The organism is Pseudoalteromonas gelatinilytica (genome assembly GCF_001641615.1).
GTDB classification, from domain to species: Bacteria; Pseudomonadota; Gammaproteobacteria; order Enterobacterales; family Alteromonadaceae; genus Pseudoalteromonas; species Pseudoalteromonas gelatinilytica.
In genome coordinates, this window is record NZ_LRRU01000010.1 from 57672 (window position 1) to 102256 (window position 44585).

General features: G+C 41.8%; 37 protein-coding genes and 1 pseudogene (1 of these 38 only partly in view). 33 read left to right on the forward strand and 5 right to left on the reverse strand.

Annotated elements, in window-relative coordinates; all coding sequences use genetic code 11:
• The 3 genes from NH153_RS04825 to NH153_RS04835 form a co-directional block, all read left to right on the forward strand.
• Positions 1 to 3047: the 3' portion of a PKD domain-containing protein gene (locus NH153_RS04825; protein ID WP_063701567.1), read on the forward strand. The gene continues 958 nt to the left of window position 1, outside the view; the window shows 3047 of its 4005 coding nt (coding positions 959-4005); the start codon falls outside the window, past its left edge; its stop codon occupies positions 3045 to 3047.
• 199 nt (positions 3048 to 3246) lie between these two features.
• Entirely contained in the window at positions 3247 to 3879 is a 633-nt protein-coding gene (locus NH153_RS04830) for a 2OG-Fe dioxygenase family protein (protein ID WP_063701569.1), read from the forward strand.
• A gap of 9 nt (positions 3880 to 3888) precedes the next feature.
• Positions 3889 to 5127: a cysteine desulfurase-like protein gene (locus NH153_RS04835; RefSeq protein WP_063701571.1), complete on the forward strand. Its 1239-nt coding sequence runs from the start codon at positions 3889 to 3891 to the stop codon at positions 5125 to 5127.
• A gap of 189 nt (positions 5128 to 5316) precedes the next feature.
• On the opposite strand, the gene NH153_RS04840 is transcribed toward NH153_RS04835, so the two are convergent.
• The gene (locus tag NH153_RS04840; RefSeq protein ID WP_063701573.1) at positions 5317 to 6021 is read right to left on the reverse strand and encodes a 2OG-Fe(II) oxygenase; all 705 of its coding nucleotides are present in this window, start codon (positions 6019 to 6021) and stop codon (positions 5317 to 5319) included.
• A 36-nt stretch (positions 6022 to 6057) separates the two neighbouring features.
• Here NH153_RS04840 and NH153_RS04845 point away from each other — a divergent pair, with 36 nt between their 5' ends.
• From NH153_RS04845 to NH153_RS22075, 11 genes are all read left to right on the forward strand, one after another.
• Positions 6058 to 6456, forward strand: a complete 399-nt coding sequence (locus NH153_RS04845) for an acyl-CoA thioesterase (protein WP_063701575.1) — start codon at positions 6058 to 6060, stop codon at positions 6454 to 6456.
• Between the two features lie 82 nt (positions 6457 to 6538).
• The gene (locus NH153_RS04850; protein ID WP_063701578.1) at positions 6539 to 7117 is read left to right on the forward strand and encodes an anthranilate synthase component II; all 579 of its coding nucleotides are present in this window, start codon (positions 6539 to 6541) and stop codon (positions 7115 to 7117) included.
• Positions 7118 to 7165: 48 nt separating this feature from the next.
• The gene (locus tag NH153_RS04855; protein WP_063701648.1) at positions 7166 to 8326 is read left to right on the forward strand and encodes an HDOD domain-containing protein; all 1161 of its coding nucleotides are present in this window, start codon (positions 7166 to 7168) and stop codon (positions 8324 to 8326) included.
• 369 nt (positions 8327 to 8695) lie between these two features.
• Positions 8696 to 9901: an aspartate aminotransferase family protein gene (locus NH153_RS04860; protein WP_063701580.1), complete on the forward strand. Its 1206-nt coding sequence runs from the start codon at positions 8696 to 8698 to the stop codon at positions 9899 to 9901.
• Positions 9902 to 9981: 80 nt separating this feature from the next.
• The gene (astA, locus tag NH153_RS04865) at positions 9982 to 10998 is read left to right on the forward strand and encodes an arginine N-succinyltransferase (RefSeq protein WP_063701582.1); all 1017 of its coding nucleotides are present in this window, start codon (positions 9982 to 9984) and stop codon (positions 10996 to 10998) included.
• 18 nt (positions 10999 to 11016) lie between these two features.
• Positions 11017 to 12486, forward strand: coding sequence for a succinylglutamate-semialdehyde dehydrogenase (astD, locus tag NH153_RS04870; protein ID WP_063701584.1), 1470 nt, complete (start codon positions 11017 to 11019; stop codon positions 12484 to 12486).
• 128 nt (positions 12487 to 12614) lie between these two features.
• The gene (locus NH153_RS04875; RefSeq protein ID WP_063701586.1) at positions 12615 to 12962 is read left to right on the forward strand and encodes a DUF3802 family protein; all 348 of its coding nucleotides are present in this window, start codon (positions 12615 to 12617) and stop codon (positions 12960 to 12962) included.
• 144 nt (positions 12963 to 13106) lie between these two features.
• On the forward strand, positions 13107 to 13520 hold the full coding sequence (locus tag NH153_RS04880) for an OsmC family protein (RefSeq protein ID WP_063701588.1): 414 nt from the start codon (positions 13107 to 13109) through the stop codon (positions 13518 to 13520).
• Between the two features lie 88 nt (positions 13521 to 13608).
• Entirely contained in the window at positions 13609 to 14421 is an 813-nt protein-coding gene (gene speD, locus NH153_RS04885; RefSeq protein ID WP_063701590.1) for an adenosylmethionine decarboxylase, read from the forward strand.
• Between the two features lie 118 nt (positions 14422 to 14539).
• The gene (locus NH153_RS04890; RefSeq protein ID WP_063701593.1) at positions 14540 to 16033 is read left to right on the forward strand and encodes a bifunctional ADP-dependent NAD(P)H-hydrate dehydratase/NAD(P)H-hydrate epimerase; all 1494 of its coding nucleotides are present in this window, start codon (positions 14540 to 14542) and stop codon (positions 16031 to 16033) included.
• A 545-nt stretch (positions 16034 to 16578) separates the two neighbouring features.
• Positions 16579 to 17454: a thrombospondin type 3 repeat-containing protein gene (locus NH153_RS22075; RefSeq protein WP_063701595.1), complete on the forward strand. Its 876-nt coding sequence runs from the start codon at positions 16579 to 16581 to the stop codon at positions 17452 to 17454.
• 163 nt (positions 17455 to 17617) lie between these two features.
• On the opposite strand, the gene groL is transcribed toward NH153_RS22075, so the two are convergent.
• The 3 genes from groL to NH153_RS04910 form a co-directional block, all read right to left on the reverse strand.
• Entirely contained in the window at positions 17618 to 19264 is a 1647-nt protein-coding gene (gene groL / locus NH153_RS04900) for a chaperonin GroEL (protein ID WP_063701597.1), read from the reverse strand.
• A gap of 51 nt (positions 19265 to 19315) precedes the next feature.
• A complete protein-coding gene (locus NH153_RS04905; protein ID WP_063701599.1) occupies positions 19316 to 19603 on the reverse strand; it encodes a co-chaperone GroES in 288 nt (95 codons plus the stop codon).
• A 143-nt stretch (positions 19604 to 19746) separates the two neighbouring features.
• Positions 19747 to 20223, reverse strand: coding sequence for an FxsA family protein (locus tag NH153_RS04910; RefSeq protein ID WP_063701602.1), 477 nt, complete (start codon positions 20221 to 20223; stop codon positions 19747 to 19749).
• Positions 20224 to 20385: 162 nt separating this feature from the next.
• On the opposite strand from NH153_RS04910, the gene cutA reads away from it, so the two are divergent.
• The 15 genes from cutA to NH153_RS04985 all read left to right on the forward strand — a co-directional run bounded on the left by cutA (position 20386) and on the right by NH153_RS04985 (position 36033).
• Entirely contained in the window at positions 20386 to 20706 is a 321-nt protein-coding gene (gene cutA, locus NH153_RS04915; RefSeq protein ID WP_063701604.1) for a divalent-cation tolerance protein CutA, read from the forward strand.
• A complete protein-coding gene (locus tag NH153_RS04920; RefSeq protein ID WP_063701606.1) occupies positions 20706 to 22532 on the forward strand; it encodes a protein-disulfide reductase DsbD in 1827 nt (608 codons plus the stop codon). The genes cutA and NH153_RS04920 overlap by 1 nt, the downstream gene beginning before the upstream one ends.
• Before the next feature lie 348 nt (positions 22533 to 22880).
• Complete coding sequence (aroQ, locus tag NH153_RS04925) at positions 22881 to 23333, forward strand: type II 3-dehydroquinate dehydratase (protein WP_063701608.1); 453 nt, start codon at positions 22881 to 22883, stop codon at positions 23331 to 23333.
• Positions 23334 to 23363: 30 nt separating this feature from the next.
• Positions 23364 to 23825, forward strand: a complete 462-nt coding sequence (accB, locus tag NH153_RS04930) for an acetyl-CoA carboxylase biotin carboxyl carrier protein (protein ID WP_063701610.1) — start codon at positions 23364 to 23366, stop codon at positions 23823 to 23825.
• 23 nt (positions 23826 to 23848) lie between these two features.
• A complete protein-coding gene (gene accC, locus NH153_RS04935) occupies positions 23849 to 25189 on the forward strand; it encodes an acetyl-CoA carboxylase biotin carboxylase subunit (protein ID WP_063701612.1) in 1341 nt (446 codons plus the stop codon).
• Positions 25190 to 25330: 141 nt separating this feature from the next.
• Positions 25331 to 25804 (forward strand): tRNA (adenosine(37)-N6)-threonylcarbamoyltransferase complex ATPase subunit type 1 TsaE, encoded by a 474-nt coding sequence (tsaE, locus tag NH153_RS04940; RefSeq protein WP_063701614.1) that lies wholly within the window; start codon positions 25331 to 25333, stop codon positions 25802 to 25804.
• 66 nt (positions 25805 to 25870) lie between these two features.
• Complete coding sequence (locus tag NH153_RS04945; RefSeq protein WP_233999260.1) at positions 25871 to 27178, forward strand: N-acetylmuramoyl-L-alanine amidase; 1308 nt, start codon at positions 25871 to 25873, stop codon at positions 27176 to 27178.
• A 23-nt stretch (positions 27179 to 27201) separates the two neighbouring features.
• Positions 27202 to 29046, forward strand: a complete 1845-nt coding sequence (gene mutL, locus NH153_RS04950) for a DNA mismatch repair endonuclease MutL (protein WP_063701618.1) — start codon at positions 27202 to 27204, stop codon at positions 29044 to 29046.
• Between the two features lie 15 nt (positions 29047 to 29061).
• On the forward strand, positions 29062 to 29979 hold the full coding sequence (gene miaA / locus NH153_RS04955; RefSeq protein ID WP_082873991.1) for a tRNA (adenosine(37)-N6)-dimethylallyltransferase MiaA: 918 nt from the start codon (positions 29062 to 29064) through the stop codon (positions 29977 to 29979).
• 80 nt (positions 29980 to 30059) lie between these two features.
• Positions 30060 to 30323 (forward strand): RNA chaperone Hfq, encoded by a 264-nt coding sequence (gene hfq, locus NH153_RS04960; RefSeq protein WP_054552435.1) that lies wholly within the window; start codon positions 30060 to 30062, stop codon positions 30321 to 30323.
• 17 nt (positions 30324 to 30340) lie between these two features.
• A complete protein-coding gene (hflX, locus tag NH153_RS04965) occupies positions 30341 to 31630 on the forward strand; it encodes a ribosome rescue GTPase HflX (RefSeq protein ID WP_063701622.1) in 1290 nt (429 codons plus the stop codon).
• 91 nt (positions 31631 to 31721) lie between these two features.
• A complete protein-coding gene (gene hflK, locus NH153_RS04970; RefSeq protein ID WP_063701624.1) occupies positions 31722 to 32888 on the forward strand; it encodes an FtsH protease activity modulator HflK in 1167 nt (388 codons plus the stop codon).
• 5 nt (positions 32889 to 32893) lie between these two features.
• A complete protein-coding gene (gene hflC, locus NH153_RS04975; RefSeq protein WP_063701626.1) occupies positions 32894 to 33772 on the forward strand; it encodes a protease modulator HflC in 879 nt (292 codons plus the stop codon).
• A gap of 226 nt (positions 33773 to 33998) precedes the next feature.
• Entirely contained in the window at positions 33999 to 35312 is a 1314-nt protein-coding gene (locus NH153_RS04980) for an adenylosuccinate synthase (RefSeq protein ID WP_063701628.1), read from the forward strand.
• A 112-nt stretch (positions 35313 to 35424) separates the two neighbouring features.
• Positions 35425 to 36033 carry a tetratricopeptide repeat protein gene (locus tag NH153_RS04985; protein ID WP_063701630.1) on the forward strand — a complete coding sequence of 203 codons (609 nt, stop codon included), beginning with the start codon at positions 35425 to 35427 and terminating at the stop codon, positions 36031 to 36033.
• A gap of 50 nt (positions 36034 to 36083) precedes the next feature.
• Here NH153_RS04985 and NH153_RS04990 read toward each other — a convergent pair whose 3' ends face one another.
• Positions 36084 to 37943, reverse strand: a complete 1860-nt coding sequence (locus NH153_RS04990; RefSeq protein ID WP_063701632.1) for a cation:proton antiporter — start codon at positions 37941 to 37943, stop codon at positions 36084 to 36086.
• Between the two features lie 921 nt (positions 37944 to 38864).
• Between NH153_RS04990 and proB the strand changes: the two genes are divergently transcribed.
• The 4 genes and pseudogenes from proB (at position 38865) to NH153_RS05010 (ending at position 44441) form a co-directional block, all read left to right on the forward strand.
• On the forward strand, positions 38865 to 39965 hold the full coding sequence (gene proB, locus NH153_RS04995; protein WP_063701634.1) for a glutamate 5-kinase: 1101 nt from the start codon (positions 38865 to 38867) through the stop codon (positions 39963 to 39965).
• Positions 39962 to 41209, forward strand: a complete 1248-nt coding sequence (locus NH153_RS05000) for a glutamate-5-semialdehyde dehydrogenase (RefSeq protein WP_063701636.1) — start codon at positions 39962 to 39964, stop codon at positions 41207 to 41209. Before proB ends, NH153_RS05000 begins: the two co-directional genes overlap by 4 nt.
• Before the next feature lie 227 nt (positions 41210 to 41436).
• Positions 41437 to 43812 (forward strand): annotated as a pseudogene (locus NH153_RS05005) (exonuclease domain-containing protein).
• A gap of 8 nt (positions 43813 to 43820) precedes the next feature.
• Positions 43821 to 44441, forward strand: coding sequence for a hypothetical protein (locus tag NH153_RS05010; protein ID WP_058584966.1), 621 nt, complete (start codon positions 43821 to 43823; stop codon positions 44439 to 44441).
• Positions 44442 to 44585 lie beyond the last annotated feature (144 nt).

Consider the following 44585-nt stretch of genomic DNA (forward strand, 5'->3'; position numbering starts at 1 on the left):
AAGAGACGAAAGAAGAAATTAAAAAAGATGAAAACTTAGTTTCTGATAGCGATGAGCCTATTGTTGGTGATTTTATCGTTAACTCACCTCGTTATTATAACAATGATGCATATCACCTTGTCCTGGCAAGTGACGGTACGGGTGAACTTAATGCAAATACAAGCTCAACACTGACAATGAGTAAAGAATCAGGAGTGTATACTTTAGCATTGGCAAATAGTGTAGTGACTTACACTGATGAATATAACGATGGCAATGAATCTTATATTGCGCAAACAAAATTAACAGATATTAGTTTTCAAGTTTTAGCAGAAAACGAGGTTTTCAGAACGATTGAAGTAACTCAAACCACACAGCGAACATTGGACTACCAAAATGGTAGTGAACCCGTTGTGGAGCCTTCAAGTACTCGAACCTATACAACAAACCTGATTGATAAAACTAAAACAATAGCACTAAACACTGCTGAGTTAACAGAAAACACATGGATTTTAGACCTCAGAGACAATGATTACGATTCTGCGTCATCTGATGATGAACCTGAAACTTTACGCTTTTATGCCGATGGTACAGGAGATGTAACGGGTGAAAGTAGTGAGGTATTTAGTTGGGTACTCAATGATACTAAGTTATCTATTAGTTATGATGAAAATGGTGAAATTGGGCTAATTGAGTTTTGGTTCACGAAAGCCCTCTCTGCGGGCTATCAAGTTGTAGCATTAGACACTAGTTTTGATGAGCCAAGTAATACATTAACAGGCTTAATGATTAAAAAAGCGAATGTAACAACAACCGATGAGGATATTATTGGTCGTTGGCATGGTTTTGTTGGTACTTCTCAATCTTATGATTTGAATATTTACCCTGATGGTAGTGTTGCTATTGGTTTAGGTTATTCAAGTTTCCAAGGTCATATTGAAGATGGCAATTTCTCTAGAAAACGCTTTTATTCAGAAACATATGGTCTTGTTTCAAGCTGTGATGGCTTTGCTGATGACTGTTACCTTGAAAGTGAAATGCAACATGAATTCATTAACATTATTGGTAGCACCTATTACATTATCAGAACGCTAACTTATTACACTATGGCTGGTGAGGCATATGATGAAGTTAAATCGGTATTCATTTATGAATACAGTAAAGACTTGTCATACTCAGCCTTTACTGAAGAGCTATTAGAGGGTTCTATTTTATTTTATAAAGATGATAGCTCTTCAGATGCGATTTACATGCAATATAATGACTTAGGTGAAGTAGAGTATGTTGTCAGTTTTGATGGTGTTGAGCATATAGCAACGTTCAATGATGGCGTATTAAGCTATCAAGTTGATGGTAATACGTGGTTTGTTGAACTGGTTTCTGCGGATGAAAATGCTGTTACTATTTGCCGATACCAACAAGGAAGTAGTTGTTCAGCTGATACGCAAATTAGTTACTTACCTAAGCGCCCTAAAGTAACCTTAACTGTGAATCCATCTCAGAACGGTAACCTCTCACCTACCAGTCAAACTTCGTATTGGTACCAATATGCATCTTTCGTAATTAGCCCTGATGAAGGGTATGTTATTGACGAAATTACAGGATGCGAAGGATATATTGAAGGAGGCTATTATCTTGTCTATACCACAGGTGCTGATTGCGATATTACCGCAACGTTTAAACCTGCATTATTAGCTTCTGGCGAGTATATTTTAAATAACAGTGATTTATATAATGCACCAGCCTTGGGCTTATTACTAAATGCGGATAACACTGGCGCTGTAACTCTCAACGGTAGTTCAAATATCAACTGGTATGAAGTTGATGATCACATTGAGTTATCACCTATCGATAGTATCGTTGTAGAAGAATATATCTCTTTCCCTGATGGTATGACTGAGGTTCAGTATCGAACTGAGATCAGTTACGCTGAGTTAATGCCAATGGCAGAAAAAGGGCTTAATTGGCATTGGCTAACAGTTGAATATAGCTATTACGAGAATGACGTTTTAGTGAATACCAGCTCTGAAAGTTCCAATGTTTATGCTTTTGCTGATGGCGATGAAATTGCTGTTGCTAGTGATGATGTCGTAGGGCAATGGGCAGTAAGCGCAGAACAAGGAGGAGTGCTATTAAATATGCAGATCAATGCTGACGGAACGGGCTCTTACATAGATATTTTGAATGATGAGCAAGATACGTTTAGTTGGCAGATCATTGATAGCAACTTAGTACTTAATCACAACAGTGATAATTCAACAGATACTCTCTACTTCACTAAAAATATCAACGTTGGTTACCAATTCTTAGACCAGGGTAATGATAGCGAAGGGGATTATGTAGATGCAGGCATGTTTGTTAAACGCAATGAAGTAGCCATTAATACAGGTAATTTTTCTGGTCGTCATCGATTTAGAGAGGGCCATGAAATTGATTCGCATTGGAGTGAAATCCAAATTTATGACGATGGTGAAATCTTCTTTACCTTTAGTACAAGTTCATTTCAGGGAAGCTTTGTTAATAACCGCTATATTAGAAGGCTTTATGTAGATACTAGCTCTGGAGGTTGGGAAACAACTGACTTCTGTGATACTAGCTTAGATACATGTTTCCTTTATGGTGAGTTTGTTTACAAGCTAATTGCTATTGATGGAGCCCGATATTTTGTCGAGCGTACTGTGGCGTTCGATGATAATGGCACTGGGGTGCTAGAAAAATTCTCTGCCAATCTATATGTACATGATTATGCTAGTTCAACAGCAGTTGATAAATTCTACGACTACAACTTATATAGCTTCACTTTATATGAGAGCGATGGCACAACATGGTCATTAAGTGAGCAGGATTATAATGAAGATAGTCAGTCTTACGATTACTCACTGACGATTGGAGATCAAAGTATCACGGGTGTTCAATTGGTTGATGGTAAATTGTCATTTATTGAAAATGGCCAAGACACGCTGCTTGAGCTTATCAGTAACAATCGTACCGAACTCGTTTTCTGTAAGTATTTAGCAGGTAATAGTTGTCAGTCACAAGATCAAGTTTCCCTTTCTATGAGCAATTAAACGTGTAGTAAATTGTGCAATCTAAAACAGCCACATTTGTGGCTGTTTTTATTTTTTAGATTAAATATTCTAAAAGCCAAGTGTAACGATCTTAAAATTATGCATTATGCTTTGCTGGTTTACATAAAAACGCAAAAATTCCCCGCTAATTGAATTAAAATCCTCGCCAATATTCTCAACGTAATAAGGCGAGATCGAAATGACTACATTAAACAACCAGAACCTTTTACAACTTCGTTTTGTAAGCCAAGCGCATATTGATGCAGTAAAGCCTTCGTTTGCTAACCTACCTGCTAATCCATACGCAGATGGTGAATTTCGTAAGCGTCGTTATTCAGTCATTAAAGTTGTTGATGGTGAATTAAAACTACAACCAACAAAAGCATTCGTGCAAGATGACTCAATCAATACCTTTCAGGGTAATGTAGAGCGCACGTATGAGAACCTTGAAGATAGCTTATTAGCGACGGATGGCATGAAGCAAATCGTTAATCAGTTCCGCGATATGACAGGTATTAGCGATGATCGCGATATAGAAATTCATCAATTTAGAATGCTTGCGATCGACAGCGACACACCTGCTGCGCCAGAAGGTGTTCACCAAGATGGTTTTGATCACGTATGTGTATGTGGTGTATCACACGAAAACCTAGAAGGTGGTGAGCTACTTGTTTACGAACACCAACAAGCTGAACCATGTTTCAAGATGGAAATTAAAGACGGCATGTTCGCACTGATTAATGACCGTGAAGTATGGCACAACGCAACGCCAATGAATAAAGTAGACGCAAGCAAAGAAGGTTACCTTGATTGCTTCGTACTCACTGCTTAAGGGTAACTCATGAACTTAACGCAATTACGTCGCCAATTCCCTGCACTTATGCAACAAGTTGCAGGACAGTCACCTATTTTCCTTGATGGCCCGGGTGGCTCTCAAGTGCCACAGTCAGTCTTAAGCGCTATGACTGCTTACTTGGGTTACTACAATTCAAACTTAGGTGGTGCATTTTTCTCAAGTGACAAAACAGTCGAGTTAATGGCAAATGCTCGCCAAGCTGCAGCTGATTTATTAAATGCCCCATCTAAAGAGCAAATCGTGTTTGGTGCAAACATGACAAGCTTAACGTTCAGCTTTAGCCGCGCTATCTCGCGTGATTGGACTAATGATGATGAAATCATCGTTACCAATGCAGATCACTTCTCAAACGTATCATCTTGGCAGCAAGCTGCTGAAGATAAAGGCGCGACAGTAAAAACGGCTCTTATCAACGAAGCTGATTGCAGCTTAGATATGGCACACTTTGAAAGCCTTTTATCTAGCAAAACAAAGCTTGTTGCAGTGACGTATGCATCAAACACCACAGGTTCAATTAATGACATTAAACGCATCGTTGAGCTTGCACATGCTGTTGGTGCGCTAGTTTATGTTGATGCCGTACATTACGCACCTCATGAACTTGTAGATGTACAAGCACTTGATTGTGACTTCTTAGCCTGCTCTGCATACAAGTTCTTTGGTCCTCACCTTGGTATTGTTTATGGTAAACGTGAACACCTTGAAGGTTTCACACCATACAAAGTTGAGCCGGCAAAAGATGTTGCGCCAGGTCGCTGGGAAACGGGTACGCAAAGTTTTGAAGCACTGGCTGGCTTAATTGCAGCTGTTGATTACATTGCTGCAATTAGTGAACTTGACGAAAGCCATTCACGCCGAGAAAAACTTGCGGCTGCATTTGCTATTACTAAACAACATGAAATGGCATTAAGTAAGCATTTCTTAACGCGTTTAGCTAATTATCCGCGTATAAAGTTATTCGGTATTGATGATTTAGATCGTTTAACTGAGCGTACACCGACTTTTGCCCTCACATTTGAAGGCATTGAGCCACGTATTGTGTCTGAGTTTTTAGGTAAGCAACATATTTGCGTGTGGGATGGTAATTTCTACGCCCAAGGCTTATGTAAGCAGCTCGGTGTATTAGAAACCGGCGGTGTAGTACGCATTGGTTGTATGCACTACAACACAATTGAAGAGCTTGATAAGGTTTTTGATTTATTTGATCAATTACTGGCAGGTTAAATCTGAGTTGTTAGTTTTAATTAAGCTATAAGTTATAAGTTTTAAGCAGCCTGAGTGGGCTGCTTTTTTATTGCCATAAAAAAGCGCAACATCAAACGTTGCACTCCTTCTACTAATAGCTTTAGCTTAGCTTAGTACCGCTTACCGCTTACCGCTTACCGCTTACCGCTTACCGCTTACCGCTTAGCATTAGGATTGTGGTTGGCCATAAATTTGTTCCGCGCGGTTGAATAAGACCCACGAGGTTAAAATATACTTATCATTTGAAATTGGCTTATTACCACGGTGCGTGTGAGTAAAGTAGCCTGGCGCTACGACCATAGTGCCTTGTTTAGGTGATATTTTTCGTTGTTGATAGTAAAACTCAGTTTCACCACCTTCTTCTACATCATTTAAATAGAACATAAATAACAGCACGCGATGCAGAGCTTCGTTGTGGCCAGCTTGCGGGTATACCTCGCTATGCCAATAAGGGTAGCCACCTTTATTGATATCGTATTTCTGTGCTTGAATTGGACCCATGCGGAAAATTTGCTGCACGAGTAATGGCAATTGTGGTTTGCCGACTTCTTCAAAGTTATCTTGTGTTAGGTCAACAGGTTCGCCTGTTTGCGGATGGTAAACTTTTAAACCAAAGGCACCAATCATCATAAAAATATGCTCTTCAAGGTACTTGAAGATGTAACCTGCAGTCGTTTGTTGAACGTGTTTAAGTTGCTCAGCGTATTCAGGATGATTATTAAGGTATAAATCGCGGCTGTCTTTTTTCGCTAGATCCACTCCGCCTGAGGTAATGCCTTGTTTTAAATGCGGGCTTTGTTCAAATACCGTGATAAAGTTGTCGCAAAATTCTTTGCTGAGGGCGTTTTCGTATACGCGAATAAAGTCCGTCATGAGCTACCTTTAGTTTATATTTTTTATAGGGTTACTATGTTTACTGAAACTATCACACCACGCTTTAGCGAAACAGATGTGCTAGGGCACATCAACAATACCGTACTCCCTGTATGGTTTGAAGCCGCCCGAGCGCCTATTTTCAGGTTTTTTACGCCCGATTTAAACCCTTATGAGTGGAAACTGATCATTGCTAAAGTTGAAGTAAGCTTTGTCGGTGAGTTGTTTTATGGTCACGATGTCACAGTGAAAACCAGTGTTGAGCACATCGGCTCTAGTTCATTTGTACTGCGCCAAGAGGCTTGGCAGCAAGATAACTGCTGTGCCGTTGGTAAAACTGTACTAGTACGTTACGACTTTGCAAATAAATGCTCGCAAAAACTTGATGAGCAAGAAAGGGCTGACCTCACAGCACATTTAATCGCTGAGGAATAACCCATTTTTTGCCGACATTTATGTGTGCTTGGGGTAAAATGCGCCTTCATTATTTTGACTGAGTAATTTTGGGTTACACGCAATGCTGTTAATGATCGACAATTATGATTCGTTTACATACAACCTAGTGCAATATTTTCAGCGCTTGGATCAAGATGTATTAGTTAAACGAAACGATGAGATCAGTATCGCTGAGATAAAACAACTAAACCCAGAGCACATCGTACTTTCACCTGGACCATGTTCGCCAAACGAAGCAGGCATTTCTTTGCAAGTGGTTGAACAATTAAAAGGCCAGTTGCCAATTCTTGGTATTTGCTTAGGTCACCAAACCATTGCACAGGCACTAGGTGCTGATGTGATCCGTGCAAAGCAAGTGATGCATGGTAAAACTTCATTAGTTAAACATACCAATCAAGGTGTGTTTAACGGTTTGGCAAACCCGCTGACCGTGTGTCGTTACCACTCTTTAGTGGTGGATAAACAAAGTTTACCCGATGAATTTACTATTACCGCATGGACAGAACAAAATTCTGATTTTGATGAAATTATGGGTATCATGCATAATGATTTAGCACTGGAAGGAGTGCAATTTCACCCCGAAGCAATTTTGACCCAACAAGGGCTTGAATTACTTGCTAACTTTTTAACTCGCTTCTAATCTTAGGCTAGTGAATTAACAAATATGACCGACAATACGCCTGTGCAAATGACCGAAGAAAACCGACAACAAAGGACTGCGATGGTGCTTAATGAGCGCGCGCACGATCTTTTGCTTGGCCACAGTTTTGCACAGCGTCAAATTGGCTATATTCACACCCTTGAAATTGATTATGGCGAATCAATGGAGCAACGCACTTTATTAGAGGTTGAAGTTGCTGCCGAGAAGAAACGCCAAAAGAGCAGCACTGCTCATCATAAGTATCGCGCCCAAGCGAGTAAGCAATTACACCAAGTAATTGAAGCTGCCATGCATAAGCAGCTTGAAGACATTGATGCCGTGATTCACGAAACAATCGGTATCCAAGATAGCGTCCCTGCTATTTTAGATATTTTAGCTGTGCGTTCAGCCTCAGTGGGTCGACTCGAGCCCTTAGTTAAAGACTTAAGTTGGTTAGGTCGTGAGCTTGTCGCGTTTGTGAATTTGCCTTTTTACCGTCAACAGCGAAATAAGCACACCTCAGTCAAAGTTGATAACCCACTTTTAGCGCTGCGCTACATTGGCTTAGATAACTTAAAGTTTGTGGTGCCAACCTTTGCGGTACGCCATTGGATGCCGCACAGTACAGAACCATTCCCGCTGTTAAAACGTCGACTTCGTGATAATTCAATGGCGTGTGCTATCGCGGCTCAAGAGATTGCGAAGCTTAATGGTGTAAATGAGGTGCACGCCTTTACCTTAGGTATGCTACTCGATGTGGGTAAGATAGCGCTAGTTCGCATATATCTTCGTATTTTCGAGTTAGTTTGGCAGCGCCAAGTAACAAAAGCCCGTGATGAGCAAAAGAAAGACTTGCACACAGCTTTATTAGAACTAAAACCTGACCCTTTGTTTTTAAGCACCTTGCTAAACAAGCAGTCGATGAAGGTAACAGCGACCGTAATTGAGAAAATGGCCTTTAGGTATTTACCATTTAATGCGGTCATGCAGCAGTTAACGACGCCTCTGGCTAAAAATGATGAGTATTTGCCACTTACCAAAGTGATTTTAAAAGCCCGTTGTTATGCCCAGTATTTAAGTTTAAATGAGCATCAACTGGTCGAAAGTGACGAAACTGAGCGTTGGTTTGCGCACTTCGATTTCAGCAAAGAAGAGCTTGATCAGCTAGCAAAATGCAATTTTGATCGCTTTCATATCCAAATTAATTAAAAAAATTGTTAATTTTTTTGCGACTATTCATTCACTGTTTATCAATCCGCAGCAACAAACTTTTTCTCTTTAGCCTCTGCTTGGCTCACTAGCGGCACGCCTTTTTGTTCTATTTTGAGTGAAAAACAACCTTCAAATAGTTATTCACTATCCATGAAAAAATATCTCAAGCCCTTTATTTTCAAGGGCTACATGAAAGTTTTCTAAGAGACATGACGAAAATTTTCTGAAATAATGGATGAATGAAAATTGAACCAAAGAGTAATTTTGGTGATTTTGCGCTAAGCTCAATCGGCTAAGTAAAATGGCTTAGTTTAGCTTTAGAGCGCCACCTTACTCTGTGTGTGCTTACAATTATGAGGATATAAAATGACAGTCAATCGCGAATTATTTGATCAAGTAATGGTTCCTAACTATGCACCATCAAGTGTTATTCCAGTTCGAGGCGAAGGCTCTCGCGTATGGGACCAAGAAGGTCGCGAATTTATCGATTTTGCTGGTGGTATTGCTGTTAACTGTCTTGGCCATTGTCACCCGGCTCTTGTAAGTGCATTAAAAGAGCAAGGCGAAAAAATTTGGCACTTATCAAATGTAATGACGAATGAGCCAGCACTTCGTTTAGCTAAAAAGCTAACTGATGCAACGTTTGCAGAGAAAGTATATTTTGCAAACTCAGGTGCAGAAGCAAACGAAGCGGCACTTAAGCTAGCACGTCGTTTTGCACTGGATAATTACGGTGAGCAAAAGTCACAAATAATCTCATTCAATAAAGGCTTCCACGGCCGTACATTCTTCACTGTAACAGTAGGTGGTCAAGCTGCATACTCTGATGGTTTTGGTCCAAAACCAGGTGATATCGTACACTGTGACTACAACGATTTAGCGGCTTTCGAAGCGCTTATCTCAGACAATACCTGTGCGGTAATGATGGAGCCTCTGCAAGGTGAAGGCGGTATCATTTCTCCAACTGCTGAGTTTGTTGAAGGTGTTCGTGCGCTATGTACTAAACACAATGCACTACTTATCTTTGATGAAGTGCAAACAGGTGTTGGTCGTACTGGTGAACTTTATGCTTACCAAGGTCTTAATGTAACTCCAGATATATTAACAACGGCAAAAGCGTTAGGTGGTGGTTTCCCAATCGGTGCGATGATCACGACAACTGATATTGCTAAGCACTTAAAAGTCGGTACTCATGGTTCTACTTACGGCGGTAACCCACTTGCGTGTGCAGTAGCAGAAGCTGCATTCGACACAGTAAATACACCAGACGTACTTAACGGTGTTAAAGAAAAGTCAGCATTATTCCGTGAGTTACTAACTGCGATTAACGAAAAGTACAATGTATTCACTGAAATCCGTGGTGAAGGTCTTTTAATTGGTGCAGTGGTGACTGAGCAATTCAAAGGTCGTGCAAAAGAATTCCTAGTTGCCGGTACTGAAGAAGGCGTTATGTCTTTAGTTGCTGGTGCTGATGTTGTTCGTTTCACACCGTCACTTGTTATTCCAGAAGCTGATATCCGCGAAGGTATGGCTCGTTTCGAAAAAGCAGTTGCAAAAGTCGTAAACGGCTAAGCGAAACTGTCATTTCAGGGCAAGCTAGGCTTGCCCTCATTTCTTAATTTACCGTTATTTATAAGGGAGCAAGCGGACTTATGATGATCCTTCGCCCAATCCAGCAAAGCGATTACCAAGCCTTAGTAAAGATTGCTGATGAATCAGGACATGGCTTTACGTCTTTGCCTAATAATGAAGAGTTATTACAAAAGAAAATCGATCACTCTGTCAGCTCATTCGCAAAAACAGCGCAGCAGCCAGGTGATGAAGGTTACTTGTTTGTTCTTGAAGATAGCGAAACGGGAGAAGTTGTAGGGACTTCAGGTATTGAAGCTGCCGTAGGTTTAGATGATGCTTTTTATCATTATCATTTAAGCAAAGCGATTCACTCATCTCGTACGCTAAACGTGTATAAAGCCGTTGATATTTTAACGCTGTGTAATGATTACACAGGTGCAACTGAGCTGTGCACTTTATTCTTAAAAGACGGCTACCGTAAAAACAATAACGGTAAATTGCTTTCAAAAGCGCGTTTTATGTTCATTAACCAACATAAAGAGCGTTTTGCTGAAACAGTGATTGCAGAAATGCGTGGTGTTTCAGATGAAAATGGCGAAAGCCCATTCTGGCAATGGCTCGAAGAGCACTTTTTCTCGATGGACTTTCCGACGGCAGACTACTTAACGGGTATTGGTCAGAAAGTATTTATCGCTGAGTTAATGCCAAAATACCCAATTTACGTCAACTTACTAAGCAAAGACGCGCAAGCTGTGATTGGTCAAGTGCATGACAATACACGCCCAGCGATTGAACTATTAAAGAGTGAAGGTTTTACTTTTAATGGTTATGTAGACATTTTTGATGCGGGTCCAACTGTTGAAGCTAAGGTCGATAATATCGCCACAGTGCGTAACGCAAGAACAGTAAAAGTTGAGATTGGTGAAAGCCAAGGCGACACCACGGTATTGTTAGCAAACGACAAGCTTGCTGATTTTAGAGCAACCGTGACTGAAGTGAGCCTTACGTGTGATGTCGATACCATCACAATTTCAAGTGAACTAGCCAAGGCGCTTCACCTAGAAGCTGGCGATTCAGTTTCACTTGCAACACTATAAAATTCAGGAGACATATTAATGACTCATGCAGCGCAATTTATTAATGGTCAATGGCAAGCGGGCCTTGGGCATGATTTTCAATCTGTAAATCCAGCAAATAACGATGTAATCTGGCAAGCAAACACAGCAACCGCTGAGCAAGTAGACAGCGCCGTTGCTGCTGCACGTGAAGCGTTCTACAGCTGGGCTGATAAAACATTTGCAGAGCGTTTAGCGATTGTAAAAACATTCGCAGAAACGCTTAAAGAACACAGCGAAGAATTAGCGATTGCTATCGCACAAGAAACCGGTAAACCACTTTGGGAAACTCGCACTGAAGCAGGTGCGATGGTGGGTAAAATTGCTATCTCTGAAAAAGCATTTTTAGAACGCACAGGTGATGTTGAAAACCCAATGCCACAAGGTCGTGCGATGATCCGTCACAAGCCTCATGGCGTTGTCGCTGTGTTTGGTCCGTATAACTTCCCAGGTCACTTACCAAACGGCCACATTGTACCTGCACTTTTAGCTGGTAATACCGTGGTATTTAAACCGTCTGAGCTAACGCCAGCAGTTGCTGAGTTAACGTTAAAGTTATGGCAAAAGGCTGGTCTACCTGCGGGTGTTATCAACCTTGTGCAAGGTGAAGTTGAAACAGGTAAAGCGCTTGCATCTCACAAAGGTATCGACGGCTTATTCTTTACGGGTTCTTCTCGTACGGGTCATATTTTACATGAACAGTTTGCAGGTCAACCGGGTAAAATTTTAGCGTTGGAAATGGGCGGTAATAACCCGTTAATCGTTACTGATGTTGCTGATACTAAAGCGGCTATCCACGATATTATCCAATCAGCGTTTATTTCTACTGGTCAACGTTGTACGTGTGCGCGTAAGTTGTTTTTACCAAAAGGTGAGCAAGGTGATGCCATCTTAGCGGGTCTTATTAAAGCAACTAAAGCAATTAAAGTGGGCGACTACGACGCAGAAGATCAACCTTTCATGGGGTCGATGATTTCTGCTACAGCGGCTGCAGGTATGGTTGCTGCACAAAAGCAACTTGTTGAGCTAGGTGCAGACGTACTTGTTGAGCTAACTCACAAAGAAAATACCGGCTTTGTAACACCGGGTATTTTAGAGTGTACAAACGTTGCTAACTTCCCAGATGAAGAGCACTTTGGACCACTGCTTAAAGTATTCCGTTTTACTGATTTTGATGCTGCTATTGATAAAGCAAATGACACAAGCTTTGGCTTGTCAGCAGGTTTATTAAGCGACAGCGCCGCTGATTACGATCACTTCTTACGTCGTATTCGCGCAGGTATCGTGAACTGGAACCGTCCTATCACGGGTGCATCAAGTGCTGCACCATTTGGTGGTATTGGCGCATCAGGTAACCACAGAGCAAGTGCCTACTATGCAGCTGACTATTGTGCATACCCAGTCGCTTCAGTTGAGCTTGAAAAAGTAGCGATGCCAGCGACATTGAGTCCAGGCTTAAAAATCGATTAATAATCGTAAATCATTACAAAAAGCAGCTTAGGCTGCTTTTTTTGTATGAGATGTCTAGCAAAGGTAGCAATTAAAAGCGCTTTCTGCTTAAATCTAAAGAGATAGTTTTTTATTAGGTGTGCAGTCGTATGGTTTTAGATAGGCAAGGGTACGATGATCTTGTCATGTATCTCACTCAAAATTTAGCGCTTTTTGAGAAGCCAGGTCAAATTAAACCAGGAGCTCCAACAGTGTTAGAGCTGATTGAAGACGTGATAGCAGAAAACGTCATGTTACTTTGCGAGCAACATACAGAGCTTAATACTGAACAACGTAGTCAAATAGTCCGCGAAGTCGACGGTATTGTTTACGACCTACAAGAAGTTCTTAGTAGTGTCACGAATCACACTGTAACCGTTGAACAGCATGCTTTTATCGATGAGTTTGCCGGATTGGTGAAAAACTTATTCGACAGTGCTGTTGTAGAAAACGCCTAGTTTATAAAGCACCACACAATCTCTCGTCTTAAGCGAGCAGCTTAAAATAAGCGACTCGCTTTCCTCTATAGCTCACCTCTTATCCCTTGCATCTGTGTGTGACTTGCTTACAATCAAGCAAAATAACTTTAAGAGATAAAACACATGCAAGCGAATGTAAAATGGGTAGAAGGTGATACGTTTATTGGCCTTTCAAATTCAGGTCACAATGTAGTTTTTGATGCAGGTAGCGATAGTGCAGCACCAAGCCCAATGGAAATGGTGTTAATGTCAGCAGGCTGTTGTTCATCTGTTGATGTTGTTAGCATTTTGAAAAAAGCGAAGCAGTCGTTTTCTGACGTACAAGTTAAGCTAACTGCTGAACGTGCAGAATCAGCGCCTCGCGTGTTTACTAAGATTAACCTACACTTTGTGGTTACCGGTAACGATGTCTCTGAAAAGCACCTTGCTCGCGCTGTTCAACTGTCAGCTGAAAAGTATTGTTCTGTTGCCTTAATGCTTGATAAAACAGTAGAAATTACGCATAGTCATGAAGTTGTGCAAGAACAGGTAAAATAACGCTTTTTCCGAGCACAAATTTCGTATAAAATCCGCGAACTTTTATTTCTGCTGGTGCAGGTTTCACTCGTTTAAAGGTTGGTTTAGCATGAATAAACCCTTCGATAAAATTAAGCTTCATGGCTTTAATAACTTAACTAAGAGCTTAAGCTTTAGTATTTACGATATTTGTTACGCAAAGACTGAACAACAGCGTAAAGAATATATTGAATATATCGACGAACAGTATAGTGCTGATCGCCTTACCGATATTTTAGGTGAAGTTGTGGATATTATTGGTGCAAACATCTTGAATGTTTCTCGCCAAGATTATGATCCGCAAGGTGCCAGTGTAACAATCTTGATCTCAGAAGAGCCGATTGAGCAACAAACAACGTATGACGTTGATGAAGCGCCAGGTCCTCTTCCTGAAACAGTGGTAGCGCACTTAGATAAGAGCCACATCTGTGTTCACACATACCCAGAAGCACACCCTGATGATGGTATTTGTACATTCCGTGCTGATATCGAAGTATCAACGTGTGGCATTATCTCGCCATTAAAAGCGTTAAACTTCTTAATTCACAGCCTTGAGTCTGATGTTGTAACAATTGACTACCGTGTACGTGGTTTCACCCGTGATGTTGATGGTGTTAAGCACTATATCGACCATGCAATTAACTCAATTCAGAACTACATGACTGAAGATACAAAAGAAGCGTACCAAATGATGGACGTGAACGTGTATCAAGAGAACTTGTTCCACACGAAGATGATGTTAAAAGAAACTGACTTGAATACTTATTTATTCGGTGTTTCTACCGCGGATCTTTCTGAAGACGAAGAAGAAGAAATTCGTTCTAAGCTAACTCGTGAGATGCAAGAGATCTTCTACGGTCGTAACTTACCAGACACAGAGTAAGTTACTATAGCTTCAGAAAAACGGCGCGTAATGTAAGTTACGCGCCGTTTTTTTATGCCTCATTGACTGCGTTCAGCTGTACTTATATGCTGATTAAAAGGCCAATTTAAGGATTGATATGTCAGTACCTCTCTCGCAGTCGGTATTTTTAGCAGAGCAAGTTCGTGACCATGAAGGACCTGCAGCTAAGCGCTCTGGCGTAACCTTGTATGAGCTTATGGAGCGAGCAGGGCTGGCGACTTATCAGCAAGCTATCAGCTATTTTCCTAAAGCAAGTACATTCGTTGTGTTAGCGGGCGTTGGTAACAATGCCGGTGATGGTTATGTTGTTGCTCGCTTAGCTAAACAAGCGGGCAAACAGGTTACGGTTATTGCAGCAATATCTGATAAACCGCTCAAAGGCGATGCGCTCAGTGCTCAGCAAGCTTGGCTTGACGCCGGAGGAGCAATAACCGCTGATACCAGTGCTATTGAGCGTGCAGATATCATTATTGATGGCCTGCTTGGTACGGGTATTCAAAGCGCGGTGCGCGAGCCTTTTTCAACCTTAATTAAAGCTGCCAACGAAAGCCAAGTGCCGATAGTTGCTATCGACCTACCCTCAGGTATTCATGCAGACACAGGTGTCGAACAGGGAGTCGCAATTAAAGCTGCACTCACTGTGACTTTTGTAGGGATTAAACAAGGTTTAGTGACAGGGCAAGGGCGAGCACATGCAGGTAACCTAGAGTTTGCTGATTTAGGTATTGAAGATGCCTTTTCAAAACTGACATCACCCACTGCAGAGTTTATCAACTATCAGACGCAGCCGAGGCTTCCTGAGCGCAATAATAACAGCCACAAAACCAGTCATGGAAAATTATTGTGTGTTGGTGGTAATGCTGGCACCGCAGGTGCAATTCGTTTAACTGCAGAGGCCGCTCTTCGCACTGGTGCGGGCATGGTCAAAGTGTATACCCATAGCAGTTCTATTTTGCCAGTGAGCATTGGACGACCTGAACTTATGGTGACAGATACAAATATAATTAGTGCGCTAGAGTGGGCGAGTTGTATTGCTATTGGTCCAGGGCTTGGTCAGGACGATTGGTCCGAAACAACCTTTGAAACTGTCATGCAGTATTGTTTCACTAATAACAAGCCACTGATTATTGATGCCGACGCACTTAATTTAATAGCTCAGCATGCTTCGTCATTCCCATTAGCGAATACAGTAATCACACCGCACCCCGGTGAGGCTGCAAGATTACTGAATTGCCGCACGGTTGATATTGAAGAAAATCGCTTTCATGCAGTAAAACAGCTTGCGCGCAGCTATACCACTACTTGTGTACTCAAAGGCGCTGGTAGTTTAATTGCTGATAATAACCAAACATGGGTGTGTACAGATGGAAATCCTGCACTTGCGGTTGGCGGCAGTGGCGATATATTAACAGGTATCATAGCGGCACTGATCGCACAGGGGCTTACTCCTCAGCAAGCAGCATGTTTGGGTGTAACATTACATGCAAAAGCCGGGGATATTGCCGCAGAGCGTGAAGGCGAAAGAGGCATGTTGCCGAGTGATTTGTTTGCGATAGTGAGGGAGTTGGTTAATGGCAGCTTTAAGCTGTAAGTTTTAAGCGATAAGACTTTAAGAACCATCTTATAAATTGTAATACTTTCCAACCTAAGCATAATTGAATAGAGCCTAGAGCCTAGAGCCTAGAGCCTAGAGCCTAGAACCTAGAGCCTAGAACCTAGAGCCTTAGATGTTGGGGGCGCTTGTGAACTTAGCTATTAGCTTATTGTTCTGTTAAATGGTACAAATAATCTAGACAAAGTAACTTGGACTCGCATGCTATCTTAAATTCTTACTTCTCGAATCCTGTCGATTATTAAGGTGTTGATTTTCATTGCTTTTATTTCTATCCTGTTTTTTGGTTTTAAATTTAAATCTTCGCGGTAACACCAGTAAATTTTTTGTAAATTACTGCTGGTTGTAAATTGACTTTTTTGGGATTGTCTACAAATATTAAGCCGCAGTTTCAGAAAAGCTCGTTTCGCCATGTCTCGGGAATGTTTTATACACCTTATAAAATTGCCTCATACTGCTTCGCTAAACTTCTGGGTGATGTTTGGAATGCACATTCCAACCCTACCAAATTTAAGGATATAAATATGAATAAGCACTTACTTATTTCAGGAGTGGCCTCGTGTTTTGTGTCTGCAGTGGCATTTGCAGATGTGACAGCTATGACTGGAACTATTCACTTACAACCCACAAATGGCAGTATTAATGGTTCGACAATCTCAGTATCGTCTGAGCAGGTTGTATCTGGTGGAACGTTTGGAACTTACACTACGCAGCAAATGTATGATGATGGTTTTCGGACTGAAGATGGAAAATTTGCAATGCAAATGTTCAACTATGGCTCAGGCATAGGCGCATTTGATATTCAACCAAGACCGAGCAGTTATACAATCCTTAATGATGGTGGAGCATCATATGATGTGTATTGGGGATGGCAATATTGGCTAATTTACACAAATGATGCAATGCACGGTACTATTTTGGCTGTATGGGATCAGATGCCAACTTCATTAACTTATTCATGTGATGATTACTGTCTTGTTTCAACTATCAGTGACCCGATAGGTATCGTTGATGAAGATATGGATCAAGACGGTATACCTGATGCTGTGGACAATTGCCCTGAAGTTGCAAACCCTGATCAGCTAGATTTTGATCAGGATGGTCAAGGCGATGTATGTGATGCCGATGTTGACGGCGATGGTGTGAATAATGATCTTGATTATTGCCCTAATACCCCAGCTTCAGAAGCGGTAACTTATGAAGGATGTTCTGTTGAGCAACATATGGCTGCACAATGTGGAGAATCATCAGAGTTTGCTAACCATGGTAAATACGTCAGTTGTGTTGCAAAAGCGGCAGAAGAGCTTTTAGATCAAGCTTTAATCACCGAAGAGCAAAAAGACATGATTGTCAGTGAGGCTGCTAAATCAGATAAAGGTAAACCAAAGAAAGGTAAGTAGCTAAGAGCAGCTCTAATTAAATAGAGTTTAGCAATTTTAAATCAGACTGTGTTTCTATAATCGTAAAAAAGCCCCTAAAAACATTTGTTTATAGGGGCTTTCTTTTGAAGGGGAGGTACCTTCGGGTAATATCTTTAAATAAAGATTTTTACCAGGGGGATGATTACATCATGCCGCCCATACCACCCATGCCGCCCATGCCGCCCATATCAGGAGCACCCGCGTCATCTTTAGGGATTTCAGCAACCATTGCTTCAGTTGTGATCATAAGACCCGCGATTGAAGCAGCGTACTGTAGTGCAGAACGCGTTACTTTAGTTGGGTCTAAGATACCCATTTCGATCATGTCGTTGTACTCGCCAGATGCTGCGTTGTAACCGTAGTTACCTTCACCACCTTTTACCGAGTTAACAACAACTGATGCTTCGTCACCTGCGTTCGTTACGATTTGACGAAGTGGTGCTTCCATTGCACGAAGTGCAACTTTAATACCGTGGCTTTGGTCTTCGTTGTCGCCAACAAGCTCAGCAAGTTTGCTAGCTACGCGAACTAATGCAACACCACCACCCGGTACAACACCTTCTTCAACCGCTGCGCGAGTTGCGTGTAGCGCATCTTCAACGCGGTCTTTTTTCTCTTTCATTTCGATTTCAGTTGCTGCGCCAACTTTGATTACTGCAACACCGCCAGCTAGTTTAGCCATACGCTCTTGTAGTTTCTCTTTATCGTAGTCAGACGTTGCTTCTTCGATTTGTGCTTTGATTTGTGCAACACGGCCGTTGATACCGTCTTCTTCACCTGCACCGTCGATGATTGTTGTGTCATCTTTAGTGATTACAACGCGCTTCGCTGTACCTAGGTCTTCAACTGTTGCTTTTTCTAGCTCTAAACCGATTTCTTCAGAAATAACGGTACCGCCAGTTAATACGGCGATGTCTTGTAGCATCGCTTTACGACGGTCACCAAAACCTGGCGCTTTAACTGCAGATACTTTAACGATGCCGCGCATGTTGTTTACTACAAGCGTTGCAAGCGCTTCGCCTTCAAGGTCTTCAGCAATGATAAGTAGAGGCTTGCTAGCTTTAGCTACGGCTTCTAATGTAGGTAGTAACTCACGAATGTTAGATACTTTTTTGTCTACAAGTAGAATGAATGGGTTGTCTAGCTCTACTGCGCCTTTTTCAGCGTTGTTGATGAAGTAAGGAGACAGATAACCACGGTCAAACTGCATACCTTCAACTACGTCTAGTTCGTTTTCTAACGACTGACCTTCTTCAACTGTGATTACGCCTGAATCACGGCCTACTTTTTCCATTGCTTCAGCAATGATGTTACCGATTTCGCTATCAGAGTTAGCAGAAATAGTACCTACTTGTGCAATTGCTTTAGCATCGGCACAAGGAACAGAAAGTGCTTTAAGTTCTTGAACAGCAGCGGCAACAGCTTTATCGATACCACGCTTAAGGTCCATTGGGTTCATACCCGCTGCAACTGCTTTTAAGCCTTCGTTTACGATAGCTTGCGCTAATACAGTTGCAGTTGTTGTACCGTCACCTGCAGCGTCATTCGCTTTCGACGCTACTTCTTTAACCATTTGTGCGCCCATGTTTTCGAACTTGTCTTCAAGCTCGATTTCTTTTGCTACAGATACACCGTCTTTAGTGATCACTGGAGCGCCGAATGATTTGTCTAATACAACGTTACGGCCTTTAGGACCTAAAGTTACTTTTACTGCGTTTGCTAAAATGTTTACGCCAGTTAGCATTTTGCCACGTGCGTCACCTGCAAAAAGTACTTCTTTTGCTGCCATGATTTAATTCCTCTTAAATTCTGTAAACGGGTTGCTAAATGAAAAGTAGGATTAGCCTACAATGCCTAGAATGTTATCTTCACGCATGATCAGGTACTCTTGACCTTCGATCTTTTCAACTTTTTCAACATAAGAGCCGAACAGCACAGTGTCACCGGCTTTTACTTCTAATGCTCTTACTTCACCGTTGTCTAAAACGCGGCCATTACCAACAGCGATAACTTCTCCGCGAGTTGATTTTTCAGCTGCAGAGCCAGTTAATACAATACCGCCAGCAGACTTAGTTTCTTCTTCTAGACGCTTAACGATGACGCGATCATGTAAAGGACGAATGTTCATTTATTTAGTTCTCCTAACAGTTTCTGAACAGTACAGAAAAAATCTTATGTTATTGCAGGGGAGTGCTAAGCCACCCGTTGCGTTTCATTGCCTTCATTAATGGGGGTGGCTTAAAAAAATCCAAGTACAAAAATTAAAAAATTTTAATCTTTTCGCTCAAATTCACCATCAATAGTTGTAGGTTGATGGTTTGGCTCTTCATGAGCGGCTGCTTTGCTATGATATTGGAAGTGTGCAGAGCCTTGATTTGCTTGCGTACTCATACGCACTGTCGCTTGGCTGGCAAGGCCTGCAGCTAGTTTGTTGCGGATTGCTGGCGTGAGTAATAAAAAGCCAAAAAAGTCAGTCATAATGCCAGGTGTCATTAATAAAACGCCGGCGATAATCACACATAAACCAGTAAATAATTCTTTTGCAGGCATTTGCCCTTGTGCCATTTGTAATTGCACGTTTTGAATCGCGCCCATGCCTTGCTGCTTCACTAATTTCGCACCGACAATCGCGGTCACAATCACAAGCGCTATGGTGGCAAAGCCGCCGATTACTTCACTCACTTGAATGAGTAACGCAATCTCCACAATCGGCACTAAAATAAATAACAAAAACAAAAATCTAAACATAACGCTCTCTAAAAAATGTCATTCTCTTTCGAGTCAGTGAAATATAAATAGGGGTGAGCAGGTCATTTTTCAAGGTGGAACCTAGGATCACCTTGCTCGCTACACATTATAGTTACTATCGGCTACTATGGTGCGACTCACGTAATCAAACAAAGGTTCCTTATGACTACGCATTTTCGACTTATTTTTACTACTTGTGCGAATGAGGCTGAAGCCCGTCAGTTGGCACAACATCTAGTTAAAGAAAAGCTAGCGGCTTGTGTGAACATTATGCCTACAATCGAATCTATTTACATGTGGGATGGCGAGATAACTCAAGCTACAGAAAGTAAGTTACTGATCAAAACAAAGTCAGAAAAAATGAATGAAGTGATCCAAACTATCAAGAAATTACATAGTTATGAGATACCAGAAATTCAGGTCGTTGATGTAGCAACAGGCAATTTAGCCTATTTTAATTGGATGGATGAGGTACTTAATTAATGCGATCGTTCCTTTTATTACTGTGCGCACTGTGGCTTGTGCCGGCCAGTGCAAGTAATAACAATTTACTTGGAAATCTATTACAACCTGCTGAGCAAACATTTTTGCCAGTTGATCAGGCCTTTGTTTTTGATTTTGACCAGCAAGGCAAAACCTTATTTATCGGCTGGGATATAGCGCCTGATTATTACCTCTATAAAAAGAAAGTCGAAATAATTGCTAAAGGCGCTGATATTGAAATCCCAGATCTTGGCAAAGGGCAAATCATAGAGGATGAGTTTTTTGGCAAAACCGAGGTCTTCTTTAACTCATTGAGTGTGGTAACTAAGCTTAGTAATGTTACGGAAGGGGCGGTTGTTAAAGTGCGTTTTCAAGGCTGTGCTGAAGCTGGACTTTGTTATCCGCCAGAAGTTAGAACCATTCCTTTATCTGTCATTGCTGGCGAGCAAGTTTCACAAACCGCGTCAGCGGGGAATGCGCTAGCGGCATTAACACAAGCAGCTGATACCAATGAGGCATCAACAAATGTTTCTCAAGAAGTAGCAAAACCAGCTGGTGAGCAGTCATATACCGATAAACTGGCATCGCAGGGCTTATTGACCAACCTAGTAATCTTCTTTTTAGTGGGTATTGGTCTGGCTTTTACGCCTTGCGTATTTCCAATGTTTCCGATTTTGTCGAGCCTTATAGCGGGTCAGCAGAACTTATCGACTAAAAAAGCGTTTTCGCTGTCGTTTGTTTATGTGCAAGGGATGGCCGTTACCTATGCTGCACTGGGCTTAGTGGTTGCATCATTAGGTGGTCAAGTACAAGGGTACTTGCAGCACCCAACGGTGTTAATTAGCTTTAGTATTTTGTTTGTATTGCTGGCGATGTCGATGTTCGGCTGGTACGAAATTAAGCTGCCTAGCGGCATGATGAATAAGCTTACTCAGGTAAGTAACCAGCAAAAAGGCGGTAACTATGTTGGCGTATTTATGATGGGTGTGTTGTCTGGTTTGATTGCGTCACCTTGTACAACAGCGCCATTGTCTGCTGCTTTACTCTATGTAGCGCAAAGTGGTGACTACCTGGTCGGTGGTTTAACACTTTATGTACTCAGTTTAGGCATGGGCTTACCGCTATTATTACTGGGGACTTCTGGCGGTAAATTACTACCCAAAGCCGGTGGTTGGATGGAGCAAGTGAAAACGTTATTCGGCTTCATCATGCTGGTCGTTCCGCTAATTCTGCTTGAGCGTATTGTTGATATTGAAATCATTTGGTTAATGGCGGGTTTATTAGCACTTGCGACCGCACTTTATTTACACCATTGGCAAAGTGCGCAATCACAAGGCAAGCTAAAAACAGCACTCTGGTTTGCTGCAACCTTACTGGTTGTGACGGGGGCGAGCCTAACGAAAAATTATTTTTGGCCGAGTAAAGCGGTGGTTGCCGAAGCCGCAGTACAAACACATGGTTTTAAACAAGTTGCTAATTTAAGTGAATTGAAAGACGAAATTGCAGCTGCAAGTAGCGAAGGGCGCTTAGTGATGGTCGACTTGTACGCTGACTGGTGCGTCGCGTGTAAAGAGTTTGAACACTACACGTTTCCTGATACGAATGTTCAAGCACAGTTTGCTCACTTTGAGTTAATCCAAATCGATTTAACCGAAAGTGATGCAAAAACAATTGAGCTAATGGAAGAGTTCACGGTCTTTGGTTTACCAAGCATTCTGTTCTTTGATACTCAAGGTAATGAGCTTTTAGAGCAACGTGTAACAGGCTTTTTAAATGCCAAAGACTTTGCTGAGCATTTAGCAAAAGTACGAAATAGCGCTAAATAAACGCAAACGTGCAAGAAAATAGCGAAACGCCACTCATCTGAGTGGCGTTTTTGTTTCTGTCTCGTAAAAAATAATGATTTTCAATGAAAAGTCGTAATTTTACTTGGAAAAGTTCAATTTATCAGCAAGGAAATGCTCAGAATGACCCTGTTGTGTGCCTTGCTGTGCCTGCCTTTGCCGCGAATAGGTAGTGATTAGACCAGTATTTTGCTGCTATTTACGTCGAAATATCTATAATAGGTGGTTAACGTGAGAAATAGTTGCTATTTTACATCAGCACGCTTAGGTTAAGCGTGGGTTTATGATGAATATGGTTAAACTGCTTACTTATAGGATATATCGCGTATTATGGCTGCAAAATTCAAACTTTTAGTTCTAAATGGGCCAAATTTAAACATGCTTGGCAAGCGTGAACCAGAAAAGTACGGTACTCAATCTCTTGATGAGATTATAGCTGAACTTAGTCAGGTTGCTGCGGGTCACAATGTTGATTTAACGCATTTCCAAAGTAACAGTGAAGCAGCATTAATAGAACGTATTCACGATGCATGGCAAGTGGTTGATGCAATTATTATTAACCCTGCTGCATTTACGCATACTAGCGTAGCCTTACGGGATGCATTGCTTAGTGTAAACATTCCCTTTTACGAGGTGCATTTAACTAATGTGCATGCTCGCGAAGCATTCCGCCATCATTCGTATTTTTCGGATGTGGCACAAGGCGTCATTATTGGATTAGGAGCAATGGGTTATAAGGTGGCACTTGAAGCTGCTGTTAGCCGGTTGCAAAACACACATTAATTTTTAAATAACTAACAGGCGGGTCGATCAATGGATATTCGCAAGATCAAAAAACTTATCGAACTAGTAGAAGAATCTGGTATTGCTGAATTAGAAATCACTGAAGGTGAAGAATCAGTACGCATCAATCGTAGCAACATGGCTGCAGCACCTGCAATGCAGTATGCGCCGCAACATTTTGCAGCACCTGCTCCAGCGGCGGCACCAGCTCCAGTAGCTGAAGCACCAGCAGCAGACGCAGCGCCAGCAGCACCAACAGGTCACCAAGTTAAATCACCTATGGTTGGTTCATTCTACTCAGCAGCTTCTCCTGAAGCAGCGCCTTATGTAGAAGTAGGTTCAAAAGTAAATGTTGGCGACACGTTATGTATCGTTGAAGCAATGAAGATGATGAACCAAATCGAATCTGATAAAGCAGGCACAGTAAAAGCTATCTTAGTTGAAAATGGCGAGCCAGTAGAATTCGATCAACCTTTATTCATCATTGAATAATAGCGCAACAAAAGGCCAACTCTATGTTAGATAAAGTAGTCATTGCAAACCGAGGTGAAATTGCACTTCGCGTACTGCGCGCCTGCAAAGAGCTTGGGATCAAAACTGTTGCTGTGCATTCAACGGCAGACCGTGATCTTAAGCACGTGTTACTGGCAGATGAAACAATTTGTATTGGTAAACCAGCTGCAAGCGAAAGTTACCTAGATATCCCGCGCATTATTGCAGCGGCAGAAGTAACAGACGCGGTTGCTATTCACCCAGGTTATGGTTTCCTTTCGGAAAATGCAGACTTTGCTGATCAAGTTGAGCAAAGTGGCTTTGTATTTATCGGCCCTAAAGGCGACACGATTCGTCTAATGGGTGACAAAGTTTCTGCAATCGAAGCGATGCGTAAAGCGGGTGTACCATGTGTACCAGGTTCTGACGGCCCATTAACCGCAGACAACGAGCGCAATATTCAAATCGCTAAGCGTATTGGTTACCCTGTAATCATTAAAGCAGCAGGCGGCGGCGGTGGTCGTGGTATGCGTGTTGTGCGCAGCGAAAAAGAATTAGTAGATTCAATTGCACTAACGCAACAAGAAGCGAAGCAATTCTTCGGTAACGGTATGGTTTACATGGAAAAATTCCTTGAAAACCCACGTCATATCGAAGTTCAAGTACTTGCTGACGGTCAAGGCAATGCAGTTCACTTAGGTGAGCGTGATTGTTCTATGCAACGTCGTCACCAAAAAGTAGTTGAAGAAGCACCAGCACCAGGTATTACAGCTGAAATGCGTAAGTTTATCGGTGACCGTTGTACACGTGCGTGTATCGAAATCGGTTATCGCGGTGCAGGTACGTTCGAATTCTTATACGAAAACGGCGAGTTCTATTTCATCGAAATGAATACCCGTATTCAGGTTGAGCACCCAGTAACAGAAATGGTCACTGGCGTTGACTTAATCAAAGAACAGCTAAAAATTGCTGCTGGCCAGCCATTATCATTCACACAAGAAGATGTGGTTATTCGTGGTCATGCAATTGAGTGCCGTATTAATGCGGAAGACCCAGAAACATTCATTCCTTCACCAGGTAAAATCACGCGATTCCACCCTGCTGGCGGTTTAGGTATTCGTTGGGACAGCCACATCTATGCAGATTACACAGTACCACCTCATTACGATTCAATGATTGGTAAGCTGATCTGTTACGGTGAGAACCGTGATGTAGCGATTGCTCGTTCACGCAATGCGTTAAATGAATTAGTCATTGATGGCATCAAGACCAATACACCACTGCACAAGAAAATCTTGGCAGATGAGAACTTCCAAAACGGTGGTACAAACATCCACTACCTTGAGAAGAAACTAGGTCTGTAAACAAAATTCTGTTTAAGCTAAAAAGCCGGCAACTTTGCCGGCTTTTTTATGTCCAATTAGGCATAAGAGCGATTCTCGCCTTACAAAAATATTCTGGTATGATTAACAAAGTAATGTTTTTTCGTTTTTCATGAGGTAATAATGACCGACAGTGTTGGTTTTCCACTCGCTGATGAAGCAGCAACGGTTAATATGGGTAAGCAACTTGCCGCATTAATGGAGCAAGGAGCTGTTATTTATTTACACGGTGACTTAGGTGCCGGTAAAACAACATTAACCCGTGGTATCGTGCAAGGTTTCGGTCATCAAGGTAAGGTTAAGAGTCCAACTTATACACTGGTTGAGCCTTACCAATTAGCTAAAGCTGATGTCTATCACTTTGATTTGTATCGCTTAGGTGATCCTGAAGAACTTGAATATATGGGAATTCGCGACTATTTTTCACCACAGGCTATTTGTGTTGTGGAATGGCCAGAAAAAGGCGGCGAATTTATCCCAACACCGGATCTTGATATCACCCTACGCTATGAAGGCGAGGCGCGTGCGATTACTATTAATAGCTTAACTGACCGCGGTCAGGCAATTGTTAAGCAACTTAAGAGCGCGCAAGAATAAACTAATAAAAATAAAGGTGTACGAGTAAAAATGGGTCGTTGTACGTTTAAACTATTAACTATTTTAATGTTTTTGGTTGTGAGCCAGATTGCGCTTGCACAAAATACGATTAATAGCGTACGTGTTTGGCCCTCACCAGATAGCACCCGTGTGGTCTTTGATTTAAACGATAAACCTGATTACAGCTATTTCATGCTGAAGAACCCAGCCCGTTTAGTGATTGACTTAAAAGATACTGATAAGCTTGATAGCTTGCCTGATATCCCTAAAAAGCACCAGATACTCTCAAAACTGCGTTACTCAAAACCAAAAGATAGTAAAAGTGTGCGGTTTGTTTTTGAATTAGCGCGAGCCACTAAACCAGTGGTGTTTGCCTTGCTGCCTACCGATCCTTATAAACACCGTTTAGTCGTTGACCTTGTAGACAAAACACCGAAAGCTGAGCCTGTGGCTGCAACGAATACCAGTGTTAAAAAGCGTGAGTTACAGCAAGAGCGCGATATCGTTATTGCGATTGATGCGGGTCACGGTGGTGAAGATCCAGGCTCAATTGGGCCATCGGGCACTTACGAAAAAGATATCACGCTACAAATAGCCAAGCGCTTAGAACGAATGATAGATGCTGAAAAAGGCATGATTTCGCGCATGGTGCGCCGCAGCGATTACTTTGTAAATTTAAATACGCGCACCAGTATTGCGAGAGAGAAAAAAGCAGACTTTTTTGTCTCGATCCATGCAGATGCGTTTACCAGCCCGCAGCCAAACGGGGCCTCTGTGTGGGTGTTATCGCTTCGTCGTGCTAACTCAGAAATCGGTAAATGGATCGAGGATAAAGAAAAGCACTCCGAGCTTTTAGGTGGTGCAGCTGGGGTATTAAAAGATACTGCGAGTGAAAAATATTTAGCTCAAGCGCTATTAGATATGTCGATGGACCACTCAATGAAAACGGGCTTTAGTGTCGCAGAAGAAGTGGTGAGTGAATTAAAGAAAGTAGCCAAACTACATAAAAAAGTGCCGCAGGCGGCCAGTCTTGCTGTATTAAAATCGCCAGATATCCCGTCTATTTTGGTCGAAACCGGGTTTATTTCGAATCCACGTGAAGAGCGATTATTAAAAACAGCGCAGCATCAAGAGCGCTTAGCTAAAGCAATTTTCACATCAATTAAAAGTTATTATCTGCAAAATCCACCGGATGATTCATTATTTGCGAAATTAAAATCGCAATTTCCGACTAAACACAAAGTTCGTCCGGGCGAGTCGTTAAGTATTTTGGCAAACAGATACAACACCTCGGTTAGTAAATTAAAAACTGCTAACAACTTAAAATCGAATACTCTGTTTATTGGTCAAGAGCTTGATATCCCCCAAAGTTAGTCAATTTTCGTGTTAGGAACACTATGAGCATAGAAATACTACCCGCGCGATTGGCGAACCAAATTGCTGCCGGTGAAGTGGTTGAACGTCCTGCTTCCGTTGTTAAAGAACTCGTTGAAAACAGTTTAGATGCAGGCGCTACGCGTATTCAAATTGATATTGAACGTGGTGGCCATAAGCTAATTCGTATTCGCGATAATGGATCAGGGATTAATAAAGATGAACTGACCTTAGCGTTATCGCGCCATGCGACGAGCAAACTAAAATCTCTTGATGACTTAGAGAACATTTGCTCGCTGGGTTTTCGTGGTGAAGCGTTAGCATCAATTAGTTCTGTATCTCGCTTAACCTTGAGCTCAAAACCACAACAACAAGAAGCGGCATGGCAAGCATTTGCAGAAGGCCGTGACATGGCGGTACAAGTTAAGCCAACTGCACACCCTGACGGCACCACCATTGAGGTGAAGGATCTATTTTTTAATACTCCTGCACGCCGTAAATTTCTTCGTACCGAGAAAACCGAGTTTTCACATATTGATGAGCTTATTAAGCGTATTGCGCTGAGTCGCTTTGATGTGTCTATAACGCTTACCCATAACGGTAAGGTCGTGCGTCAATACCGTGCTAAGCCAAACCCTGAGCAAGCGATAAGCCGTGTTGCACAAGTGGCGGGTAAAGCATTTAGTGAACAGGGGCTGCATATTCAATCAGGTGAGGCCGGTTTGATGCTGCGAGGTTGGGTATTACCCGTGGGCTCAGCAAATAGCACACAATATACCTACGTGAATAATCGCATGATGCGCGATAAACTTATTTTGCATGCAATTCGCCAAGCCTTTGAAGAAGTCGCAGGCTCAGAAGAGCTGCCCGGTTTTGTTATTTATATTGATATTGACCCTCGTCAGGTCGATGTAAACGTGCACCCGGCTAAACATGAAGTGCGTTTTCATCAAGGCCGTTTAGTGCATGACTTTATTTTGCAGGCAATAAAACAAGTTGTGGTACCGCTTCAGCATGAGGCCAGTTTTGCCGAGCACAATGACACTGCTTTTCAGCATGTTCCGCTGAATGAGCCACACCTCAGCAGCACGCAGCCAAGTTTTATTCAATCAGCGCCAACAGAGCAGTATGATTATCCGAAATCTGAATTACAGCCAACACGTTCAGCGAGTTATTCAGGGGCAACAGGATCAGGGCGCTCTGGCAGTGGGTTTAGTGGCGACAGCCAAGGCCGCAGTAAAACATCGCATCAAGATGTAAATGCTTTTTATCAAGGGATCAGTGAGCAACATGCTGCGCATTTTGACCAAGTACGCCCAGAGCCAAGCATTGCAGCACCTGTTGTTGAGCAAGCTAAGCTTGCAAAACTCATCCACGTACGTGAAGGCGAGTGCGTATTTAGCGAAGACAATCAACTCTTTGCAGCGCACTTTAAGCATGCATTAGCACTCGACTGGCAAGCGCAAGTAGAACAAGCGGGCAGCCTTGATGGCAAAGCTCTATTGTTACCCGTGCGAGTAAATGCAAGCGCTGATGATATTAGCGCGCTAAATACTCAGCAGTCTTGGTTTACCTTACTTGGTTTTGATTTAGTAATAGAAAAACAGTTTGTGATGGTGAAGAAGCTTCCGCCTTGCGTGTATTTACTTGATGTAAGTGATGCTATTGAGCGGCTTATTACTGGCTGTAAAGCTTCTCCAAGTTCACTCGATGAATGGCTAGCTTGGTTAGCTCAGCAAATACCTACACGTTATTACGCAAGTCAGGCCTTTATGGAGCAAGTGGCTCGGTTAGAAAATAATCCACAAACTATGCAACGTTTACGTCAAAAAGCGGTTAAAATAGAACTATCTCAGTTTTTAAATTAAGCAAGGTATTTAGGCTTGAATAACTTACCCGTCATTTTTTTAATGGGACCAACCGCTGCAGGGAAAACAGACTTAGCAATTTCGCTGTGTGAGCATTTAAACACAGAAATAATCAGTGTTGATTCAGCATTAGTCTATAAAGATATGGACATCGGCACGGCAAAACCAAATGCCGAAGAGCTTGCTCGTGCGCCACATCACTTGATTGATATTATTGACCCAGCAGAAAGTTATTCAGTGGCGGATTTTCGCCGTGATGCAATTGAAAAGATTGATCTATTTCATAAGCAAGGTAAAGTACCTGTATTGGTTGGCGGTACAATGATGTATTTTAAGTCGCTTATTGATGGCTTATCACCGCTACCAGAGGCATCACCTGAAGTACGTGCTGAACTCGAAAAGGAAGCAAAGCAGTTTGGCTGGCCACATTTGCATAAAGAACTTGTGAAAATCGATCCAGATGCAGCGAAAAAAATGAGCGAAAATGATTCGCAACGTATTAATCGCGCATTAGAAGTGTATCGTATAACAGGTAAAACAATGACTGAGCTGCAAAAACAAAAGCAGCCTGAGCTTCCTTATACTTTCTATCAATTTGCCATTGCGCCTGATGATCGCAGTGAATTACATCAGCGAATTGAAAAAAGGTTTAAAATAATGCTCGATCAGGGGTTTGAAAATGAAGTTTCATCCCTATATAAACGTAAGGATTTACACCCTGACCTACCTTCGATTCGTTGTGTGGGTTATAGACAAATGTGGGATTACATTGCTGGCGAAATTGACTATGATGAGATGGTCTTTCGTGGTATTGCAGCCACACGGCAGTTAGCCAAGCGACAATTGACTTGGTTAAGAGGTTGGCCTGAAGTAACTTGGTTGACCACGGGTGATGAAGAAAACTTGCAACGTGTAGTAAGTTCGCTAAGCTAGTAGTAGCTGGAAGTTTTTTAGCTTTGTTAAATTAGTTCAGCTACTTAATTATAATAACACCTAGAACGAAGGAAAATAACATGGCAAAAGGCCAGTCGTTACAAGACCCATTTTTAAATGCGTTACGTCGTGAGCGCATTCCAGTATCAATCTTTTTGGTTAATGGCATTAAATTACAGGGTAAAATCCAGTCATTTGACCAATTTGTTATTTTACTTGAAAACACCGTGAATCAAATGGTGTATAAACACGCTATTTCAACTGTTGTTCCAGCGCGTTCTGTTAACTTCCAAGGCGTTCAAGGAAGTGATGATTCAGAAGAGCAAGAATCTGGAAATTTTTAAACTTAGGAGCGTAATGCTTGTTTGACCGTTATGAAGCCGGCGAACAGGCAGTTTTAGTTCATATCGACTTACCTAAAGAGGGGGATCGCGAAGATCTTCACGAATTAGAGTTGTTGGTATCTTCTGCTGGTGTTAGTAGTTTGGCGATTGTGCAAGGCAGTCGTCAAGCACCGCATCCGAAACTTTTCGTCGGTACCGGAAAAGCAGAAGAAATCGCTGAAACTGTCAAAATCCACAATGCAGATGTCATCATTTTCAACCATCAACTTAGCCCGTCACAGGAACGCAATTTAGAGCGCGTTTGTCAGTGCCGTGTTCTTGATCGTACGAGTTTGATCCTTGATATTTTTGCGCAGCGAGCGCGTACTCACGAAGGTAAGCTTCAGGTTGAGTTAGCTCAGTTACGCCATATTTCTACTCGCCTGATCCGTGGTTGGACCCACCTTGAAAGACAAAAAGGGGGGATAGGTTTACGTGGTCCGGGTGAAACCCAGCTCGAAACCGATAGACGATTGCTACGTGCAAGAATTAAAAATATTCGTGCTCGTTTAGATAAAGTTGCTGTTCAACGTGAGCAGGGACGACGTGCGCGTACGCGAAATGAAATACCCACTGTGTCACTGGTTGGTTATACCAATGCGGGTAAATCAACGTTATTTAACCGTATTACAGATTCTGATGTGTACGCAGCAGATCAGTTATTCGCAACACTTGATCCAACCTTACGTAAGTTGGATATAGGTGATATTGGGCCAGTTATTTTAGCTGACACGGTAGGCTTTATTCGCCATTTACCTCATGACCTTGTTGCAGCATTTAAAGCGACCTTAACGGAAACCCGCGAAGCGGATTTACAGTTACACGTTATCGATGTGGCAGATCCACGTCGAAAAGAAAATATTGAGCAGGTACAGTCTGTTTTAAAAGAGATAGAAGCAGATGAAGTGCCGCAATTATTGGTTTATAACAAAATTGATGCGCTCGATGACGTTGCGCCACGTATAGATAGAAATGACGAAGGCCAACCAGTACGGGTGTGGTTATCGGCACGAACAGGTGTGGGTTGTGAGCTGCTGAGTGAGGCAATTAACGAGTTACTTGCTAAAAAAATGTTTGCTGACGAGCTAAAATTACCACCTCAACATGGTCGTATTCGTGCAGCACTGTTTAACTTAAACGCAGTTCATCAAGAGAGTTTTGATGAGCAAGGGAACTGGTTACTATCGGTACGCTTGCCAATGGCAGAATGGAATCGCTTGAAAAAAGAGATGGGACAGGATCTCAACTCTTTCATAGCGACTAACTAAAAATCACCAGCATTTGTCTTTTTTAGTATGAGAAATGCTGTAGATTTGATAGATTTAACCTAATTCATTTAGATAACAATGGAGTATAGCTATGGCCTGGAATGAACCGGGTAATAATGGCAATGATAAAGATCCGTGGAATAATAAAGGCGGAAAAGATCAAGGCCCACCTGATTTAGACGAGGTAATGCGTAAGTTCGGCAACAAGTTTGGCGGTTTATTTGGTGGTAATAAGCCAGGTAAAAGCGGCGGCGGACTTGGTGGCGCAGGCATTTCTTTCATCCTTATTATTGCCGTCATCGTATGGGCATTAAGTGGTATTTACACGGTAAAAGAAGCTGAGCGCGGTATTGTTTTACAATTTGGACAATACAATCGCATTGCAGAACCTGGCTTACGTTGGAAAATGACCTTCATTGAACGTGTGATCCCGGTTGATATCGAAGCGGTTCGCTCGTTATCTGCTAAAGGCTTCATGCTGACAGAAGACGAAAACGTGGTAAATGTAGAGTTTGAAGTACAGTACCGTGTTATCGATCCACACCTATACAAGTTCAGCGTTACTGATGCTGATCACAGCTTACAACAAGCCCTTGATAGTGCACTTCGTTATGTTATTGGTCATGTGAAAATGGACCAAGTACTAACAACTGGTCGTGAAGTTGTGCGTCAACAAACGTGGGATGAGCTAAACAAAATTATCGAGCCTTACAATCTAGGTATTATTGTAAGCGATGTGAACTTTAAAGATTCACGTCCGCCGGGCGAAGTAAAAGACGCATTTGATGATGCGATTGCTGCACAAGAAGATGAAGAGCGTTTCATCCGTGAAGCAGAAGCCTATGCTCGTGAAATTGAACCTCGTGCTCGTGGTCAAGTGACCCGTATGACACAAGAAGCAGAAGGTTATCGTGAGCGTATTAAGCTAGAAGCACAAGGTGAAGTGGCACGTTTTGAAAAACTATTACCTGAGTATCAAGCTGCGAAAGAAGTAACTCGCAAGCGTTTATACATCGATGCGATGGAAGAAGTGCTAGGTAACAGCTCTAAAGTGTTAGTTGATGTTGAAGGCGGTAATAACATGATGTATTTACCTCTTGATAAAATCATGGAAAAGCAAGGCACAGCAACGCGTGTTGCACTACCAAGCTCAAGTGATATTCAAGATCTTCGCAATAAGCTAAACACATCACGTAACAGCACGGTAAATTCAAGTAATGACCGTTTCGCAACTGACCGTTTTAATGAGGGGAGATAAGCAAGATGAAAAATTTTAGTTTAGTAATACTTGCCCTTGCAGTTGTGATGTCTTTCTCTGCGATTTTTGTTGTACAAGAAGGCGAGAAGGCAATCGTACTGTTATTCAGCAAAGTTGAAAAAGACAGTGACGACAAGGCTGTAGTATATGGCCCAGGTTTACACTTAAAAGTGCCTTTCTTCAGCCAAGTACGTCGTTTAGATGCGCGTATTCAAACGTTAGATGGCGCACCTGACCGTTTCGTTACGAGTGAGAAAAAAGACTTAATCGTTGATTCTTATGTGAAATGGCGCATTAACGATTTTAGTGCATTCTACCTGCGTGCTCGTGGTGATAAGCAATATGCTGAAACACTCCTCAAGCAAAAGGTGAACAATGGTCTTCGTACTAACTTTGGTTCTCGTACTATCAAAGAGATTGTCTCTGGCGAGCGTAGTGAACTGATGGAAGAAGCGTTAGTTCAAGCGTCTGAAAGTGCACAAGAACTAGGTATTGAAGTACTTGATGTGCGTGTTAAGCAAATTAACTTACCACAAGAAGTGAGTAGCTCAATCTTCCAACGTATGCGTGCTGAGCGTACTGCGGTTGCAAAAGAGCACCGTTCAGAAGGTCAAGAAAAAGCTGAAACAATTCGCGCAGAAGTAGACCGTCGTGTCACTGTTATGCTGGCAGATGCTGAACGTAATGCACGTACCGTTCGCGGTCAAGGTGATGCTGATGCTGCTGCTATCTATGCTAACGCTTATAACAAAGATGCTGAATTCTTTGGTTTTATGCGCAGCCTAGAAGCGTACAAAAATACCTTTAAAGATAAGCAAGATATCATGGTGATTTCACCAGATAGCGATTTCTTTAATTATATGAAAGGTACAAAAGCACAGTAATTAATTGCTGTGTGATAAAAAGCCCTGCTGTGTGTGGGGCTTTTTTTGTTTCTGTGTGTGATTAATTTTTATCCTTAGCTAGTTTATAAACCTCTGTTCTGCATGTAGTTGTTTAATTAAATAAGATGATAAAAATTCAGGCGCAGAAAAAATAAGCTAAACGGGGTGATCTTTCACCTCGTTTTCTGATAAAATCTCGTCCTAATTTTTTCTAAGTGAATTTGCAATGGGTAAAAACGTTGTTGTACTAGGCACCCAATGGGGTGACGAAGGTAAGGGTAAGGTAGTTGACCTCCTTACAGACAAAGCATCTTTAGTAGTTCGTTATCAAGGTGGTCATAACGCAGGCCATACTTTGGTAATCAACGGTGAAAAGACGGTTTTACACCTTATTCCATCGGGTGTATTACGTGACAATGTTAAGTGTGTGATTGGTAATGGTGTTGTTTTATCACCAGAAGCATTAATGAAAGAAATCGGCATGCTAGAAGAGCGTGGCGTACCAGTACGTGAGCGCTTATTAATCAGCGAAGCATGTCCATTAATTTTACCTTTCCACATTGCATTAGATTTAGCCCGTGAAAAAGCACGTGGCGATAAGCCAATTGGTACTACAGGTCGTGGTATCGGTCCAGCTTATGAAGACAAAGTAGCACGTCGTGGTTTACGTGTAGGTGATTTATTCAACCCTGAACAGTTTGCTAGCAAGCTTAAAGAAGTATTGGAATACCATAACTTCACGTTAGAGCATTACTACAAAGTTGAGCCAGTTGACTTCCAAAAGACATTTGACGATGCAATGGCTATCGCAGATATCTTAAAAGCAATGGTTGTTGATGTTACTGAGCTACTTGATCAAACGCGTTTAGCGGGCGACCACATCTTATTCGAAGGTGCGCAAGGTACATTACTTGACATCGACCACGGTACTTACCCGTACGTAACATCTTCAAACACAACGGCTGGTGGTGTAGCGACAGGTGCTGGTTTTGGTCCATTACACCTTGATTACGTGTTAGGTATCATCAAAGCTTACACAACGCGTGTAGGTTCTGGTCCTTTCCCTACAGAGCTTTACGACGGTCTTGATAAACAAGATCCAGTAGGTAAGCACTTAGGTGAAAAAGGTCATGAGTTCGGTGCAACGACTGGTCGTTTACGCCGTACTGGTTGGTTAGATGCAGTGGCAATGCGCCGTGCTGTTCAAATCAACAGCATTTCAGGTTTCTGTTTAACTAAACTAGACGTTTTAGACGGTTTAGAGACATTAAAAATCTGTACTGGTTACCAGTTAGAAGATGGCACAGTAACGAACGTTACGCCATTAGCGGCTGAAGGTTACGAGAAAGTAACACCAGTATACGAAGAGATGCCAGGCTGGTCAGAAAACACAGTAGGTGCTACGTCAGTTGATCAATTACCGCAAGCGGCACTTGATTACATCAAACGTATTGAAGAAATCACTGGTGTTCCAGTTGATATCATCTCTACAGGTCCTGACCGTGTAGAAACTATGGTATTACGCAGCCCGTTTGCATAATTGTCATAGTGACTAAAAAAGCTGCCTCGGCAGCTTTTTTTGTGCCCGAAATTCACTCTGGAATGATAATTGTATATTATTTGCTAAGACTGACTTTATTTAAGTGACTTTGATGCGTGTTTTATTGCCTTTAACATTACTCTTCTCAAGCCTAAGCATGGCTGAAGAGCCCATAACTGCAGTGCCTCTATACACAGAGAGCGAGTTAATTGGCTTGATCAATAAAAATGCCCATCTAGCACGTGTAAAGGCAGATGATTGCCAGTTAGTGCAAGATATCGAGGCGCGAGCCAATAAAATGGCACTACCTTCATATCAGTTCCTGTATGGCGATATGCTAGCGTATGCAGTGTGTGTAGACCGTAATGTAGAGTTAGGGGTTTATTACATGCGTCAGGCCGCTCAGCAAGGGCTAGGCGCGGCTTTAGAGCAGCTTGGTCGTTACTATGATGTTGGCCAGTTAGTGCAGCAAGATAAAGCGATGGCAGTCACCTATTTACGAGAAGCATCTGCCCAAGGTAACTTAAAGGCACAAATGCGTTTGGTTAACCTATTTAATCAAGGCTATGGTAGTCCGCGTGATTATGAAGACGCCTACCGATGGTTATTCCACTCAATGGTTGCCGATAAAGCCACCCACAAAAAAATTGAGCACCTACTGGCAAAGCTTGCAGAGAAAATGCCAGACAGCGTCGTAGCACGCGCACGTTTACCTATGTAGGCAAATAAAAATACATGCAAATAAAAAGGCCAGCTAATGCTGGCCTTTTTTTATTTCTCTTCTTTAGTTTCTTTTGGTTTGCCGTTGTTAGGGTCTTTCAGCACCGACAATTTAGGCGGTTGTAGCGCCACAATTCGCTCACCTACTTGCGGAGTTTTCTCCATGTTAGTAGTGAACGGACGAATTTTTATAGGTGAATCATCATCATCTGTCTTTTCGCCATGCAAGATAAACAGTGGGATAGCTTCGCTATTTACTTCTTTGTATTGCTCCCAGCTAAACTCATCAGAAATACGCGTTGCACTGACTTTACCGCCTTTGGCAATCAAGCTACTTAAGCGCGCATAAGCCCCATTATCGCCAAATAGAATTTGTCGTGATAAGAAAGTCGCACTGTCTTTGTTTGCTTTAGCGTGGTTAGTTGAAGAGCGCAGTGAAAACACATCTTTTTCGTCAAGTAAATGCGAGAAGTACTGCACACCTAATGCATTATGATGGCGATTAGGCGAAAGCGCGAGAACGCTACGAATCGTCGTTAATGGCAAATAACGCTCAGCATGTTCAGATTGGGGATTACCATAGTAACAAGGTAAGCCATCCATACGGGCCATTTTACAGTTCTCCCATGCCGGATCAGACAAATGCACTGGAATATTTTGATCTTTTAAGCCGCAGGCAATAGCACGGGCTACATGGTTTGCACCAATAATCAAAATGGTATTTGGCGCAGGCTGACGTACTTTTAATAACTTTGCCAAGGGCGTTGCAGTCAGACTTTGCAATACCACAGTCACGATGATCACCGTGAAGATAAGTGGCACGATTTTCTCTGCATCGGCAATGCCGGCTTCCACCATACTTAACGCGAATACAGAACCTACCGCCGCGGCAACAATACCCCGTGGCGCAATCCACGAGAGAACTAAACGAGACTTAAGTGGTAAATCGGTTTTAAAGGTCGAGATTGCGATACATGCAGGACGGGCTACAAATAACACGATGGCTAAGAAAATAAACACATCGCTATGTAACATCATTAAATCAGAGAGCTGTAGACGGGCTGCAAGTAAAATGAATAAAGATGAGATTAAGATCATCGACAGGTCTTCTTTAAACTCTAGCACTGAGTCAATTTCGAGCTCATCTTGGTTCGCAAGCCAAATACCAAACACGGTAACAGCGAGAAGACCAGATTCATGGCTAAGGTGGTTAGAAACCGTAAAACTAATCAGTACTAACGCTAAAATACCAAATTTATGTAATTCGAACGGTAGCCATTCGCGGCGTATTAGCAATGTAGTGAGCCAACCTGCTACCACACCAATCGTTAAACCAACACCTAAGGTTTTAAATAGCGCGATAATGGTATGACTGAGTACTTCGCCTTGGCCTACAAGCATGACGGCTTCAAACACCAGTACCGCGAATAATGCACCAATGGGATCTATGACTATGCCTTCCCAACGCAAAATTCGGTCGATATCTTGGGTCGGTCTCATAGAGTTTAACAGCGGTGCAATAACAGTAGGGCCAGTAACAACAAGTACAGCACCAAGCACTGCGGCAACCCGCCAGTTAAGCTCTAAAATCCAATATGCGCTTAGGCTTATTACTAAGCAAGTTGTGATCATGCCGATTGAACAAAGATTACGAACAACCTTGCCGATACCTTTTAGTTCTCTAAAGTGTAGGGTCAGTGAGCCTTCGAATAAGATCACAGCAACGCTAAGAGAGACTACAGGGAATAATAAATCACCTAATAATGCGTCGGGTTCTAAAATGCCACTGAAAGGACCAAGTACTAGACCTGTTAGTAGTAAAAATAAAATAGCCGGTACACGAAACGCCCAAGCTACCCATTGTGCTAATACCGAGCACAAGGCGATCCCTGCTATATAAATTGCTGACATAGAATGAATTATCCTTTAGTTACTACTATTTAAAAAATACCAACACCATAGATAATCGCGTTTGAAGACGATAGTTAGCAGCTGAACTTTTAAATAAAATGCTTGCCTATTAAAGCCTACTCACCGTCATGGACACAAGCAAACTTGTTGCTTCAAATACGATTTTAGTCGTTATTACTACTTTTTGGGGTGCTTTTAAGAACAAAAATCAGATTAATTGGTAAAAAATCATTATGCCATGCATCTTGCTCTCTAACTCATTGTTAAAAAGTGTCTATTTCTAACATTTATGGCAAGTATAAAAGCTATGATTACTTTTTTCCCTTGATCTTTGCCCCTGATTTCCCGTATTATATTTCGTGTTCAAACAATTTGATATCTAAGTTTTTATAAGTGTTATTACGCTTTATTAGTGTTTTATCTTCATTTAATCAGTTGTTTGTAACATATTTAGTGTTTTATACACTTTGTTTTCTAATTAAATAGAAATGAGCTTGCTAACGTTCAGTGTGTATTTATTACGTGTTGAATAGAATATAAGTTCATTATCTGGTCAATGTTTAGCCCCCATCGTGGCGGCTAAATCTCGGTCATACAATCTACACCCTATCTGCTGGTGTACCTGATTGTATAGGCTCTATGTATGTTGTGATTAATAAAAGCCGCACACAGCTTTTTACAGCGATACATAAACAACACTTATCTTTTTTAATCAACTTATGGTTTATAACCGTTTGGTCTACTGACTGAATAAAAGTTGTGCTATATCTAATCGCAGTACTTGCGTGGCGTAGTCGTGTGCATAGATAAGTGGTTTGACAAAGTGATAATAGTCAGTGCGTTTAGTAACACTAAACGCGAGTCTTTTAATCAGTGGCAAATTGGCACTGAACAGATAGTAAAATGGAAAGTTGAACAGTTATGCAAAAGTTTAAATGGCGACGTATAGTACTAAAAGTAGGTAGCGCGTTAATCGCACCAGAGCAAGATGGGTGTCGTTCACGTTATTTACTGACCATTGCACAGTTCATCGTTCGTTGTCGAGCGCAAGGTATCGAAGTTATTTTAGTATCATCGGGTTCGGTAGCTGCTGGTTCGCATTTATTCCCTGAACAAGAAAAACGTTCAGTAACGATGAAAAAAGCTATGGCGGCTGCTGGTCAAACAGAAATGATGGCAATGTGGGATCGTTTCTTTGATTTTCCATCGGCACAAATTTTATTAACCCACGGTGACTTACGTGACCGTGAGCGTTACACCAGTATTCGTGAAACAGTTTTCACCTTACTAGAGCATGGTGTGTTACCGATCATTAATGAGAATGACACGGTAACAACCGATGATTTAAAAGTTGGCGACAACGATAACTTGTCGGCAATGGTTGCAGCCGCTGCGGACGCAGACGCATTGATGATCTTTTCGGACGTAGATGGTCTTTATGACAAGAACCCGAATTTACATGAGGATGCAGTGCTGCTACCTGAAATAGATAGCATTGATGAATCTATTTATGCCATGGCCGGCTGTGCAACCAGCGCAGTTGGCACAGGTGGTATGAAAACGAAGATCGAAGCGGCAGAAAAAGCCACTTCACATGGTATTACAACCTTTATCTTAAATGGTTTTAAAGAACAGACGTTTAACCGACTGTTAGAGGGTGATAACCCGGGTACTATCTTCAAACCATATGACAAACCAATGCAAGAAGCTGTGCATTGGATGACTCACACAGCAAATGAGCAAGGTGAGGTTGTCGTAGAAGGTTCGATTGATAAATCAACCGAAGATGGCTGTATTCGTAGCGATGAAATCGTTGCGGTACATGGGGAATTTGGCGTAGGCGATACTATTTTAGTCCGCAGTGATGATGGTACGCGTCTAGCAAAAGCAACAGCGAATTACAGTAGCTGTTTATTGAATTTTATTGCTGACAACGAGCAAAGTGAATTTAGCGAAAAAATGCAAGATTCAATCGGCCCAGTTGTTTCAGAGAAAGATATCGCATTATTGGAGAAGTCATGAGTTTAATTACGGATATTTCGAGTCAGGCTGCAAAAGCTGCAACCCAGTTAGCTTTACTTGATACTGCTACTAAGAATCAAGTGTTAACTGAGATGGCACAGGCATTGCGAGAAAATAAAGCCTTTATCATCAAAGAAAACGAAAGCGATTTGGCAGTAGCGCGTGATAACAACCTTGCTGCGTCTATGATTGACCGTTTAACGCTAAACGATGAGCGTATTGAAGCAATGGCTGAAGGCATTGAAGTAATTGTTAGCCTTGATGATCCTGTTGGTCAATTACGCGAAATTTCAGAGCGCCCAAACGGTATTAAGATCAGCAAGATGCGCGTACCACTTGGTGTTGTGTGTATGATTTATGAAGCACGCCCGAATGTGACGGCTGATGCTGGTGCGTTATGTTTTAAATCGGGTAATGGTGTGATTTTACGTGGTGGTAAAGAAGCACTGCGTAGTTCACAAGCCATTGCGAGTGTGATGCACAAAGTGCTTGAAAAGCATGGTTTACCTGCTGCGTTAATTTCGGTGATCCCAGATCCAGACCGTGGTCTACTTATGGAGCTGATGCAACAACGCGACACAATTGATTTAATCATCCCACGTGGTGGTGAAGGCTTAATTAACTTTGTGACAGAAAACAGCACTATCCCAGTCATTCAGCACTTTAAAGGTGTATGTCACCTTTATGTTGATAAAGACGCTGATCTGAATGTCGCAATCAATTTACTATTAAATGGTAAAACTCAGCGCACAGGTGTGTGTAATGCCTTAGAAGGTTTAGTGGTTCACCAAGATATCGCTGATGAGTTTTTAAACCTGTGTGCAGTTGTTCTTCGTCAAGAAGGCGTAAAAGTAAATGCAGATGCGAATGCTGCCGAGTATTTTGATAATGCCACTGTACTTGCTGACGACGAGTTTGGTGAAGAGTACTTAGATTTAGAAATCGCAATTAAGGTTGTGCCTGATTTTGCAGGTGCGATTGATCATATTGCTAAATTTGGTTCAAACCACACTGAAGTGATTTGTACTAAAGACCAAGCTGCGGCGCAATTATTCCAACGTAGTGTAGATGCGTCTGTGGTGATGGTTAATGCATCATCGCGTTTTTCTGATGGCTCACAATTAGGCTTAGGTGCTGAGATTGGTATCGCGACAACGAAGTTACATGCTTATGGCCCTATGGGCTTAGAATCGCTGACAACTGAAAAATACTTAGTGAATGGTGAAGGTCAAATTCGTGAGTAATCGCTAAAAAATTGTTTAAAAAGCCGGGCTTTGCTTGGGCTGATACTTTATTAGGGATCTACATATGTAGATCCCTTTTTATTTATGTACATAAAATCATAGGGTTAACATTAAAACTTACGCAAAAAAAACATTCGCGAGCAGATGTATTTTCTATATATTCAATAGCTTAAGTAGTTAATTGAAATTTTTCTAATTATTACTAGAATTGATCGCTAGGGGGATCAATGGACAGAGTAGTAATAATAGATACAGAGACAACTGGCTTGTCTCCACGCAAGGGCAAGCATCGCATTGTTAACCTTGCTGCCGTAGAAATAATTGATGGCGATATCACAGGCAGCATCTTCCACTACTTCTAAAACCCTGAAGGTAAGAAGAGTACGTCGGAAGCCCACGCGGTACACCAAATTGAAGATTCATTTTTGCTTGATAAGCCAACGTTCTGCCAAATAGCTGAAGAATTTCTAGAGTTCATAGATGGTGCACGACTTTCCTTTTACAATTCAGAATTTGATGTTGATTTCCTGCAATCAGAAATTGATCGATGTGGACTAGATATTGTCTTCAATAGAGATTACGACGTATCTTGCTTGATGAGGGATTTTGCCAATAGGGAAAACTATGGGAAATGGGTCAAATTAGATAATGCTTGCATACGTTATGGTATAGACATTACTGAAAGAAAATCACACGGTGCCGCAATAGATGCCTTTATTACAGCGGAGCTGTACCTGAAGTTTCATTATTCGAGTGACAAACCACTTGCGAAGACACCGCATCAAAATGAACGTGTCGAGCCTACAGCCTTTCCAATCCCAAGAGCCTACAAAGATCCTATCACTGGTAAAGCTATTCAGCTTAACTACTGTAAGAACCCAAACTGCCGAAACTATGGTGTAGCCGCACTTAATCCCAAACGCAAAGCTGATGGCTCTATAATGCGAGGGTTAGGTAATGATTATAGGTTTACTAAAACAAAGATAGGTCGCGTGTTAACTTGCATCATCTGCGGCACAAGTACAAAACTGATAAACAACAAAGCTTTCGTTGAAGAGTCAAATAGGCAAAAGCAAATATTTTCCAATAAAGAGATTTGTTGCCCTGATAAGAAACTTGAAACATCACGACGACGAACTAGGCCATGTCGAAATGCGGTGGTAAATTGGTTAGATAAGCCTAAGCGTTACACCTTAAGAGGCACAGTACCGTCAACAGTAGAGTCATTGAAGTATCGAGAAGCCCAAAGGATTGAATGCAATGCCTGTCACAATCCTTTCAACGTACCGTTGAACGCTGAGTATGGTCAAAAGAGAGCTGATATCAATGGAATATTGTTCAGAATGCTTATTAACAAAGGTATCGTCAACAGAATGGAAGAAATTTTGGATGTGCCTATCACTTTAATTTACCACCGTATCGAGTTTTTCTTTAACCAGTGTGTTGAGTTTGACCGTTGGCACATACAGAACAACATTCAGGCTTTAAAAGGCAAAACCCTAGAAGTTAGTATGGACAGGCAGCACTACCTGTCTAACTGGAGTGATAAGAAGGACAGTCGCCCTACGAAACTGGTAAATACTTCAACGGTAGACAATAAAACTCGATTTGTATTTGCTAGTACAGTTAACTTCGACACCACCTCAGACTGGGAAGTAATTAAAAGAGACATTAGCAGATGTAGTGATCTTAAGAAGCCTGAACACAAGAGAAGGTATGGTCAGTACGTTCTATCCAATCAAGAAGTCGAAACTGATGACGTTGATGATACCCTGCCTCTGAAAGCACCAAATAAAAATTTACTAGTGCAACAAACTTATTCTCTCATGGCACACCTTGAAGTGATAAAACAGTACGTAAATGAGGCGCGTTACACTCGTTTATTCGCAGATGCCGACGAAGGCTTTGAACTTGGTATTGGGTTAGTGATGAAAGAACAGATTGCGGCCAGCAAACTCTACCCTGTGCTTGTAAAAGCAGAAAGGAACAATGCCAGCCAAATGCAAGACAAGCGTGCCTGGTCAGAACAAGTTCTTCTTAAGCATGGGATTACTATGAGCGACATAAAGAGGGCCAAAGTTGATAGAGAAAAACTAGCTCAAATATCGCAACAATATTGGGCTGCCGAGATGCACAAACGTACTATTGAATCAGGATCGGCTAAATCAGAGTGGTTAGTTCATCCATTTCCTAAATCTAGACATTCTGTTCAAGTAAAACCATTAGTAGGCTTTCATGGCGCTATATCTGTTAGCCAAACGCTATCTGAGAATTTGTTAGATGTATCTACATATGGAGTTGATAACTACTTTCAAATGATACGCCGCCGAATCAATATGTTCGAGCGACCAATAACATCAGCCACAAACAGTAAACGATGGAATGGCTACGCTTCATACAACCCTAAATGGGCGGTTATGATTATTGAGATATTGAGGGTCTACAACAACTACGTATTGACCGACGAAAAGTCACTTAAAAACAAAGGACTGTATCAGGAAGCAACAACACCAGCTCAAAAGCTTGGCATTACAGATAAGAAATATACAATAGAAGATATTCTAGACTTTACAGTCGCGAGCAAAATTAAAAACTTACAATAAGGAAGTCAATGATTAAAGGAATAGAGAACAGAGCTAAGCTAGCTGTCGGGGTGTCGGCATTCGCTATATTAATAATGGCATTTCAATGGTCAATCATTGATTGGATAACTCCTTTCTTGATGATGCCGTTGATGCTTGTGGTATTTATTGTCTTTTTAACGGGACTCGGTTTTAGCATTTCATGTCTTTTTAAGTTCAAAGAAATTAGGTGGTTGGCAACAATTCCCTTAGCAGTCCAATTGGTTGCCCTTGCTGTACTAGAGTTTGTTCCGTTTACGAAGCTCTGGATAAATGCAGATTTCCACTTATATGAATCTCAACGTCAAGAAGTCGTCGCAAGGGTTTACTCTGGCGAGCTTGTCTCTAATGTACAACATAATTCATCGTTAATAGCACTAGGCTCTGAGTATTCAAAAATATCAATGGGCGGAAATGAGATTGTGGTTCAAGATATCGACGGTTCGAAATACGTTTTCTTCTACACCTTTAGAGGGATATTGGACAACTATTCTGGTTTTTTATATGTCCCTGACGGCGGCGACCCAAGGAGCTATGCGGATTTAGATGAAGAAGATGTAACTCAAATAATAAAATACGCAGACAATTGGTACTACACCTCACACCATTAATTACAGTAGACCTACTAACCTATTGTTTTTAATGAGGATATACCTGCTCTCGAATGTAATTTTCGACATATCTTGATGGCTAAGCATTTGATTTCACGTTGAAATAAAAAAGGGATCTGAGTATTCAGATCCCTAATAAAGTAT

Excerpts from the sequence above, each read along its gene's own strand:
- NH153_RS04980 (WP_063701628.1), top strand. The coding sequence starts at position 33,999 with ATGGGTAAAAACGTTGTTGTACTAGGCACCCAATGGGGTGACGAAGGT.
- NH153_RS04880 (WP_063701588.1), top strand. The coding sequence starts at position 13,107 with ATGCAAGCGAATGTAAAATGGGTAGAAGGTGATACGTTTATTGGCCTT.
- NH153_RS04985 (WP_063701630.1), top strand. The coding sequence starts at position 35,425 with ATGCGTGTTTTATTGCCTTTAACATTACTCTTCTCAAGCCTAAGCATG.
- hfq (WP_054552435.1), top strand. The coding sequence starts at position 30,060 with ATGGCAAAAGGCCAGTCGTTACAAGACCCATTTTTAAATGCGTTACGT.
- NH153_RS04990 (WP_063701632.1), bottom strand. The coding sequence starts at position 37,943 with ATGTCAGCAATTTATATAGCAGGGATCGCCTTGTGCTCGGTATTAGCA.
- proB (WP_063701634.1), top strand. The coding sequence starts at position 38,865 with ATGCAAAAGTTTAAATGGCGACGTATAGTACTAAAAGTAGGTAGCGCG.
- mutL (WP_063701618.1), top strand. The coding sequence starts at position 27,202 with ATGAGCATAGAAATACTACCCGCGCGATTGGCGAACCAAATTGCTGCC.
- hflK (WP_063701624.1), top strand. The coding sequence starts at position 31,722 with ATGGCCTGGAATGAACCGGGTAATAATGGCAATGATAAAGATCCGTGG.
- NH153_RS05000 (WP_063701636.1), top strand. The coding sequence starts at position 39,962 with ATGAGTTTAATTACGGATATTTCGAGTCAGGCTGCAAAAGCTGCAACC.
- NH153_RS04835 (WP_063701571.1), top strand. The coding sequence starts at position 3,889 with ATGAACTTAACGCAATTACGTCGCCAATTCCCTGCACTTATGCAACAA.
- NH153_RS04860 (WP_063701580.1), top strand. The coding sequence starts at position 8,696 with ATGACAGTCAATCGCGAATTATTTGATCAAGTAATGGTTCCTAACTAT.
- NH153_RS04850 (WP_063701578.1), top strand. The coding sequence starts at position 6,539 with ATGCTGTTAATGATCGACAATTATGATTCGTTTACATACAACCTAGTG.
- groL (WP_063701597.1), bottom strand. The coding sequence starts at position 19,264 with ATGGCAGCAAAAGAAGTACTTTTTGCAGGTGACGCACGTGGCAAAATG.
- astD (WP_063701584.1), top strand. The coding sequence starts at position 11,017 with ATGACTCATGCAGCGCAATTTATTAATGGTCAATGGCAAGCGGGCCTT.
- NH153_RS04890 (WP_063701593.1), top strand. The coding sequence starts at position 14,540 with ATGTCAGTACCTCTCTCGCAGTCGGTATTTTTAGCAGAGCAAGTTCGT.
- NH153_RS04910 (WP_063701602.1), bottom strand. The coding sequence starts at position 20,223 with ATGTTTAGATTTTTGTTTTTGTTATTTATTTTAGTGCCGATTGTGGAG.
- NH153_RS04830 (WP_063701569.1), top strand. The coding sequence starts at position 3,247 with ATGACTACATTAAACAACCAGAACCTTTTACAACTTCGTTTTGTAAGC.
- astA (WP_063701582.1), top strand. The coding sequence starts at position 9,982 with ATGATGATCCTTCGCCCAATCCAGCAAAGCGATTACCAAGCCTTAGTA.
- NH153_RS04840 (WP_063701573.1), bottom strand. The coding sequence starts at position 6,021 with ATGACGGACTTTATTCGCGTATACGAAAACGCCCTCAGCAAAGAATTT.
- NH153_RS04945 (WP_233999260.1), top strand. The coding sequence starts at position 25,871 with ATGTTTTTGGTTGTGAGCCAGATTGCGCTTGCACAAAATACGATTAAT.
- NH153_RS04875 (WP_063701586.1), top strand. The coding sequence starts at position 12,615 with ATGGTTTTAGATAGGCAAGGGTACGATGATCTTGTCATGTATCTCACT.
- NH153_RS22075 (WP_063701595.1), top strand. The coding sequence starts at position 16,579 with ATGAATAAGCACTTACTTATTTCAGGAGTGGCCTCGTGTTTTGTGTCT.
- cutA (WP_063701604.1), top strand. The coding sequence starts at position 20,386 with ATGACTACGCATTTTCGACTTATTTTTACTACTTGTGCGAATGAGGCT.
- speD (WP_063701590.1), top strand. The coding sequence starts at position 13,609 with ATGAATAAACCCTTCGATAAAATTAAGCTTCATGGCTTTAATAACTTA.
- hflC (WP_063701626.1), top strand. The coding sequence starts at position 32,894 with ATGAAAAATTTTAGTTTAGTAATACTTGCCCTTGCAGTTGTGATGTCT.
- NH153_RS04845 (WP_063701575.1), top strand. The coding sequence starts at position 6,058 with ATGTTTACTGAAACTATCACACCACGCTTTAGCGAAACAGATGTGCTA.
- tsaE (WP_063701614.1), top strand. The coding sequence starts at position 25,331 with ATGACCGACAGTGTTGGTTTTCCACTCGCTGATGAAGCAGCAACGGTT.
- NH153_RS04905 (WP_063701599.1), bottom strand. The coding sequence starts at position 19,603 with ATGAACATTCGTCCTTTACATGATCGCGTCATCGTTAAGCGTCTAGAA.
- NH153_RS05010 (WP_058584966.1), top strand. The coding sequence starts at position 43,821 with ATGATTAAAGGAATAGAGAACAGAGCTAAGCTAGCTGTCGGGGTGTCG.
- accC (WP_063701612.1), top strand. The coding sequence starts at position 23,849 with ATGTTAGATAAAGTAGTCATTGCAAACCGAGGTGAAATTGCACTTCGC.
- NH153_RS04855 (WP_063701648.1), top strand. The coding sequence starts at position 7,166 with ATGACCGAAGAAAACCGACAACAAAGGACTGCGATGGTGCTTAATGAG.
- NH153_RS04920 (WP_063701606.1), top strand. The coding sequence starts at position 20,706 with ATGCGATCGTTCCTTTTATTACTGTGCGCACTGTGGCTTGTGCCGGCC.
- aroQ (WP_063701608.1), top strand. The coding sequence starts at position 22,881 with ATGGCTGCAAAATTCAAACTTTTAGTTCTAAATGGGCCAAATTTAAAC.
- accB (WP_063701610.1), top strand. The coding sequence starts at position 23,364 with ATGGATATTCGCAAGATCAAAAAACTTATCGAACTAGTAGAAGAATCT.